Origin of the sequence: Candidatus Planktophila sp. (assembly GCF_044348745.1) — a bacterium.
Taxonomy (GTDB): Bacteria; Actinomycetota; Actinomycetes; order Nanopelagicales; family Nanopelagicaceae; genus Planktophila.
Genome location: NZ_JBIKSG010000003.1, coordinates 1 through 57,671, shown reverse-complemented (window position 1 = coordinate 57,671; position 57,671 = coordinate 1). Strand labels below are relative to the sequence as shown.

The 57,671-nt window shown below is 45.8% G+C and carries 59 protein-coding genes (1 of these 59 running past the window's edge); 19 read left to right on the top strand and 40 right to left on the bottom strand.

What is annotated here, in order from left to right; all coding sequences use genetic code 11:
* On the bottom strand, positions 1–664 hold the 5' portion of the coding sequence (gene mshB, locus AC9UH7_RS01235) for an N-acetyl-1-D-myo-inositol-2-amino-2-deoxy-alpha-D-glucopyranoside deacetylase (protein WP_509594004.1). The gene continues 203 nt to the left of window position 1, outside the view; the window shows 664 of its 867 coding nt (coding positions 1–664); its start codon is at positions 662–664; its stop codon lies off the left edge, out of view.
* 30 nt (positions 665–694) lie between these two features.
* Between mshB and AC9UH7_RS01230 the strand changes: the two genes are divergently transcribed.
* Both AC9UH7_RS01230 and AC9UH7_RS01225 read left to right on the top strand, forming a co-directional pair.
* Positions 695–1,306, top strand: coding sequence for a TetR/AcrR family transcriptional regulator (locus tag AC9UH7_RS01230; RefSeq protein ID WP_509594002.1), 612 nt, complete (start codon positions 695–697; stop codon positions 1,304–1,306).
* Between the two features lie 21 nt (positions 1,307–1,327).
* Complete coding sequence (locus AC9UH7_RS01225; RefSeq protein ID WP_509593999.1) at positions 1,328–2,665, top strand: DEAD/DEAH box helicase; 1,338 nt, start codon at positions 1,328–1,330, stop codon at positions 2,663–2,665.
* Here AC9UH7_RS01225 and AC9UH7_RS01220 read toward each other — a convergent pair.
* The 3 genes from AC9UH7_RS01220 to AC9UH7_RS01210 are packed head-to-tail and all read right to left on the bottom strand — an operon-like array spanning position 2,662 to position 5,001.
* On the bottom strand, positions 2,662–3,273 hold the full coding sequence (locus AC9UH7_RS01220; RefSeq protein ID WP_509593997.1) for a MarC family protein: 612 nt from the start codon (positions 3,271–3,273) through the stop codon (positions 2,662–2,664). The genes AC9UH7_RS01225 and AC9UH7_RS01220 overlap by 4 nt on opposite strands.
* Positions 3,270–4,115, bottom strand: a complete 846-nt coding sequence (locus tag AC9UH7_RS01215) for a PHP domain-containing protein (protein ID WP_509593994.1) — start codon at positions 4,113–4,115, stop codon at positions 3,270–3,272. Before AC9UH7_RS01215 ends, AC9UH7_RS01220 begins: the two co-directional genes overlap by 4 nt.
* On the bottom strand, positions 4,108–5,001 hold the full coding sequence (locus AC9UH7_RS01210) for a DMT family transporter (protein WP_509593992.1): 894 nt from the start codon (positions 4,999–5,001) through the stop codon (positions 4,108–4,110). The genes AC9UH7_RS01215 and AC9UH7_RS01210 overlap by 8 nt, the downstream gene beginning before the upstream one ends.
* Before the next feature lie 22 nt (positions 5,002–5,023).
* Between AC9UH7_RS01210 and AC9UH7_RS01205 the strand changes: the two genes are divergently transcribed.
* Positions 5,024–6,301 carry a magnesium transporter MgtE N-terminal domain-containing protein gene (locus tag AC9UH7_RS01205; RefSeq protein WP_509593989.1) on the top strand — a complete coding sequence of 426 codons (1,278 nt, stop codon included), beginning with the start codon at positions 5,024–5,026 and terminating at the stop codon, positions 6,299–6,301.
* A 12-nt stretch (positions 6,302–6,313) separates the two neighbouring features.
* Positions 6,314–6,811 (top strand): DUF1003 domain-containing protein, encoded by a 498-nt coding sequence (locus AC9UH7_RS01200; protein ID WP_509593986.1) that lies wholly within the window; start codon positions 6,314–6,316, stop codon positions 6,809–6,811.
* On the opposite strand, the gene AC9UH7_RS01195 is transcribed toward AC9UH7_RS01200, so the two are convergent.
* The 9 genes from AC9UH7_RS01195 to AC9UH7_RS01155 form a co-directional block, all read right to left on the bottom strand.
* Positions 6,779–7,900: an Mrp/NBP35 family ATP-binding protein gene (locus tag AC9UH7_RS01195; RefSeq protein ID WP_509593985.1), complete on the bottom strand. Its 1,122-nt coding sequence runs from the start codon at positions 7,898–7,900 to the stop codon at positions 6,779–6,781. The genes AC9UH7_RS01200 and AC9UH7_RS01195 overlap by 33 nt on opposite strands.
* Entirely contained in the window at positions 7,897–8,205 is a 309-nt protein-coding gene (locus AC9UH7_RS01190; protein WP_509593982.1) for a twin-arginine translocase TatA/TatE family subunit, read from the bottom strand. The genes AC9UH7_RS01195 and AC9UH7_RS01190 overlap by 4 nt, the downstream gene beginning before the upstream one ends.
* A gap of 18 nt (positions 8,206–8,223) precedes the next feature.
* Positions 8,224–9,348 (bottom strand): S1C family serine protease, encoded by a 1,125-nt coding sequence (locus AC9UH7_RS01185; protein WP_509593980.1) that lies wholly within the window; start codon positions 9,346–9,348, stop codon positions 8,224–8,226.
* Positions 9,349–9,358: 10 nt separating this feature from the next.
* Positions 9,359–9,985, bottom strand: a complete 627-nt coding sequence (locus AC9UH7_RS01180) for an O-methyltransferase (protein ID WP_509593978.1) — start codon at positions 9,983–9,985, stop codon at positions 9,359–9,361.
* A complete protein-coding gene (locus AC9UH7_RS01175; RefSeq protein WP_509593976.1) occupies positions 9,982–11,460 on the bottom strand; it encodes a leucyl aminopeptidase family protein in 1,479 nt (492 codons plus the stop codon). Before AC9UH7_RS01175 ends, AC9UH7_RS01180 begins: the two co-directional genes overlap by 4 nt.
* Positions 11,461–11,491: 31 nt before the next feature.
* Complete coding sequence (locus AC9UH7_RS01170) at positions 11,492–11,671, bottom strand: DUF3117 domain-containing protein (RefSeq protein WP_445860428.1); 180 nt, start codon at positions 11,669–11,671, stop codon at positions 11,492–11,494.
* Between the two features lie 95 nt (positions 11,672–11,766).
* Positions 11,767–11,961 carry an RNA polymerase sigma factor gene (locus AC9UH7_RS01165; RefSeq protein ID WP_509593973.1) on the bottom strand — a complete coding sequence of 65 codons (195 nt, stop codon included), beginning with the start codon at positions 11,959–11,961 and terminating at the stop codon, positions 11,767–11,769.
* A gap of 23 nt (positions 11,962–11,984) precedes the next feature.
* Positions 11,985–12,419 (bottom strand): SRPBCC family protein, encoded by a 435-nt coding sequence (locus tag AC9UH7_RS01160; RefSeq protein WP_509593971.1) that lies wholly within the window; start codon positions 12,417–12,419, stop codon positions 11,985–11,987.
* Entirely contained in the window at positions 12,416–12,949 is a 534-nt protein-coding gene (locus AC9UH7_RS01155) for an LOG family protein (protein ID WP_509593968.1), read from the bottom strand. The genes AC9UH7_RS01160 and AC9UH7_RS01155 overlap by 4 nt, the downstream gene beginning before the upstream one ends.
* Positions 12,950–12,979: 30 nt before the next feature.
* On the opposite strand from AC9UH7_RS01155, the gene dapD reads away from it, so the two are divergent.
* A complete protein-coding gene (gene dapD, locus AC9UH7_RS01150; protein WP_509593965.1) occupies positions 12,980–13,897 on the top strand; it encodes a 2,3,4,5-tetrahydropyridine-2,6-dicarboxylate N-succinyltransferase in 918 nt (305 codons plus the stop codon).
* Here the strand turns inward: dapD and AC9UH7_RS01145 are convergent.
* The 4 genes from AC9UH7_RS01145 to AC9UH7_RS01130 all read right to left on the bottom strand — a co-directional run bounded on the left by AC9UH7_RS01145 (position 13,847) and on the right by AC9UH7_RS01130 (position 17,726).
* Positions 13,847–14,998 (bottom strand): SpoIID/LytB domain-containing protein, encoded by a 1,152-nt coding sequence (locus AC9UH7_RS01145; protein WP_509593963.1) that lies wholly within the window; start codon positions 14,996–14,998, stop codon positions 13,847–13,849. The genes dapD and AC9UH7_RS01145 overlap by 51 nt on opposite strands.
* Before the next feature lie 112 nt (positions 14,999–15,110).
* Positions 15,111–15,914 carry an ABC transporter ATP-binding protein gene (locus AC9UH7_RS01140; protein ID WP_509593960.1) on the bottom strand — a complete coding sequence of 268 codons (804 nt, stop codon included), beginning with the start codon at positions 15,912–15,914 and terminating at the stop codon, positions 15,111–15,113.
* The gene (locus tag AC9UH7_RS01135; RefSeq protein ID WP_509593958.1) at positions 15,892–16,719 is read right to left on the bottom strand and encodes an ABC transporter permease; all 828 of its coding nucleotides are present in this window, start codon (positions 16,717–16,719) and stop codon (positions 15,892–15,894) included. The genes AC9UH7_RS01140 and AC9UH7_RS01135 overlap by 23 nt, the downstream gene beginning before the upstream one ends.
* Positions 16,716–17,726 (bottom strand): glycosyltransferase family 2 protein, encoded by a 1,011-nt coding sequence (locus AC9UH7_RS01130; protein WP_509593956.1) that lies wholly within the window; start codon positions 17,724–17,726, stop codon positions 16,716–16,718. Before AC9UH7_RS01130 ends, AC9UH7_RS01135 begins: the two co-directional genes overlap by 4 nt.
* A gap of 36 nt (positions 17,727–17,762) precedes the next feature.
* Between AC9UH7_RS01130 and AC9UH7_RS01125 the strand changes: the two genes are divergently transcribed.
* The 3 genes from AC9UH7_RS01125 to AC9UH7_RS01115 are packed head-to-tail and all read left to right on the top strand — an operon-like array spanning position 17,763 to position 20,593.
* Positions 17,763–18,878 (top strand): LCP family protein, encoded by a 1,116-nt coding sequence (locus tag AC9UH7_RS01125; protein ID WP_509593954.1) that lies wholly within the window; start codon positions 17,763–17,765, stop codon positions 18,876–18,878.
* A 10-nt stretch (positions 18,879–18,888) separates the two neighbouring features.
* Complete coding sequence (locus AC9UH7_RS01120) at positions 18,889–20,199, top strand: UDP-glucose dehydrogenase family protein (protein WP_509593952.1); 1,311 nt, start codon at positions 18,889–18,891, stop codon at positions 20,197–20,199.
* 31 nt (positions 20,200–20,230) lie between these two features.
* Positions 20,231–20,593, top strand: coding sequence for a CoA-binding protein (locus AC9UH7_RS01115; protein WP_509593949.1), 363 nt, complete (start codon positions 20,231–20,233; stop codon positions 20,591–20,593).
* Here AC9UH7_RS01115 and purE read toward each other — a convergent pair.
* The 3 genes from purE to AC9UH7_RS01100 are packed head-to-tail and all read right to left on the bottom strand — an operon-like array spanning position 20,590 to position 22,964.
* Entirely contained in the window at positions 20,590–21,096 is a 507-nt protein-coding gene (gene purE / locus AC9UH7_RS01110; RefSeq protein ID WP_509593946.1) for a 5-(carboxyamino)imidazole ribonucleotide mutase, read from the bottom strand. The genes AC9UH7_RS01115 and purE overlap by 4 nt on opposite strands.
* Positions 21,089–22,201: a 5-(carboxyamino)imidazole ribonucleotide synthase gene (locus AC9UH7_RS01105; RefSeq protein ID WP_509593943.1), complete on the bottom strand. Its 1,113-nt coding sequence runs from the start codon at positions 22,199–22,201 to the stop codon at positions 21,089–21,091. Before AC9UH7_RS01105 ends, purE begins: the two co-directional genes overlap by 8 nt.
* 4 nt (positions 22,202–22,205) lie before the next feature.
* Positions 22,206–22,964 (bottom strand): biotin--[acetyl-CoA-carboxylase] ligase, encoded by a 759-nt coding sequence (locus AC9UH7_RS01100; RefSeq protein ID WP_509593941.1) that lies wholly within the window; start codon positions 22,962–22,964, stop codon positions 22,206–22,208.
* Positions 22,965–22,982: 18 nt separating this feature from the next.
* Between AC9UH7_RS01100 and AC9UH7_RS01095 the strand changes: the two genes are divergently transcribed.
* The 8 genes from AC9UH7_RS01095 to AC9UH7_RS01060 are packed head-to-tail and all read left to right on the top strand — an operon-like array spanning position 22,983 to position 31,944.
* Positions 22,983–24,554 (top strand): acyl-CoA carboxylase subunit beta, encoded by a 1,572-nt coding sequence (locus AC9UH7_RS01095; RefSeq protein ID WP_509593938.1) that lies wholly within the window; start codon positions 22,983–22,985, stop codon positions 24,552–24,554.
* Positions 24,554–24,736, top strand: a complete 183-nt coding sequence (locus AC9UH7_RS01090; RefSeq protein WP_509593935.1) for an acyl-CoA carboxylase subunit epsilon — start codon at positions 24,554–24,556, stop codon at positions 24,734–24,736. Before AC9UH7_RS01095 ends, AC9UH7_RS01090 begins: the two co-directional genes overlap by 1 nt.
* Before the next feature lie 2 nt (positions 24,737–24,738).
* Positions 24,739–25,341, top strand: a complete 603-nt coding sequence (locus AC9UH7_RS01085) for a Maf family protein (protein ID WP_509593932.1) — start codon at positions 24,739–24,741, stop codon at positions 25,339–25,341.
* Positions 25,338–27,056, top strand: coding sequence for an acetyl/propionyl/methylcrotonyl-CoA carboxylase subunit alpha (locus tag AC9UH7_RS01080; RefSeq protein ID WP_509593929.1), 1,719 nt, complete (start codon positions 25,338–25,340; stop codon positions 27,054–27,056). The genes AC9UH7_RS01085 and AC9UH7_RS01080 overlap by 4 nt, the downstream gene beginning before the upstream one ends.
* Before the next feature lie 41 nt (positions 27,057–27,097).
* Positions 27,098–28,714, top strand: a complete 1,617-nt coding sequence (locus AC9UH7_RS01075; protein WP_509593926.1) for a phospho-sugar mutase — start codon at positions 27,098–27,100, stop codon at positions 28,712–28,714.
* The gene (gene deoC / locus AC9UH7_RS01070; protein ID WP_509593923.1) at positions 28,711–29,658 is read left to right on the top strand and encodes a deoxyribose-phosphate aldolase; all 948 of its coding nucleotides are present in this window, start codon (positions 28,711–28,713) and stop codon (positions 29,656–29,658) included. The genes AC9UH7_RS01075 and deoC overlap by 4 nt, the downstream gene beginning before the upstream one ends.
* A gap of 11 nt (positions 29,659–29,669) precedes the next feature.
* The gene (locus tag AC9UH7_RS01065) at positions 29,670–31,109 is read left to right on the top strand and encodes an aldehyde dehydrogenase family protein (RefSeq protein ID WP_509593920.1); all 1,440 of its coding nucleotides are present in this window, start codon (positions 29,670–29,672) and stop codon (positions 31,107–31,109) included.
* Positions 31,102–31,944: an aldehyde dehydrogenase family protein gene (locus AC9UH7_RS01060; protein ID WP_509593917.1), complete on the top strand. Its 843-nt coding sequence runs from the start codon at positions 31,102–31,104 to the stop codon at positions 31,942–31,944. Before AC9UH7_RS01065 ends, AC9UH7_RS01060 begins: the two co-directional genes overlap by 8 nt.
* On the opposite strand, the gene AC9UH7_RS01055 is transcribed toward AC9UH7_RS01060, so the two are convergent.
* Complete coding sequence (locus AC9UH7_RS01055) at positions 31,939–32,883, bottom strand: nucleoside hydrolase (RefSeq protein WP_509593914.1); 945 nt, start codon at positions 32,881–32,883, stop codon at positions 31,939–31,941. The two genes, AC9UH7_RS01060 and AC9UH7_RS01055, sit on opposite strands and share 6 nt — an antisense overlap.
* A gap of 18 nt (positions 32,884–32,901) precedes the next feature.
* On the opposite strand from AC9UH7_RS01055, the gene rbsK reads away from it, so the two are divergent.
* Positions 32,902–33,798: a ribokinase gene (gene rbsK / locus AC9UH7_RS01050; RefSeq protein ID WP_509593911.1), complete on the top strand. Its 897-nt coding sequence runs from the start codon at positions 32,902–32,904 to the stop codon at positions 33,796–33,798.
* On the opposite strand, the gene AC9UH7_RS01045 is transcribed toward rbsK, so the two are convergent.
* From AC9UH7_RS01045 to AC9UH7_RS01000, 10 genes are all read right to left on the bottom strand, one after another.
* Positions 33,771–34,955, bottom strand: a complete 1,185-nt coding sequence (locus AC9UH7_RS01045; RefSeq protein ID WP_509593908.1) for a cytochrome P450 — start codon at positions 34,953–34,955, stop codon at positions 33,771–33,773. The two genes, rbsK and AC9UH7_RS01045, sit on opposite strands and share 28 nt — an antisense overlap.
* On the bottom strand, positions 34,952–36,049 hold the full coding sequence (locus tag AC9UH7_RS01040; RefSeq protein ID WP_509593905.1) for an adenosine deaminase: 1,098 nt from the start codon (positions 36,047–36,049) through the stop codon (positions 34,952–34,954). Before AC9UH7_RS01040 ends, AC9UH7_RS01045 begins: the two co-directional genes overlap by 4 nt.
* A 12-nt stretch (positions 36,050–36,061) precedes the next feature.
* Complete coding sequence (locus AC9UH7_RS01035; RefSeq protein WP_509593903.1) at positions 36,062–37,357, bottom strand: thymidine phosphorylase; 1,296 nt, start codon at positions 37,355–37,357, stop codon at positions 36,062–36,064.
* Complete coding sequence (locus AC9UH7_RS01030) at positions 37,358–37,759, bottom strand: cytidine deaminase (protein ID WP_509593901.1); 402 nt, start codon at positions 37,757–37,759, stop codon at positions 37,358–37,360.
* A complete protein-coding gene (locus AC9UH7_RS01025; RefSeq protein ID WP_509593898.1) occupies positions 37,756–38,976 on the bottom strand; it encodes an ABC transporter permease in 1,221 nt (406 codons plus the stop codon). The genes AC9UH7_RS01030 and AC9UH7_RS01025 overlap by 4 nt, the downstream gene beginning before the upstream one ends.
* Before the next feature lie 5 nt (positions 38,977–38,981).
* Complete coding sequence (locus tag AC9UH7_RS01020; protein WP_509593895.1) at positions 38,982–40,100, bottom strand: ABC transporter permease; 1,119 nt, start codon at positions 40,098–40,100, stop codon at positions 38,982–38,984.
* Positions 40,097–41,602 (bottom strand): ABC transporter ATP-binding protein, encoded by a 1,506-nt coding sequence (locus AC9UH7_RS01015; protein WP_509593893.1) that lies wholly within the window; start codon positions 41,600–41,602, stop codon positions 40,097–40,099. Before AC9UH7_RS01015 ends, AC9UH7_RS01020 begins: the two co-directional genes overlap by 4 nt.
* 112 nt (positions 41,603–41,714) lie before the next feature.
* Complete coding sequence (locus AC9UH7_RS01010; RefSeq protein ID WP_509593890.1) at positions 41,715–42,767, bottom strand: BMP family lipoprotein; 1,053 nt, start codon at positions 42,765–42,767, stop codon at positions 41,715–41,717.
* A gap of 181 nt (positions 42,768–42,948) precedes the next feature.
* Positions 42,949–43,947, bottom strand: coding sequence for a tryptophan--tRNA ligase (trpS, locus tag AC9UH7_RS01005; protein ID WP_509593888.1), 999 nt, complete (start codon positions 43,945–43,947; stop codon positions 42,949–42,951).
* A gap of 19 nt (positions 43,948–43,966) precedes the next feature.
* Complete coding sequence (locus tag AC9UH7_RS01000; protein WP_509593886.1) at positions 43,967–45,262, bottom strand: hemolysin family protein; 1,296 nt, start codon at positions 45,260–45,262, stop codon at positions 43,967–43,969.
* A 171-nt stretch (positions 45,263–45,433) separates the two neighbouring features.
* Between AC9UH7_RS01000 and AC9UH7_RS00995 the strand changes: the two genes are divergently transcribed.
* Positions 45,434–46,513, top strand: coding sequence for an ABC transporter ATP-binding protein (locus tag AC9UH7_RS00995; RefSeq protein ID WP_509593883.1), 1,080 nt, complete (start codon positions 45,434–45,436; stop codon positions 46,511–46,513).
* 64 nt (positions 46,514–46,577) lie between these two features.
* On the opposite strand, the gene AC9UH7_RS00990 is transcribed toward AC9UH7_RS00995, so the two are convergent.
* From AC9UH7_RS00990 to pcrA, 9 genes are all read right to left on the bottom strand, one after another.
* On the bottom strand, positions 46,578–47,792 hold the full coding sequence (locus AC9UH7_RS00990) for an NADP-dependent isocitrate dehydrogenase (protein WP_509593880.1): 1,215 nt from the start codon (positions 47,790–47,792) through the stop codon (positions 46,578–46,580).
* A gap of 32 nt (positions 47,793–47,824) precedes the next feature.
* On the bottom strand, positions 47,825–48,775 hold the full coding sequence (mdh, locus tag AC9UH7_RS00985; protein ID WP_509593877.1) for a malate dehydrogenase: 951 nt from the start codon (positions 48,773–48,775) through the stop codon (positions 47,825–47,827).
* Positions 48,776–49,031: 256 nt separating this feature from the next.
* Entirely contained in the window at positions 49,032–49,871 is an 840-nt protein-coding gene (locus tag AC9UH7_RS00980; protein ID WP_509593874.1) for a bifunctional methylenetetrahydrofolate dehydrogenase/methenyltetrahydrofolate cyclohydrolase, read from the bottom strand.
* Positions 49,872–49,892: 21 nt separating this feature from the next.
* Complete coding sequence (purH, locus tag AC9UH7_RS00975) at positions 49,893–51,431, bottom strand: bifunctional phosphoribosylaminoimidazolecarboxamide formyltransferase/IMP cyclohydrolase (RefSeq protein ID WP_509593871.1); 1,539 nt, start codon at positions 51,429–51,431, stop codon at positions 49,893–49,895.
* Positions 51,428–51,994: a phosphoribosylglycinamide formyltransferase gene (purN, locus tag AC9UH7_RS00970; RefSeq protein WP_509593868.1), complete on the bottom strand. Its 567-nt coding sequence runs from the start codon at positions 51,992–51,994 to the stop codon at positions 51,428–51,430. The genes purH and purN overlap by 4 nt, the downstream gene beginning before the upstream one ends.
* On the bottom strand, positions 51,991–53,070 hold the full coding sequence (locus AC9UH7_RS00965) for a cell division protein PerM (RefSeq protein ID WP_509593866.1): 1,080 nt from the start codon (positions 53,068–53,070) through the stop codon (positions 51,991–51,993). The genes purN and AC9UH7_RS00965 overlap by 4 nt, the downstream gene beginning before the upstream one ends.
* Before the next feature lie 2 nt (positions 53,071–53,072).
* Positions 53,073–53,954, bottom strand: a complete 882-nt coding sequence (gene sucD, locus AC9UH7_RS00960; RefSeq protein WP_509593863.1) for a succinate--CoA ligase subunit alpha — start codon at positions 53,952–53,954, stop codon at positions 53,073–53,075.
* On the bottom strand, positions 53,954–55,117 hold the full coding sequence (gene sucC / locus AC9UH7_RS00955) for an ADP-forming succinate--CoA ligase subunit beta (RefSeq protein WP_509593861.1): 1,164 nt from the start codon (positions 55,115–55,117) through the stop codon (positions 53,954–53,956). Before sucC ends, sucD begins: the two co-directional genes overlap by 1 nt.
* A 42-nt stretch (positions 55,118–55,159) precedes the next feature.
* Positions 55,160–57,400 carry a DNA helicase PcrA gene (pcrA, locus tag AC9UH7_RS00950; protein ID WP_509593859.1) on the bottom strand — a complete coding sequence of 747 codons (2,241 nt, stop codon included), beginning with the start codon at positions 57,398–57,400 and terminating at the stop codon, positions 55,160–55,162.
* Positions 57,401–57,426: 26 nt separating this feature from the next.
* On the opposite strand from pcrA, the gene AC9UH7_RS00945 reads away from it, so the two are divergent.
* Positions 57,427–57,671: PIG-L deacetylase family protein (locus AC9UH7_RS00945; protein WP_509593856.1), on the top strand; the 245-nt coding region annotated here is incomplete at its 3' end.

The window sequence follows — 57,671 nt, the reverse complement described above, 5'->3', positions numbered from 1 at the left end:
AACCATCAATTAAGGTAGTGACGAATTCATCATCTTTTGCAAATGGAACATCATCAATGCTTTCTGCACCAAAGAAATCAGATCCAATTTCCTTCATCTTTTTCATACCTTGGGCAATAACAGATTTAGGAATTGTGTTCCAATAGATTTTTTGAATCTGCCACTTAGATAACTCTGAGGCACGCATTGCGACTCTGTGTGCTTGAATGTGATCAGGATGACCGTAACCACCAATTTCATCATAGGTAATTAAAATGTGTGGCTTAACTTCTTCGATGACCTCTACAAGAATTCCTGCAGCGGTGTCTAGGTCGGCCTGCCAAAATACATCTGGGCGATTATTTGGTTCTGTTCCCATCATTCCGCTGTCACGAAACTTTGTAGTTGGTGCGCCGAGAAATCGGAAATCTGAAATGCCAAGTGCTTTCATGGCAAGAGCAAGTTCTGTTTCTCGATGAGGCCCTAGTAAATCTTGCTCACTGCTAGCTAGATGAGAGAGTCCCGGAACTAAAACTTCGCCTTCTTCCCCACGCGTGCAGGTCACAAGTGTTACTTGAGCCCCACGATCGGCATATAGGGCCATAGTTGCGCCATTGTTGATGGTTTCATCATCAGGATGTGCATGAACCAGCAAGATGCGAATACCTTCATAGGGGCGGTTCATGATTGGCAATTCTGCCGTACGATTACTCCAATGAGTAACGTAGACACATCCAACAAGGCACGTTTGCCTCGAGATGAGCGCCGAGCCTTGTTGCTTTCAGCAGCCCTAGAAGTCTTTACCGCTGCTGGCTACCACTCTGCTGCAATGGATGAAATTGCAGATCGTGCCAATGTTTCAAAGCCTGTTTTGTACCAACATTTCCCGTCAAAACTAGAGCTCTACCTTGCTGTTCTAGATCTACACATCGATTCTTTAGTTTTTGAAATTCAAAAGGCAATCGCCTCGACTCCTGATAACAAAGATCGAGTCCATGCAACTGTCGATGCTTACTTTGCATTCATTGAAAAAGAAGGTGAAGCATTTCGCCTGCTATTTGAAAGTGATATGAGTGTTGAACCACAAGTCCGTGAACGACTAAACCGAATGACATACGACTGTGCAGCTGCAGCAAGTGCTGTGATTGCAATAGATACTGGCCTACCAAAAGAGGCATCAATGCTTTTGGGTGTTGGAATGATTGGTTATGCGCAAGTAACTGCTCGTCACTGGCTCGATCGAGATAGCAAGTTGAGTCGACAGGAGGCTGTGGAACTTGTTCACAACCTTATGTGGCGAGGCATTTCAGGTTTCCCGCGCAATTAATTCCGATTGGATCAAATTTAAATGACAACAACTTTTGCAGAGCTGCCCCTGCGCAGCCAAACAATTGAAGCACTGCATGCTCATGGTTTCTTAGCTCCATTTGCTATTCAGGAAATGGTTCTACCCATCGCGCTGGCAGATGGTGATGTTATTGGGCAAGCAAAAACTGGTACCGGTAAGACTCTTGCTTTTGGAATTCCAGTAATTGAGCGCGTGATTGCACCAAACGATCCAGAGTGGGAAGATTTTGCCAACAAAGGAATGCCACAGGTTTTAATCGTTGTCCCAACTCGAGAACTTTGTACGCAGGTCACACGCGACATTGAAGAGCTTGCTGCCAACCGCGGAATTCGTACTTTAGCCGTGTATGGTGGACGCGCTTTTGAGCCACAAATTGAGGCACTGCACGCTGGAGTTGAGATCGTTGTGGGCACACCAGGTCGACTGCTGGATTTATCTCGACAAGGTCAACTAAAACTCAAAGAAGTTTCTCGCTTAGTTCTTGATGAAGCAGATGAAATGTTAGATCTTGGATTCTTGCCCGATGTAGAGAAGATACTTTCAAGCACCCCTAATCGTGCTCAAACTATGTTGTTTTCAGCAACCATGCCGGGAGACATCATTGCTCTGGCTCGTCGCTTTATGAATCAACCTATTCATATTCGTACCCAAGACAGCGAAGATGAGGGTGCTGTTGTAACTCGCATTAAGCAACATGTTTTGCGCGCTCATGCGATGGATAAAATTGAAATGCTTGCTCGCATCTTGCAAGCCGATGGTCGCGGGCCAACGATGGTTTTCTGTCGCACTAAGCGAACAGCACAAAAAACTGCAGAAGATTTAATGGAGCGCGGTTTTAAAGCAGCACCCATTCATGGAGACCTAGGTCAAAGTGCTCGCGAAAAAGCATTAAGTGATTTCAAGGCAGGTAAATCAGATGTGCTCGTGGCAACAGATGTTGCAGCTCGCGGAATTGATATCGATGGAATTACCCACGTAATCAACTACCAATGCCCTGAAGATGAAAAAACATATGTCCATCGCATTGGTCGTACCGCCCGTGCAGGCGCGCACGGTATTGCAGTAACTTTTGTTGATTGGGATGAACTGGCTCGTTGGAAAATGATTAATCAAACTCTAGAGCTAGGTCTGGCTGAACCTGAAGAGACATACTCTTCTTCAGAACATTTATATGAAACCCTTAATATTCCTGCTGGCTCAACGGGTCGATTGGTCAAGGCAAAGCCAGCCGCAAAAGTCGAACCTAAAGAATCACGTGCACCACGAGCAAAGCAAGAAACCGCACCAGTGCGCACAGAGCGCACTCGTACCCGAACAAAGAAGTTTAAGGAAAGTTAAGCCGCAACAAATACGCGGATTGCATCAACAAGCATCTGCACGGCAATAGCTGCCAGCAATAAACCTGCAATACGCGCAACCAGCGTGACGCCGGATTCTTTGATGACATTTAAAATTGTGGTTGATGCCATTAAGGCCGCGGCAATTGCAACGTGGACCGCAATTACTGCTGCTACCAAGCCAAGAGCCATACTTGTTGTGTCTACTTGCTGCACGAAGATCATCGTTGCAACTATTGCACCAGGCCCAGCCAGGAGCGGCGTACCAAGAGGAACAAGAGCTACGTTGGAATCTCCATCGTCGCCATGCTTTTTTGCATTTCCAGTCAAGAGTTCTAAAGCAACCAGCAAGAGCAAAAGCGCTCCAGCGGCCTGCAAGGCTTCCATAGAAATATTGAGGTAATTTAAAATTGCACGACCAAAGAGCGCAAAAATTGAGATGACAAGAAGTGAGACGCCTGCTGCCTGTATGGCCAGAATGCGGCGCACTCGAGGTGATTTGTCCGCAACTAAACCTAAGAAAATAGGTGTTGCGCCCGGAGGATCCATGATCACAAACAAAGTGACAAAGGATTGGACCGCAAAAGTTATTGCGCTTATATCTTTCATGCTCTAACCACCCTTCTTGCATCTGCTTGTGCTTCTAATTTTTCCCATTGTTCCCTACTAGTGTGGTTTTCAGCTAATGAATTGAGTTTGCCCGTGCCATGATAGTCGCTGCTTCCAGTGATAACTAGATCAAGTTCATGTGCAATCACCCGCAACATCGCGCGTTCGTCCGGGTTTTGGTCACGGTGATCTACTTCTATTCCATTAAGACCTGCCAAGACTAAATCTGCAAAATCTTCTGCCTTCAAGATCTGCCCACGATGCGATGCAAATGGATGGGCAATTACTGCAACTCCCCCAGCTCTGCGTATCAAAGCAATTGCTTCAGCCGGTGTTGGTGCAGCATGTGAGACATAAAAGCGTGAATCATTGTGCAATAGATCAATGAATGCCTCATCACGTGATTTAACAATCTTTTTTGATACTAGGGCATCTGCTAAATGTGGACGGCCCATAGTGGCACCAACTGGCATAGCCTTCTCAACATCTTCGATAGAAATATCCATGCCCTCAGCGCGCATTTTTTCAATCATTTTGCGCATACGAGGAAGACGTCCATCCCGAGTTTCTTCTAACACTGTCTGCATCTCTTGATGATTAGGATCAAAGAGCATTCCTAGCATGTGAACACTGACTCCATCATGAGTGAGGCAAGAAATCTCAGCGCCTAGCGCTAACTTCAATGAACCTCGAAGAGTCTGGGTTGCCTCTTGCCAACCAGAAGTAGTGTCGTGATCTGTTATTCCAAGTACTTCTATCCCCTGAACGATTGCCTTATTGACTAGTTCCCGTGGCGTATCAGTGCCATCGCTACAAGTTGTATGAGTGTGTAGATCAATCATTTGAAACCCCTCGTGTGCGAGTTACGACCAATATGCAGCCAATCAAGATTAAAACTATTCCAGGAATAATCCCTGCAGGAGGTTTTTGACCTAACCACCAAAATGCGAGAACCGCGCTAACTGGAACTTCAAAGAAAACAATAAGAGAAACTATCGCTGGTGAAACTCGCTTTAGCGCAGAATTAAACATTGAATGCCCCAATAATTGAGCACCTAGAATTAAACCAAGAAGAATCCACCACTCTTTTGCGCTGAAAGAAAATATCTCGTTACCCGCAATTAATGCCATGGGCAGAGCAGTCATTGAGCATATGAAGTAGCAAATGGTTGTGTAAGTTGTAGTTTCTAAAGTTCTTTGAGCCTTCGATCCAGCCATTATGTATGCAGCTGCAAGTGCTGCAGAGATAATGGCTGCAAGGTCACCAAGAAAAGCTTTATATGAAATTTGAAGGTCTACACCTGCAACAAGTCCAACACCAATAAAACTAACGATCATTCCGAGCCATGCCTTAGATGGAATGAGCCCACCTGAAAGTTTCACAAACAATGCTGCAAATATTGGTTGCAGTGCCACCAAAGCAGTTCCAGCAGCAACAGTTGTCCACCTCATTGCCAAGAAAAATCCGACAAAGTGAAGTGCTAACAAAACTCCAGCAATTAAAGCCCATTTGACGCCAACTCGGTCACGTGAATGTCGCAATGCGAAGGGCAATGTCGCTAATGACCCGCCAAGATTTCTCCAAAAGATCAAGGTCAGAATGGGCATTGTGCTCAATGCAATCAGTGGGCCAGAAGTTCCAATTCCGATAATTCCTAGTCCTAATCGAATCAAATCCGGACGAGCGGGCATCGCCGTATGTTGGTTAATGCGGTCGCCTGCGTTCATTAGACAAAGGTACCCTTATCCCATGAGCGGCAATCTCTTAAACCGAGTATTTCTTGCCCGTCTTGCAGGTACCGCGGTCTTTGACCCAAATGGTGATCCAGTAGGAAAGGTGCGAGATGCTGTCGCGACCCTTCGTTCTACAAATCAGCCACCGAGAATTCTTGGGCTAGTTGTAGAAGTTCCACTTCGTCGAAGAGTCTTTGTTCCCATTACCCGCGTAACCTCTATTGAAAGTGGAGCGGTTGTAATTACTGGATTAGTAAACATGCGCCGATTTGAAACACGTCCAGGTGAAGTTCTAGTCCTTGGAGAAATGCTAGATCGCTCAATAACTTTGCTTGAATCTGGCGAAGCTGTTGTTGTTGAAGACATGGGGATGGAAGAAACTCGAACTGGCGATTGGTTCATTAATCGTGTTCACATCATGCGTCGAGGTCGCGGCTTGCGCCGAAAGGGAGCAACATCCACTGTTGCTTGGGAAGAAGTCACTGGTTTTGCATCTACTGAACAAAATCAAGGTGTTGCAAATTTAATGTCAACACTTGCCAATTTACGTGCTGCTGACCTTGCTGCAGTATTGCAAGATCTCGCACCTAAGCGCCGCATTGAAGTTGCAATCGCACTTGACGATGAACGTCTTGCCGATGTGCTTGAGGAAATGGATGAGAACGATCGAGTTGCATTGTTAGCTGAACTTGAAGGTGAAAGAGCTGCTGATGTATTGGGTGAAATGGATCCTGATGATGCCGCCGATTTACTCCGCGAAATAGGTGAAGAGCGAGCTAATGCACTTTTGGAATTAATGGAGCCAGAAGATGCAGAGGATGTTTTGCGTCTGATGAACTACGAGGATTATTCTGCAGGTGGAATGATGACAACTGAACCAATTGTTCTGACTGCAGATTCAACAGTTGCTGATGCATTAGCTGCAGTTCGACAAAAAGAGATTTCTCCTGCACTTGCATCACAGATTTATATATGTCGCCAGCCTGTTGAAACCCCTACCGGTCGCTTTCTTGGGGTTGTCCATTATCAGCGCTTGCTACGCGAACCACCGGCGACGCTTTTGGGATCAATTGTTGATAATGATTCAAAAGGCGTTAACCCAGATTCAACTTTGCATGAGGTTTCCTCATATTTAGCTAGCTACAACATGCTTTCATTGCCTGTTGTAGATGCTCATGAGCGTTTGCTTGGAGCTGTCACAGTTGATGACGTGCTCGATCACTTATTGCCGGAAAATTGGCGACACGATCATAGAGAAAAATCACCAGTTACTTTTAAGTCAGAAACTTTGTAAGGAGGTCGAAAAATGGCACGCACTAATGGACTAGACACTCCTCGCGAAACCCGACGTTCGCTACGTCCTAATTTCGATCCAGAAGCATTTGGTCGTCTTTCTGAACGTTTCGCACGTTTCTTAGGCACTGCGCGGTTCCTCGTATACATGACATTTTTTGTGATGTTTTGGGTATTGTGGAACTTCATTGCTCCAGTAGATCTTCGTTTTGATGACTATCCATTTATATTCTTAACTCTGATTCTTTCACTTCAAGCTTCATACGCTGCACCGCTAATTCTTCTTGCACAAAATCGCCAAGCGGACCGTGATCGAATTCAGCTCAATCAAGATCGCGAACAAGACGAACGTTCGATTGCAGATACTGAGTATTTGACCCGAGAGCTTGCGGCATTGCGCAATTCATTGGGTGAAGTTGCTACTCGTGATTTTGTGCGAAGTGAACTTGCCGATTTAGTTGAAGATTTAGCAAAAGAGCTACGTAGAGATACCCAAACGGACTCCGAGTAAAGATTTATTTCGCTTTACAATTTTTTCAGCAACATCAAAAAGTGCAACGGCTGCAAATGAGGTTGGGTCAGCTTCAACTATTGGTGCGCCATCATCTCCGCCAGTACGCAAGGCTGGGCTAAATGGAATCTTTCCAAGTAATGGAACATCACTACCTACTAATTGGGATAGTCGACGAGAAGTCTCTTCTCCCCCGCCCTCTCCAAATAGTGACATCGGCTCACCACATGATGGGCACGGAAATTGCGACATGTTTTCGATAACGCCAATTACATGCTGATGGATTTGATGGGCGATGCGACCTGCGCGTTCGGCAACTTCAGCTGCTGCAATTTGAGGGGTTGTGACAACCACAATTTCAGAGTTGGGAATCAACTGGCCCAAAGAAATGGCCAGATCGCCGGTTCCAGGCGGAAGATCGATTAACAAAAGATCAAGATCGCCCCAATACGCATCTGAAAGTAGTTGCTCCAGAACGCGGTGTAGCAATGGGCCTCGATATGCAACGGGATCTGAGCGTTCTGGCTTAAACATTTCCATTGAAACGGTCTTCACGCCGTAGGACTCTAAGGGAATAAACATCTGATCAATTGCCGTTGGACGTTGTCCCATCAATCCCATTAACCGTGGAATCGAGTGTCCATAAACATCTGCATCTAGAATTCCAACGTTCAAACCCTTTTTTGCTGCAGCAACTGCAAGGTTGGCTGTAACCGATGATTTTCCAACTCCACCTTTTCCAGAGGCAATTCCAATAACACGAGTCAATGAATCAGGTTGAGCAAACGGGATGAATTTTTCGCGTCCACCGCGGACAATCTTCTTAACATTATTTCGTTGTTCTTCTGTCATGACTCCAAAAGTCAGGTCTACTGATGTCACACCACTTACTGAAGTTATTGCAGTTGTAACATCGTTTCGCAATCGATCTTGCATGGGACATGCAGAGATCGTGAGCAAAACAGTGACTCTTACAGCACCATCGCTTTCTTCAAGGTCTTCGACCATTCCCAAATCAGTGATTGGGTGGCGAAGCTCAGGATCTTGGACCTTGGCTAATGCTTCAACTATCTGGTCAATTAAACTCACAGTAGATCTGGATCAATCTTCGCCACTGGGCGATTTATCTTTGGTTTTGGTTTTTCATCATCCAATAAATCGGCAACTTGCTTCTTTAGGAAAGTCTTTGGATTTAGATCCTTGGGCTGTAAATCTTCAAAGCCTGGTCCCAAATTTTCCCTAAGTTCTGTAGTCGCTGTAGATGCTAATCCGCGAAGCTTTTTGACCCAACGCGCGGCTTCTCCAGCTAGCTTCGGCAATCGTTCAGGTCCAACCAGCATCATGCCCAAAATGGCAAGCCCAAGAAATTCGCCTGCACCAATTCCAAAGAACATATCGTTAGCCTACGCCAATTACTTCTTTGCTGCGATCAGAATCAAAGTGACTGACTTTTTTGCTCCATCGCGCATATAGACAAGGGTTACGCGATCCCCAACATTCTTGGATCGAACTGAAACCACCAACTCTTCAGGAGTATTAATCTTTTTTCCATCAATCTCAATAATAATATCGCCGCCCTTAAGGCCAGCCTTTTGCGCTGGACTTCCAGGCAAAATCCCACTTCCAGATTTTGAAATCTGTGCACCAACTCCGGTGTAGTTCGAATCCAATGAGATTCCTACGATTGGATATGTGGCAACTCCGAACTTGATTAACTGATCTGCAATTTTGCGACCTTGGTTGATAGGAATTGCAAAACCTAAACCAATTGACCCTGCCTGCCATGAAGAACCGAGAGATGCAATTGCAGAGTTAATGCCGATTACCGCACCAGTTGCATCAACTAGTGGACCACCTGAGTTTCCTGGATTGATTGCAGCATCTGTTTGTAATGCATTAATGAAGGAGCTTTCTGTTGATGAGTCTCCTGTGGTAACTGCTCGATCTTTTGCGCTAATAATTCCTGTTGTAACAGTCCCAGATAGGCCAAGTGGCGAACCAATTGCAATAACAGCATCACCCACTGCAATCTTGTCGCTGTCACCAAATTGCAATGCCTTTAGCCCGGTCGCATCAATCTTTAGCACCGCTAAATCAAAAGATGCATCACGCCCAATTACTTTTCCGATATATGTGGAGCCATCATTAAGTGAGACTTCAATTTTTCCACCACTTTGAGCTGCCTCACTAATCACGTGGTTGTTGGTAAGAATGTATCCAGAACTGTCAATCACAAAGCCTGATCCGGAACCACCGCCGTTAACAGTGCGTGTATTAATTGAAACCACTGAAGGCAAAACTCTTTGTGCAATTCCAGCGACAGAATCTGGTGCGCGCTCAATCGTGCTAGTCGATGACACTAAATTAACGTCACGGAAAGGTGAACCGCCGCCCGCATTAACCCCTAAAAAACCACCAAGAGATCCGGCAAGAAGTGCGATTAATACAAGGCTTCCTTTTGAACTCTTAGAAGATGTCGGTGCTTGCCACCAGGCATTAGTGGCGGGCTGAGCACTCTTTTGTCGCGGAAATATCATGACCGTATCTTCACACCTTGGTGGCTATAAGTAAGCCATCACCTATTGGAATCAAAGAACTCACCCAATGCTCAGAGTCATTTTTGATTATTTTACCAGCGTCACGCAATGCGACAGTCTTTGGGTCTCTTTGCGCCGCGTCGCTGACTTTGCCCCCACCATAGTAATTATCAATAACTAGCGCTCCACCACTACGCAAAATGCGGTGGGCCTCCCCGATGACAAAGCTTAAATCTTCAGGATTATGACGCACTACAACTAAGTCATATGCGCGATCAGTAAGTTTTGATATTACATCCACCACGTTGTTAGTAATTAGACGATAGCGACTTTGTGGAATGTCAGCATCACCAAATGCCATTTTTGCAATCTGAGTGTGTTCCATCTCGTCATCAATTGAGGTGAGAGTTCCACTTTCGAGCATTCCGTCGAGCAACCACAATGATCCAACACCTGAACCGGTACCAACTTCAACTACAGATTGTGCCTTTAATGTAAAAGCTAAATAACGCAGAAATGCACCAGAGCCAGATGTTGTGTCAGAAGCTCCAAGTTCAATACCTCTGGCGCGTGCCTGAGATTTAAAGAAATCTTCGGGAATAAATCCTTCGGCAAAGGTGTGCGGATCTACTCTCATGAAAGGGATGTAATCCATTCTGTAAGCAGGCGAACACCAAATCCTGTTCCGCCCTTTGAATTTTCTCCAGCATCAACTTCGCTGCGTGCAGTGCCGGCGATATCTAAGTGAACCCAACGTCGAGTTCCAACAAAGTTTTCTAGAAACAGCGCCGCCGTCACAGATCCAGCAGAATATTTGGCTTTGCTGGCATTGTGATTGAAATCTGCAATGTCACTGCCTAGTGAATCTTTGTAATCATCAACAAGTGGCATGTGCCAAACACGATCACCTGAAGCTTCGCCAGCCCTTGTTAACTGGGCAGCAAGAGCATTGTCACGTGTATACATCGCAGCATATTGGCGACCAAGTCCAAGAGTTGCTGCGCCAGTTAAGGTTGCAATATCAACCAAGTAATCAGGATCAAGATTGAGATCTGCATATGCAAGACCATCTGCCAATACCAAGCGGCCCTCAGCATCAGTGTTGATCACTTCCACAGTTGTTCCGCCGTAATGTTTAATGACATCACTTGGGCGCTGTGCGGTGCCAGAGATGGCGTTTTCAGCCATCATCATTAACGCTGTTACTCGAACATTTGGCTGTAATTCTTCCAGCGCAGTCAATGTCGAAAGAATTGCGGCAGATCCAGCCATATCGCTTTTCATCGCCATCATCGTGTCATATGGACGCTTTAATGAAATTCCGCCTGTATCAAAGGTTATACCCTTGCCAACTAACACAATATGGGGCAAAGCATTGATTGACTTCTTCTTTGATTTTGGTTGGTATGAGACCTCAATCATGCGGGGGCCAGGCTTTGGTGATGATCCACCAACGGCTCGCAATCCACCAAACTCTTTAAGGTCAGCGCCTGCAAAGATTTTAACTTTAAGGCTAGTTCCCTTTGAAAATGATTCGGCCTGCTTTCCCATCCATGCTGGTGTTTTAATATTTGCTGGTGTGTGAACTAGATCGCGAGCGCGACACATTGCACGTGCAATTACTGCTGCATCTTCGACTGACTTCTTATCTTTGCTACCAATGAGCAATTGCGATACTTCTTTTTTCTTATCAGTCTTTAGATTCCAAACCCAGGCACCAAGTGACATAGAAATTGCATGTGCTTTAACTTCCTTGACTGCACAAGCTGAGAAAACCGTAACGCTCTTACCGCGCACTTTGCGCCCAACTGAAGCACCAGCAGCTCGAAGTGCAGCACCACTTTGATCCCCAACTCCAACCAGGTAGATTCGTTCGGTAGGAGAATCGGTGGCACTGACTGGGATCTCAAAAATTTCTCCGGCTTTTGCAGTTGGTCCAAAAAAGGTTAGCTCGTCTACAAGGTTGAGTCCAAAGAAACTTTCGATTTCTTTTACCAGTGGTCCAACGAATTCAAATGAGTCTTCGGAATTCTTGATGAATCCGAGAGCAATTGAGTTAGCCGAGGATGCCGCTTTGATTTCTAGCGGGGCGGCGATTGGCAGAGCTGACATGATTGGTAAGGCTAGTGCCTTGGAAAAGGAATTACTTCTTAACTAGTGCGACTGCGGCGTGTAACGCGGCACTGAGGTTATTTGCTTCTTCTGCGTTCATTTCGACGACTAAGCGGCCGCCACCTTCTAGAGGGATTCGCATCACCAAAGAGCGAGCTTCTTTCGTAACCTCCATTGGACCATCACCAGTGCGGGGTTTCATGGCTGCCATGTGGGGACTCCTCTAATCGGTTGAATTACTCTTTTTGAAGCAAGGGGATAAGTATCTCGCACAATGCGCCGTTGTGCGAAATCGAAGATAGGCCTTTATATCCCCAAAATTGCGCTCAATCTGGCTTTGCCTTGCTTGATAATCGCTTCCACAGAGCGCTCTGGCACCCCTAGCATCGACGCAATCTCGGCTGCTGACATTGATTTGAGATAGTGCATAGTCAAGATGATGCGTTCTTCATCAGGCAAGGTGGCAAGAGCATCTGCCAAAGACTGCGATTGCTTGCCCATTGGCTTAGTTTACTTCGTTTAACTTACTTTCTATGGCGCAAATGGCGGCCGAGCTTGGTCAGTGAGATCCGCACTCCAGCGTATAAACCAGGTGCGATAAGCAGGAATATCACTCTTGGGGTCAATATCTCTTCGGACCAATCAAATCGAGTTGTCTTTGAATCTATTGCGGACAATTCAAATCGACCAGTGCCCTTGATAATTTTTCCAGTGTGCAGAACATCGCAGATATGTGGTGGTTGCCATGAAGTAACAACCATGTGATCCATTACTCCAACTTTACCAATCCCTGTAAATGCAGAAATTGATGTTCCAACTCCTTCACGAACTTGCGATGTAACTTCAACTTTGGTGAGCAACATCCAATCACCTTGTGACTCCCAATCTGCCAGAGCATCCCAGACCTTTTCGATCGGTGCTTTAATGATCAGGCTCATTGCAATGTGATTACTTCTCATGCACCACAAGCTTTCAATGCTTCTTCAACATTTGTAGTCCATTGAATGATTTCGCGCATTCCAGGCTTAATAAATTTTTCTTCTTCAAGATGAACTATCAATTCATGTAAGGGTGCATATATTTCAAATGGATCCAAAATTACAACGGGCTTAGTGTGAAACTTTAAATAGTGGCCCACCCAAATCTCAAAGAACTCCTCAAGTGTTCCGGCTCCCCCAGGTAATGTAATGAATGCATCTGAAATATCTGTGATCATGTGTTTGCGCTGACCCATGGTTTCTACTACATGGAGTTCATCGTTATCGTGATCTGCAAATTCAATGTCTACGAGGGCTTGCGGAATGACACCAACTGTCTTCCCGCCTTTGTCACGGGCGCCACGGGAAACAGCACCCATCATAGAAATATGTCCGCCACCAGTAACTAATTCGTTTGAGGATGCCGCAATCCCTTGGCCAAGTTGGTAGGCAAGCTCTACGTACTTGTCATCAATTGTTGGGGATGACGAGCAGAAGACGGCAATACGCATACCGCTAACAATAGAGGCTAGGCTTAGGACATGACGACCATTGCATCTGGCCACGGAATCGCAACACTATCCAAGGGAACTACTTTGGATGTTTGGTTCCCATCTCCATCCCTATCCGGTCTAACTGGTTCTGCTCCTGCAGAACTGATCTCATTAGCTGGCGCAGATGAAGCGCGCGCAATTACTCGCGAAGTCATTAGTATCGAAATCGATTTAACAAAAGCACCCGAAACTGCTGCAGATGCTTATCTACGTTTACATTTGTTGTCACACCGACTTGTAAAGCCCCACGGAGTTGCACTTGATGGAATTTTTGGGCTTCTCAGTAATGTTGTTTGGACCTCAGTTGGTCCCTGCGCCGTTGACAGTTTTGAAATCACTCGAGCACGTTTGAAGGCAGTGCATGGACATGTCAGTGTTTATGGTGTTGATAAGTTCCCACGAATGGTTGATTACGTTGTTCCAAGTGGAGTCCGAATTGCAGATGCAGATCGGGTTCGCCTAGGTGCCCACCTTGCATCTGGCACTACTGTCATGCATGAAGGTTTTGTAAATTTCAATGCTGGAACATTGGGAACTTCAATGGTTGAAGGTCGTATATCTGCTGGTGTTGTTGTTGGGGATGGCACCGATGTTGGTGGTGGTGCTTCAATCATGGGCACACTCAGTGGTGGTGGAAAAGAAGTCATCTCAATTGGTGAAAAGTGTTTACTGGGCGCAAACTCAGGCTTAGGAATTTCTCTTGGTGATAACTGTGTGATCGAAGCTGGAACTTATATAACTTCAGCGGCAAAGGTAAGGCTTCCTGATGGTGAAGTAGTTAAAGCTGGCACGTTGTCTGGCGCAAGTAATCTTTTGTTCCGACGTAATTCACTTGATGGATCTCTCGAAGTTGTTTTAAGGACTGGGACTTGGGGTGGGCTCAACAGCATTCTGCACGCCAACTAAATCAAAGTAGGCAGATGGAATTTTGGTTCGGCTTCTAAAGGTTTCGCCTCGTAAACTCTTTTGTACGCCGGAGCTTGAGGTCGCCTTTATTGTTGCAACCGTTCCACTGGTATTTTTCATAACAATCTCTAACTTAACAACATCGGGCAAAACAAAGGCTGCCGCAACTGCTGCTTGTGAAACTGTCCTTTCCCACTTAAAAAAGCGGGGGTTCAGGATTGGATCCAGGCTGGATGGATCTGGGATTGTTTGTGTGTAACTTATTTGTGTACCCCAAGCATTTCCAGAAGTTTCTGTCTGTCCCCCACTTGAACTAGAAAAATAAGCAGCGATGGGCTTTCCTGCTTGGGTAAGTGTCATTCCAGCAGTGTTGGTAACTGCGGCTTTCCACAAATGTCCCCAGCCTTTTTCTGTCTCTTTGGCATATCCAAGGAATGATTGATCTGATATCTCGCCATAAAGATCGCAATCACAGGATGCTCTATATATTCCTGCTTTACTCATGGCAAATGATCTAGATGCAATCGCTTGCGCCTGAAGGGCAGCCTCTGGCCAGGATGATGGAACTTCACTAACTCCCCACAGGTATTCATCAGCTAGGCGAACAGAGTTTGTAATTTCTAAACGATATCCAAGGGTGGATGCCTTTACCGCTCTTACTTGCATCTGACCGTAGCGATACTTTTTTGTGGTCGCTGTGTGTGAAAGCGAAATCACTCCATCAACGCCTTGTAGGTAACGAGTCCCACTCCAGCGAATTGTGAAGACTCTGTTGCGCGGAATACTTGTAGTTTTCTTTCCATTAAGAACACTAGGCACAACCGTTGAACCCAAAATACTAAAATTCAGAGAACTCTTAACCGGAACAACCGCTAAAGGAATTGCATCTTGCGCATCTCCAATATCGCCATTGTAGATTTGAATTATTGCATCTTGTGTTGCAGTTGCTATTTTTGCAGATGTAAGTAAGTGCCCAACGTTTACTCGCAATATTTTTGTGTCATCTAAAGGCGCGATTACGACATCTTTGTAGTAGTAATTAAGAATTGCGGTTGCAGTTTCACCCGCCATAGCTTTTGCTCTTGCTCCAATTTGACTCATACCAACACCATGGCCATAGCCGGCACCCTGTACTTGAAAGGCAGTAGGAATTTCTACTGCTGTAGATTGTGTTGGAAAAATAATGGCAAGAGAAAGCGCCAGAATTATAGGTTTAAACATCCTCATCAATTGCTGCGCTCTTTCCAAGGTGTAAGAACTCTTGATAGGCATCAATAACTGCATTTGGCTCGCCACGTTGAACTAGTTTTCCTTTGTGTAGCCATGCAACATCATTACAGGTGTCTCGCAAAGTTTGCATCGCATGGCTCACTAAAATCAGGGCACGATCTTCGCCACGAAGTTCCTTTACGCGGTTGAGGCTTTTTTCTTTAAACTTGGCATCTCCGGTACTAAGTGCTTCATCAATAATCAAGATATCTGGGCGCACCACGGCTGCAACTGAAAATGCTAGCCGCGCATACATACCTGATGAGTATGTGCGCATAGGGGCATCTATCGCATCGCCAAGTTCTGAAAATTCAGCTATCTCTTCAAAGTTACCCGCTATTTCCTCGCGTGACATTCCGGCAGCTAGTCCACCAAGAAAAACATTGTCACGGCCAGACATTGATGGATTAAAGCCAACGCCAAGTGCCAGCAATGTGCTGACAGATCCATAGACCTCGATGCGACCCTGTGAGGGAGGCAAGATGCCGGCAACACATCTCATTAGAGAAGATTTTCCAGCACCGTTTGTGCCAATCACACCAAGCACATGTCCATATTGAATATCTAAATTAATCTCGTCCAGTGCTCTTACAACTCGCGTTTGCTTCTTCCCACGCCCCAAAGACTTTGCTCGAGATTTAAGGGTCGGCTTCTTATCAATAGATGTTGTATATGTAAGTCCTACTCCACGGATCGAAACCGCGAGTTCATTTGTTATGTGTGTATTAGAGACGGACAGCGAACTCACGCTCCCTCGATAAAAAGAAATACGTACCAACAAAAAAGATTCCAGTGGCCCAAGCTAATCCTTGTAGCATGCTCGAAAATTGAGGAGTTTCTCCTTGAACCATTGCACGTGACCATGAATCCAAAATTGGGAAAAGTGGATTAACTACTTCAAGTGCTCGCAGACTTGGTTTCAAATCAGCTGCTGTATAAAGAATAGGTGACAAGTACAAAAGCGTTCTAGTTAGGTACGGTAAGAAACTTGCTATGTCTCTGAAATACACATTGATACAGGAAATTGTGATTGCCAAACCGAGTGCAAGAAAAATAGTTATCAAAAGCACAGGAATGGCCCAAAGCATTTGAAGTGAAAATGGTGATCCAACAATTGCTTTAATTGCAAGAAAGACAATGAGTGTGGGTAGAAATTTGAATATTGCAATCACTAGCGCTGATATTGGAAGCATTATTCGTGGGAACGCGGTGTTAAGAATTAAGCGCTGGCCTGCGGTAACAGATTTCACGCCACCAGTAAGACTGTTTGCTACAAGGTAAAACAGAAACAAGCTGGCAGTTAGATGTGCATACCGTTCACTATCTGTGGTGCCACCAATAATGATGATCAAAATGAAATAAACGGCCGACAGCAATAATGGATTTATAACTAGCCACAATTGCCCAAATACAGAGTCAAAATGTTGCTCTCGAAGTTCAGATTTGGAGTACTCCTTGATGAAGGTCCGACGAGACCATAGAGACTTCCAGTAACGGCCCAGTTTAGGCAGGCCAGCTTTGAATGGCTCATATACCTGCAGTGGCGTGCTCACGGGTTCAAGGTTACAGCAGGGGCTAGTGACTTAGGCGAAGTAAGAAATCCAAGCCCCCATGAAATATGCATTGTTAGCAATATTGTGGGTAAACACAGAATCTCGCCCATACTTTTTCCGATTACTCCAGAAGCAATCAGGATAAACACAGCATATGTGAGGGATGGAATGAATAGAACCGGAGAAATTAACAATCCGAGTATGAGTGAAAGCGTTGTTGCAATAACCGTGAAGGGCGGTGCAAAATAACGGTAATTGATAGTGCCTTTATGGCGGCGTGAGACTACACGTCGCCAACGACCATATTCGAAGTATTGCTTTGCTAATGCTTTTATAGTTGATCGAGGCCGATAGGTAACAACTAAACGAGGATCAAAGTAAACAATGCCGCCAGCTTGGCGCAATCTGAAGTTGAGTTCCCAATCTTGGGCACGAGTAAATCGTTCATCAAATCCACCAACAGCAAGTAATGCTTCTTTTCGAAATGCACCGAGATACACAGTGTCGACTTCCCCAGCGCCTCCGCCAGTATGGAATCTAGAAGCACCAACCCCTAGTGGACTGCGCATCGCACGTGCAACAGATCGCTCAAATAGAGATCGGCCTTCAGCGGCCATTACACCGCCGACATTTACTGCACCTGTGTTTTCCAAAATCTCTGACACCAAATTACAATAATTATTTGGGATATTTGCATGGCCATCGACTCGAACGATAATTGAGTATTGCGATGATGCAATTGCCAAATTTAAACCAGCTGCAGTTCGACCTGTTGGATTGTCAACAATTACTACACGAGAATCATTCTTGTGTAATTGCTGAGCAATTTCCAAGGTTCTGTCCTGCGAAGGCCCAATCGCTAAAATTACTTCCATCTTGCCATCGTACTTTTGGGTGAGGATCGCATTTACGGCATCAGTTAAGTACTTCTCCTCATTCAAGACAGGCAGAATTACCGAAATCTCCCGCTTCGGTGAGCCATATAACGCATTAGCTGATGTCGGCATAACGCGTACACGCTATCGCTCAAGTACGCTCAGACAGTGAAATCAACGCGGGCAATTCGGATTATTACCTCACTCTCCCTGGGAGTAGTCCTTATCTCGGCCATTTCTTGGCTTGGCCTCGGGCAAGTAAGTGGAGCCATTGATCGAGTTGATGTATTCGGAGCCTTGGATTCTCGTCCCGATAAACCAAACAAAGCCCTTAACTACCTTCTCGTCGGATCAGATACTCGTGAAGGCTTAACAAAAGAGCAACGTAAATTGCTTCGTGTTGGATCTACTGCAACCGCGGCAGGTAAACGCTCTGACACGATGCTAATTGTTCACATCTCTAAAGCTCGCGACAAGGTAACTTTAATCTCGATTCCTCGCGATTCTTTAGTCACAATTCCTGAACATGTGTCATCTATCGATAAAACTAAAATTATCCCAGCAGCAAAAGGAAAGATTAATTCTGCATTCGCTTTTGGTGGTGCTCCGCTTCTCATTGAAACTATTGAAAATGAAACTGGTGTTCGAATTGATCACTATATTGAAATTGGTTTTGCAGGATTTGCGGGCATGGTGGATGCGTTGGGTGGGATTGAGGTCTGTACCAAGAAAGACATAGATGACCCAGGTAGCCACTTAGTTTTATCTGCCGGAGTTCACACTCTCAACGGCGTTGAGTCGCTTAAGTATGTTCGAACACGTGACTTCGATGGCATGGGTGACCTTGGTCGCATGCAACGTCAGCAACAATTCCTAGGATCTTTGTTAAGAAAAGTAACAAGCACTGGGGTTCTACTCAACCCAATAAAACTCGTTAACTTCTTTAATGCCGCAATTGCCACAGTTACAACTGACTCCGAACTTAATGAGTCTGATCTACTTACTCTTGCAAAACAAATGAAAAATCTTTCACCGAGCAAAGTTCGCACCTTGACCATTCCGTTGAGTGATGTCAATGCCCGCGTACCCGGACTGGGCTCAGTAGTTGTGTGGGACCCTGTATTAGCCCCCGATCTTTTCAATCGTTTGCGTGAAGATTTGCCGCTTGTTGATGAAGTGACCCCCTCACCATCTGCCTCAAGTACTGCTGAAGCAACTCCTACTGTGATCGATAAATTCAAGACTCGTACCGCTGATGAAAATCCTTGCGGGGCTCTGAAGTAAACTCCCGCACATGACTTTAACTCTCTCGGTTGTTGGCTGCGGATATCTAGGAGCCACCCACGCTGCATGTATGTCTTCACTTGGCTTCACTGTTGTTGGTGTGGATACAGATCCAGAAAAAGTAGCGCTTCTCCAGAGCGGCAAGTTACCTTTCTATGAGCCAGGACTAGATACTCTTCTAGAACAAGAGATGAAAACTGGCCGACTCTCTTTCACGACAGATTTTTCGGCCGTTAAAGATGCTGATGTTCACTTTGTCTGTGTTGGTACTCCCCAAGTCAAGGATGGATTGGCTGCAGATTTAACCTATGTAAAGTCGGCAGTCTCTGCAATCGCTCCTTACCTAAAAGATGGATCTCTTGTCGTAGGTAAGTCCACTGTTCCAGTCGGAACTGCACAAGCTTTACGCAACGAACTTGCCAAGATTGCTCCTCAAGCAGACCTTGCTTGGAATCCTGAATTCCTTCGTGAGGGCTTTGCAGTTGAAGATACGTTGACCCCAAACCGTTTAGTAGTTGGTGTTGCAAATGATCGAGCTGAAGAGATACTTAAAGAAGTTTATGAACCAGTGATTGCATTAGGAACTCCATGGATTCGTGCAGACTTACCAACATCTGAACTTGTAAAAGTCGCTGCAAACTCATTCTTAGCAACAAAGATTTCTTTCATTAACGCCATGGCCGAGGTGTGTGAAGCCGCTGGTGGAGATGTCACTGTGCTTGCAAAAGCAATTGGTTATGACCCACGCATTGGAAGTCGCTTTCTGCAAGCAGGTATTGGTTTTGGTGGAGGCTGCCTTCCAAAGGATATTCGGGCATTTATGGCTCGTGCTGAAGAGCTGGGTGCCAAACAAGCCCTCGAGTTTTTGCGAGAAATTGATGCCATTAACTTACGTGCCCGCCAGCGTGTGATTGATATTGTGCGAAACGTTCTTTCTGAAGATCTTACGCAATACAAAATTGCCGTCTTAGGTGCAACATTTAAACCTGACAGTGATGATGTGCGCGACTCCCCAGCCTTAGACATCTCTGTGCAATTGCATGCAGCAGGAGCTGAAGTTGTCATTCATGATCCGCAAGGTATTGAGCCTGCTCGCAAGCGCTTTCCAAACCTTAAATACTCTGAGGTCATTGAGGATGCCATTAAGGATGCAGATTTGATTCTGCACCTGACGGAATGGAAGGAATACCGCCAGATCGATCCAGCGGGAATATCTTCTCTGGTTAAGGGCAAGGTCATCATTGATGGTCGCAACATGCTTGATCGCACTATGTGGCGCAGCGCTGGTTGGAAATTCCACGCATTAGGGCGAACTGATTAATACCAAGGAAACAATTGATGCAGTCCTTGAGTTGAAAACTTGGGCTGTTGTTGGTCTTGGGAACAATCCTGAAAGAGCAGCATTTGGTGTTGCAAAATTGCTACAAGATAAAGGTCACCGAATTATTCCGGTTTATCCTCGAGCAGAAGTTGTGCACGGCGAAGTTGGCTACAAAACTTTGTCTGAAATTCCTGGACCTGTAGATGTTGTCGATTGCTTTGTTAACTCAACTCTTGTTGGAAAAGTCGTAGATGAAGCTATCGCCATTGGTGCTAAGGCAGTTTGGTTACAGTTGGATGTTATTGACACTGATGCAATTGCGCGCGCGCATGCAGCAGGTTTGTTAACGATCATGGACCGCTGCCCTGCAATTGAATATCGGGCTCGAGGTTAAAACCCAGTTTTTTGGTTGCGGCGAGACTTTAAACTCTCGCCTTTTTCCTTCGCAATTGCATTTATCTCTTTCAAAGCATCTGCAACCTTTGCTGAGATAGCGGAATCGGAAATGCCAAGTATGCGAGCTGCCAAGAGCGCAGCATTTTTTGCATTATCAACACCAACTGTTGCAACAGGAACCCCGGCAGGCATTTGTACTATTGAAAGAAGGGAATCCATTCCGTCCAGATTCTTTAATGCAATTGGAACTCCAATTACTGGAAGAGTAGTTAATGATGCGACCATTCCAGGTAAATGTGCTGCGCCACCTGCTCCAGCAATAATTACTTTGTAGCCCTTGGCTTGGGCACTTTGCGAGAACTCAACCATTTCAAGTGGCATGCGATGGGCTGAAACAACATCTACTGAATGTGAAATTCCTAGATCATCTAAGACGTTGGCGGCTTCTTGCATCGTTGGCCAGTCTGAATCTGACCCCATGATGATTGCTACATCACTCATCAATTTCTCCGCTCATATAGTCCACTGCATGTTGAACTTCTTCGGTTAATTCTAGGAGATTTTGACCCAGAAGAGTTACATGGCCAATCTTGCGACCTGGGCGTGCATCCTTTTTGTAATTGTGAAATTTTAGGGCTGGAGTCCGAGCCATTAGGTGTAAGTAGGGTCTATACATATCTGTTTTTGTGCCACCTAACACATTTCCCATAACAGCAATTGGTGCTGTCATTGATGGGTCACCCAGTGGCAGATCTAAGATAGCCCGTAAATGTTGTTCAAACTGGCTGGTGTGCGATCCTTCGATTGTCCAGTGACCTGAATTATGGGGACGCATAGCTAACTCGTTAATGAAGAGGTCTTCTCCCTTCACAAACATTTCAACTGCCATGACTCCAACTACTCCAACTTCTGCAGCAATATCAAGTGCTAACTTTTGTGCTTTTTCACTTAATGCAGCAGTTAGTTGTGGCGCAGGTGAAATAGTCATCACGCAAATACCATCTTTTTGCACAGTCTGTGTTGGAGCCCAAGTAGTGGCTTGACCATGTGGTGATCGTGCAACCATGACTGCAATTTCATAATCAAATTCAATCAATTCTTCAACTAGAACTTTCCCAACCTCTTTGACTACCTCTGAAAGTTCTTGTCGGGAGTTAATCTTCCAAACACCACGGCCGTCATAGCCTCCTAATATTGCTTTCGCAATGACTGGATATTCAGATACTTGGCTTGAATCTGTGACTACTTGGAAATTTGGTGCAGGATAAGCGCTCAATTTTTCACGCATCGCTGCTTTATCTTGTGAATAGACAAATGATGCAGATGAAGGTCGAACTACTATCCCATCGGCCTCAAGTGACTTAATAATACTTAGTGGGATTAATTCATGCTCAAAGGTGACTACATCACAATTCTTTGCAAATGACTTTACTGTTTCTAAATCTTTGTAGTCGCCAACAACGTGATTAGTAACTTGTGCGCCAGAATCATTACTGTCAGCAGCTAATAGAAGAAGATCGACTCCGAGTGCTGCAGCTGGCGCAATGCTCATTCGAGCAAGTTGACCTGCGCCGATAACACCGACTGTCGGAAAGGTTTTTCTCACTGCCCTATCGTAGATGAATTACATCGGCAGACTGAACATGAGTTCCGTCATCTAAGACCAAAGCACCGGTGTCTGAAATTGATACGGCAGTAGCTAGGTGTGTAGCGCCGCCTGGATATTCAACTCTCACCTCTTTGCCCAAGGTTGCGCTTAAGTGCCTGTAGAGCGGTTGAACCTCATCAATTCCTTGATCCCATAGAACAAAATGCTCTTCGAACTCTTCAAGAACCTCACACAAAATTTCGTCTCTAGTTAAGTCAACTCCATCTTCGATCAATAAGGAAGTTGCTGTTTCTACTGGCAATTGATGTTCATCCATCCCCACATTGATTCCTATACCGATGACAACTCCATTGCCAACTACTTCGGCAATTAGCCCGGAAACCTTTTTGTTGTTAATCAAAACATCGTTAGGCCATTTCACTGTTGCATGAAAAGCATGCAGTGTCTTTGCAACACCGTATCCAGCTATGAGCGGAATCCATCCCCAGTCATCACGATTGCGTTGCGGTTGGATGTAAAAAGAAAATAATAACGCTGTTCCTTTCGGTGCTTCAAAAGTTCGATCTAATCGTCCTCGTCCAGCGCTTTGAAATTCTGCAACGATTACATCCCCGACTTGCGCATTTCCATCTCGAACCCGTTGTACTAAATCGCCTTGCGTAGAGCGCGTGAGGTCAACCACGCTTACTCGCCAGTAAGGCGTAATTAATCTATTGATCTCGGCCTGATCAAGCGCTGCACCTAACAATTCTCTGCCCACGACTAGTACCGTACGCCTATGAGCCGTGATCTGCATACAACTGCCGGAAAAATAGAAGATCTTCGTGATCGTGTTGAGGAAGCTATCCATGGTGGCTCTGAGCGCGCCGTTGAAAAGCAGCACTCTAAAGGCAAGAAATCAGCCCGTGAAAGAATCGAATTGCTGGTTGACGCTGATTCATTCACAGAAATAGATGAGTTTGCACGTCATCGCTCAACACAGTTTGGAATGGAAAAAAATCGCCCATACGGTGATGGCGTTGTTATCGGCACTGCAACCGTTGACGGTCGCCCAATTGCTTTGTATTCACAGGATTTCACTGTGATGGGCGGATCTTTGGGAGAAGTTCACGCGGAGAAAATTGTTAAGATTGCCGAATTCGCTCTTAAATCTGGAATTCCACTCATCGGAATAAATGATTCGGGTGGGGCACGTATTCAAGAAGGCGTTGCATCATTAAATGGTTACGGCAAGATTTTCCGTCTGAACACTCGCTCATCAGGTGTTATTCCACAGATCTCACTCATTCTTGGTCCATGTGCCGGAGGTTCTGCTTACTCACCAGCGCTTACAGACTTCACGGTGATGGTCAACGAAACTTCGCACATGTTTATTACCGGTCCTGATGTGATCAAGACTGTGACTGGTGAAGAAGTTGGAATGGAAGAGCTTGGCGGAGCACGCACACATAACACGCGCACCGGTAACTCTCACTACTTAGCCGAAAATGAAGATGATGCAATTGATTACGTAAAAGCTCTTCTTTCATACCTTCCATCAAACAATATGGATGCAACACCACATTTGCCACCTACTGAAACTTTGGAAAAGAAAGCTTCAGACATTGCACTCGATACCTTGATTCCAGACAGTCCTAACCAGCCATATGACATGAAGGTTTTGATTCAGGCATTAGTTGATGAGGGCGAATTCTTAGAGGTTCATGCACTCTATGCACCAAACATTGTCGTTGGATTTGCCCGAATTGAAGGTGAATCAATTGGAATCATTGCTAATCAACCAAATCAATTAGCCGGAACCCTTGATATCAATTCAAGCGAGAAAGCAGCACGCTTCTTACGTTTTTGCGATGCCTTTAACATTCCAATTCTTACCCTTGTAGATGTTCCAGGTTTCTTGCCAGGAACCGAGCAAGAGTGGGATGGAATTATTCGCCGTGGAGCTAAATTGCTGTATGCATATGCTGAGGCATCTGTTCCCCTAGTTACTCTTATTACCCGAAAAGCCTACGGTGGTGCATTCATTGTCATGGGATCTAAATACCTTGGAAGTGACATTAACTTTGCTTGGCCAAGTGCTGAAATCGCTGTCATGGGTGCACAAGGTGCAGTAAATATTTTGTATCGTAAGGATTTAGCAGAAGCCAGGGATCCTGAAGCAAAGCGGGCTGAGTTGGTAAAGGATTACAACGAATCACTAGCTAACCCATATCTAGCTGCAGAGCGAGGGACAATTGACACGGTGATCGAGCCAAGTCAATCTCGTGCCTACATCACTAAAGCATTTAGAACACTGAAAACAAAGCGTGATGTACTTCCAGCACGTAAGCACGGGAACATTCCCCTCTAATGGAATTTGAAGTTACCAACGGAAATCCAACTCCAGAAGAGTTGGCGGCAATTCAGGCTGCGATGGCACAACATAAACGTGAAGAGCTCAAACCTGTAATTCGTCGCAGTGTTTATGGGTTACCACAATTGCGTCAGCCTTTGCCTCATCAAATTACATTTGGCGCAAGAAGGTTTGGTTAACAATGCCCACAATTGTTCTTGCATCTCAATCAACTAGTCGACGACGTTTACTAGAGTCGGCTGGCTTGTCACCAAAGATAATTGTCAGCAATGTTGATGAAGAAACAGATTTTTTCAATGCCATGAACCCTGCAGACATGGTGATTGCCTTGGCAATCACAAAAGCACACACTGTCCGTGAACAAATTGACTTTCCAGCAATAATTATTGGCTGTGACTCAACCTTTGAATTTGATGGTGTTTCACTAGGTAAGCCAGGAACGCCTGAGATTGCAACAGAGCGCGCTATGCGAGTTCGAGGCAACTCTGGACTGTTACATACCGGACATTGCATTATCGACACAGTCAAAGATGTTGAGATTTCAGATCGGGTAACCACGCGAGTCACATTTGATCACATGAGCGATGAAGAAATCACAGATTACGTTGCTACTGAAGAACCGCTCCATGTTGCAGGTGGATTTACTCTTGATGGCTTTAGTTCTCCATTTATCCCTTCAATTGAAGGTGATTACACAAATGTTGTTGGGATATCAATGCCATTTGTGCGTAAGGCATTTGCTCAGCTCGGATACTCATGGCCTCAAGCAAAGTTGATGAAATGAAGCGCGTCCTTATTGCAAATCGTGGAGAAATTGCACTGCGTGTTATTCGTGCCTGTAAAGATCATGGGCTTGAAAGTGTTGCGGTGTATTCAGATGAAGATCGCACATCTTTACATGCACAGATGGCTGATACTGCTTATTCACTTCAGGGCATAACAGCCACAGAAACCTATTTAGATATTGAAAAGTTAATTGCAATTGCTAAAGAGTCTGGGGCAGATGCGGTACACCCTGGTTATGGATTTCTTTCAGAGAATGCAAACTTTGCCCAAGCAGTCATTGATGCGGGCCTTACCTGGATCGGGCCACCACCTGAAGCGATCCGTGCTCTAGGCGATAAAGTTTCTGCACGAAAAATTGCCGCAAAAGCTGGCGCACCTCTTGTTGCAGGCACAAAAGATCCTGTTGCCGGTCATGAAGAAGTCACCACTTTTGCCAAAGAACATGGCTTACCAGTTGCTATAAAAGCTGCCCACGGTGGAGGTGGACGTGGACTTAAGGTCGCGCACACTATGGAGGAAATTCCAGAGTTGTTTGCATCTGCTGTCCGTGAGGCAATTTCAGGTTTTGGTCGCGGTGAATGCTTCGTGGAGCGCTATCTAGACAAGCCACGACATGTTGAAACCCAAGTTTTAGTTGATAAATACGGCCATGCTGTTGTTGTTAGTACTCGTGACTGCTCGTTGCAACGTCGTCACCAAAAACTTGTTGAGGAAGCACCAGCGCCATTTTTAACCCAAGCACAAAATGATGAGCTCTACCGTTCAAGTAAGGCAATCATGAAAGAGGCAGGTTATGTTGGTGCTGGGACATGCGAATTCTTGGTTGGTGCTGATGGAACGATTTCTTTTCTTGAAGTAAATACTCGTTTACAAGTTGAGCATCCCGTGAGCGAAGAAGTAACTGGACTTGATCTTGTCCGTGAGCAGTTCCGAATTGCTGATGGTGAAGCGCTTGGATTTGATGATCCGATTGTTCGCGGCCATTCAATTGAATTTCGAATCAATGGCGAAGATCCAGGACGTTCCTTCTTGCCAGCCCCTGGTCGCCTAACTGAGTGGGAAATTCCAACTGGTCCTGGAGTTCGAGTTGATGCAGGTTTTCAAGCCGGTGACACTATCGGTGGTAATTTTGATTCACTCCTTGCAAAGTTGATTGTTACGGGAGCAACGCGTGAACAGGCAATTGAGCGTGCTCGCCGCGCACTTTCAGAGTTCAAAGTTGGCGGATTAGCAACAGCGATTCCATTTCACCGTGCAATCCTAGAAGACCCGGCATACACAGAGAATTTCAAGGTCTACACCAGCTATATTGAAAATGAATTTAACAACCAAATCCCAGCATTTACTTTTAGTGAGCCGCCTCTAGAAACTCATATGGCACCTGAATATCTTGTTACTGAAGTTAATGGGAAACGATTTGAAATTCTTGTTCACGCGCCAAAACCTGTCGTAAAGCGTCACCGCGCAAAACAAACTATGGCGGGTGGCTCGAGCGGTTCTGGTCTTACAAGCCCAATGCAAGGAACGGTCGTAAAGATTGCAGTAGAAGAAGGTGCATCAGTTGAAGTGGGTGACCTCATCTTTGTACTTGAAGCGATGAAAATGGAGCAGCCTTTAACTGCCCATAAGGCCGGAATAATCTCAAATCTAACAGCAGTTATAGGAACCACTGTTTCTAGTGGCACCAATCTCTGTGACATTATCGATAAATAATCTGACTTCTCAAAGAGTTGCCTCGAAGTTACTCTAGGCACATGGATCAATCATTAGTCAGAGAAGTTCAAGCCTGGATTGCAGATGATCCGGATCCAATTACATCTTCGCAGTTGCAAGAATGGCTAGATACTAATAACGAAGCAGAATTAAAGAAATCATTTAGCGGCTTCTTGCAATTTGGAACGGCTGGCTTACGTGGCCCTATTCGACCTGGACCATCTGGCATGAATCGTGCAGTTGTTGGCCGCACGGCCGCCGGAATTGTCACTTACATGCGCGAACGCAACCTGACTTCTGTAGTTATTGGTCGCGATGCCCGATATGGATCAGAAGATTACACATTTGAAACAGCTGAGATTATGAGTGGGGCGGGCATGAATGTTTATGTTCTGCCCCGGCCACTTCCTACACCTGTTTTGGCTTTTGCAACTAATGAGTTGGGTTGTGATGTAGGAATCATGGTTACTGCAAGCCACAACCCACCTCAAGATAATGGATACAAGGTTTACCTTGGAGGAACCGTTGATGGCATTGAATACCGTGGTTCCCAGATAGTTTCCCCTACAGATGTTTCAATTGCACAAAAGATTGATGCCATTGTTTCGCTAAAAGATCAACCACGAGGCAAGGCGTGGACAGACTTAGGCGAGGAGATAGTTGAAAAATACATCACTCGCACCGCATCTCTTGCAACAAAACCGGGCACCCTGAAGATTGTTTACACAGCAATGCATGGGGTCGGCACCGAAACACTTCAGCGAGTTTTTCATAAAGCCGGTTTTCTTTCTCCAATTTTAGTTGATGCACAAGCTGCACCAGATCCAGATTTTCCAACTGTTGCCTTTCCAAATCCTGAAGAGCCGGGCGCAATAGATTTAGCTCTTGAGACAGCAAAAACTTTTGAGGCAGATTTAGTCATTGCAAATGATCCCGATGCAGATCGATGTGCAGCGGCAATAAAAGATCCCACATCGGGTTGGCGCATGCTCAAAGGTGATGAATTAGGGGCATTATTGGGCGAATCTATTGCCCGAAAAGGCGGCTCAGGAATATTTGCCAATTCAATTGTCTCCTCTTCAATACTTAGAAAAATTGCCAAACATTACAATTTCGAATTTGAAGAAACACTCACAGGATTTAAATGGTTAGCAAAAATTAAAGGGTTGACCTTTGGTTATGAAGAAGCTCTGGGATATGCAGTTGATGCAGAGACTGTCAATGACAAGGACGGAATTTCTGCAGCAATTACTTTGGCGCAAATAGCAACAGATCTAGCTGCCGATGGTAAAACTATTCTTGATCTCCTTAATGAGATTTGGGCTCGTCATGGATTCCATGCAACGGAGCAAATTTCTATTCGTCTTACTGATTTATCCAAGGTGGGCATAATTCTCGGGGGGCTACGTACTAATCCCCCACAAGAAATTGCAGGACGTCTAGTTACTTCAATTGATGATCTAGCTGCCCCCACTGATGGATTACCACCGACAGATGGTTTGAGAATTTGGCTAGATGGTGGAATCCGAATCATTATTCGCCCCAGCGGTACTGAAGCAAAGATGAAGTGTTACATTGAGGTTATTGAAAAGGATTCTGATTCTGCTCAAGTAGTATTGGATCAACTGCGACCACCGCTTAAGGAATTGCTATCGTGAGTTTTTATGGTTTAGTAGATGGCAGTGATGCCTCGCTAAAGAGTTATCTAGGCAATCTCTCTGGTGTAGACCAGGTTGGAGCCGAAGGTCGGGCAAGCATGCTTGCAACTAGAAGTATAAAAACAACATCAAAGCGCTGGGCAATTGATACGGCAATCACGATGGTGGATTTAACAACACTTGAGGGCGCGGATACTCCTGGCAAGGTAAAGGCATTATGCACAAAAGCTGTCAGACCAGATCCAACAGATGCATCCGTTCCTAGCGTTGGAGCGGTTTGTGTCTATAACGACATGGTTAAAGTCGCTCGCACGCACTTAGATTTGATTGGTGGGCAGCATGTTCCCGTAGCAGCGGTTTCAACTGCTTTTCCATCAGGTCGTGCATCAATGCCGGTCAAGATTCGAGATACCCAAGATGCTATTGATGCAGGCGCAGCTGAAATCGATATGGTGATCGATCGAGGTGCTTTCCTTGCTGGGCGATATATTGATGTGTTCAATGAGATTGTTCAGATCCGCGAAGTATGTGGTGATAAGGCGCACCTAAAGGTGATTTTTGAAACTGGTGAGCTAGTCACATATGACAATGTCCGCAAAGCATCATTTTTGGCAATGGCAGCAGGTGCTGATTTCATTAAGACTTCAACAGGAAAGGTTGCACCAGCTGCAACTCCCCCAGTCGTGTTAGTCATGTTAGAGGCAGTCCGCGACTTCTATGAGATGACACAAGTGCGCATTGGAGTTAAACCTGCCGGAGGAATTCGCAATACGAAAGATGCAATTAAGCAATTAGTTTTGGTCAATGAAACTGTTGGACCAGATTGGCTCAATCCGAAACTGTTTCGAATTGGTGCTAGTGCTTTGCTCAATGACCTATTGATGCAACGCATGAAGATGGATGATGGTTATTACACTAGCCCTCAGTATGTGACGATGGATTAATGGAGACGACTATGACCTTCGAATACGCCCCAGCGCCAGAATCACGCGCAATTGTCACGATCAAGCCAAAGTATGGTCACTTCATCGGTGGAAAGTTTGTGCCAGGCGGTAAGCACTTCCCCACCATAAATCCAGCAACTGAAGAAGTCCTCAGCCAGATAGCCCTTGCCGGAAAAGCAGATGTTGACGCAGCGGTAAAAGCTGCGCGCAAGGCATATACAAACACATGGTCAAAGATGTCTGGCAAAGAGCGCGGAAAGTACTTGTATCGAATCGCACGTATCATGCAAGAGCGAGCACGTGAATTTGCAGTACTGGAGACTCTCGATAACGGTAAACCAATTCGTGAATCACGAGACACTGATATTCCTTTAGCCGCCGCTCACTTTTTCTATCACGCAGGTTGGGCAGACAAACTTGAATACGCAGGTCTTGGCACATCTCCTAAGCCTCTTGGAGTTGCCGGTCAGATTATTCCGTGGAACTTCCCTTTGCTCATGCTTGCCTGGAAAGTTGCTCCCGCACTTGCCGCAGGAAACACAGTTGTACTTAAGCCAGCAGAGTCAACGCCTCTTACCGCCTTGCTTTTTGCAGAAGTTTGCCAGCAGGCCGAACTTCCAGCGGGTGTAGTAAATATCGTTACCGGTGATGGCTCAACAGGTGCCCTCATCGTGAATCACCCAGGAATAGATAAAATTGCATTTACTGGTTCAACTGAAGTTGGAAAGATTATTGCTCGAGCAGTAGCGCCAACTAACAAGAGTGTTACTTTAGAACTCGGTGGCAAGGCTGCAAATATAGTCTTCGATGATGCACCAATAGATGAAACAGTAGAAGGAATTGTCAATGGCATATTCTTTAATCAAGGGCATGTCTGTTGTGCTGGCTCTCGACTACTCCTTCAAGAAAATGTTGCTGAAGAAGTCTTACATAAGCTAAAGAAGCGCATGGAAAAGATCCGCGTGGGTGATCCGATGGATAAGAACACTGATGTTGGCGCAATAAACAGCAAGGAACAACTACTCAAGATTATTGAACTTGCGGCCGTTGGCGATGCAGAAGGTGCAGAACGTTGGAGCTCAGAATGCAAACTACCAAACAAGGGATTCTGGTTTGCGCCAACCATCTTTACAGGCGTAACTCAAGCACACCGCATTGCCCGTGAAGAAATCTTTGGACCAGTCCTCTCGGTTCTTACATTTAGAACCCCACAAGAGGCGATAGAAAAGGCAAATAACACTCCCTTTGGCCTTTCAGCAGGTATCTGGAGCGAAAAGGGTTCTCGCACATTGTGGGCATCACAACAACTTCGTGCCGGAGTTATCTGGGCTAATACATTTAATAAGTTTGATCCAACATCGCCCTTTGGCGGATATAAGGAATCGGGGTGGGGCCGCGAAGGCGGGCGCCACGGCTTGGCTGCATATTTGAAGGGAGTTGGACATGAGTAATCGCATAGATGTGAAGAAAACTTACAAGCTATTCATCAATGGTGCCTTTCCACGTACAGAATCCGGTCGCACTTATGAAGTTAAAAACGCAAAAGGTGTATTTATTGCAAACCCATGTTTAGCATCCAGAAAAGATCTGCGTGATGCAGTTGTTGCCGCGCGCGCGGCGCATGCAGGATGGAGTAAAGCAACTGCCTATAACCGAGGTCAGATTTTGTATCGCATTGCAGAGATGCTTGAAGGTCGTCGAGGGCAATTTGTCGAAGAGATCGTCAATGTAACTGGCGCTACCAAAGTAAAGGCAGACAAAGAGGTAACGGAGTCGATTGATCGTCTTGTTTGGTATGCAGGTTGGACAGACAAAATCGCATCCCTTGCTGGTTCAACAAACCCCGTTGCAGGACCTTTCTATAATTTTACAATCCCAGAAAGCATGGGAGTAGTGGCAGCAATTGCGCCTGAAGCACCATCACTGCTTGGATTAATCGATGCAATCGCACCGATCATCACATCTGGAAACACAGTTGTTGTTCTGGCAAGCACTAAAGCACCTTTATCAGCTATGACATTTGCTGAAGTTCTTGCAACAAGTGATCTACCAGCAGGTGTGATTAACATCCTGACAGGTAAAAAGGATGAGATTGCTCCATGGATGGCGTCGCATATGGACATTGATGCTCTAGATATCTCGGGACTACCAAGTAAGAAACATGCAGAGATAAAGGTTGCAGGAGCTGAAAACCTAAAGCGTATTCACTCCTTTAAGTCAGCAGACCCTGGTCGGATCATCGCCTTTATGGAAGCCAAAACCGTTTGGCATCCAATAGGCCTATGAATTAACGGTTTTTAGCCACAATTTCACAACAGCGTCGACATCTAGATCCAAGGCAACTCGCACCTTTGCTGAATCCTCTAGATCTAGAGGTTCTAGCTGCTTCAGCCAGGCATCACGTCGGTCAACAATGGTTTGTCCTCGAGCAGGGCCAGCTGATGTATCTACAACAACATCAAACATCTCTGTTGTGAACAACTCTGGGTGAATTACAAAAGCAACGGCCCCATAATCTCCCAATGAAATTGGATCTGTGCGCACCTGTTCCATAAACCCTAAGGCCAAGGAACCGGCAAAACGTGAAGATGCTTTGTCTGAAGTGCTCATATCAGTTGCATCTTTGCGACCAATAGTTGGACGCATGAACACATCTAACCCATACATTGATATTGGTACTCCACTTTGAAAAACAATTGCTGCGGCCTCTGGATCATGCCAAATATTAAACTCAGCCGCAGCTGTTGCATTTCCAGCTGCAGCTGAACCGCCCATCAAGACAATGCGATGAATCTTTTTAGCTGTTTCTGGAAATGCACGTAAAAATAATGCGATATTTGTTAGAGGTGCGATTGGGACAATCGTTACCGGGTCAACAGATGCCTCGATGAGATCCCGAAGTAACTCAACTGCAGAACGTGGGTCAACTGTGCGATGAGATGGGGCAAGCCCTAGATCGCACATTCCGTCCTTACCGTGCACATATTCTGCATACTGGCTTTTTCCTAACAACGGACGAACTGCTCCCCGTGCCACAGGAATGTCGCCAGCTCCTGCTGCGTCCAAAACTTTAAATGTATTTGCGACAACTTGATCAACATTAGTGTTGCCATCTACGCAGGTAATACCCAGAAGGTTGATATTTGGATGCATGGCCGCAAAAAGCACAGCAAAGGCGTCATCTACACCTGTATCGACATCCATAATGATTGAAGTTTTGGTCATAACGGCTAGCCTAGCGGTATGAAACCAGCAGTTATTGCAGTCGTGGGCAGCGCAATGATGGATTTAACAGCCTATGCCCAAATCTTGCCGGAGCCAGGGCAAACCCTAGCCGGCCAGCATTTCACCACTGGTTTTGGCGGCAAAGGAGCTAATCAAGCCGTTATGGCCGCGCACTGTGGCGCAGAGGTTCACTTCATTGGAAAACTGGGAGAAGATGTTTTCGGAGGATCGATCCTTGATAACTTTGTGAAGGTTGGCATAAATACAGATTATGTAGAGCGCAGTAAAACTCCAACTGGAATTGCCCATATTTGGGTTGATGGGGATGGTGAGAATCGCATCATAATTATTCCTGGTGCCAATCATGAGATCGAAATCGAAAAGGCAGTTGATGCTATCAATTCGATAAAGGATCTTTCAATTGTTGTTGCGCAATGTGAAATCAAACAAGAAGTTACCTTAAATGCTTTCAGGGCAGCAAAGGCTCGAGGATGCACAACCATTTTAAACCCAGCTCCATATCAGGAGATTTCTCCTGAATTATTGGAACTCTGTGACTGGATCATTCCCAATGAAACTGAATTTCGAGAACTATTCGGTCAATTGCCCACAAGTGATGAGATTCTAAAAATTTTTAGACCTGGCAAAAACTCAATCGTTACTTTGGGTAGCCAAGGTGCGGTCTATATCTCTGCCGATAGTCAATTAACAAAAGTATCTGCGCCAAAAGTTACTGCAATTGATACAACAGGTGCTGGAGATGCATTTGTGGGGGCGTTTGCATACTCACTTGCAAGTGGAAGCGATCCAGTCAGTGCGATGACTTTAGGAATCAAAGTTGCATCCATTAGCGTCACACGAAAAGGTGCGCAATCTTCCTATCCAGATCAAGCGGAGATAGCAACGCTCTCATAACCACGCAAAACAAATGTAGGTCTACGAATCGGATTTCCTGCTAACTGCATATTTGGATACCTTTCCCATAACGCAGGCAGTGAAACACTCATCTCTAGTCGCGCCAATGGTGCCCCTAAGCAAAAGTGAATACCTGCGCCAAAACCGATGTGGGGGTTTGGATCTCGGGTTAAATCCATAGTTTCTGCCCTGGAAAAGACTGTTTCATCCCTATTAGCCGACCCAATGAGAGCGGCAATCTTTTGTCCCTCATTTATCGCCACTCCCCCAATTTCGGTATCTGCAGTTGCAGTTCGTTCAAACAGATGAAGAGGGGCATCAAATCGCATGAACTCTTCCAATGCCGTATTGGTTATCCCACGTGGATTAGTACGGAGTAAGGCAATTTGATCTGGGCGTTGTAACGCGGCAACCATTCCATTACCAAATGCATTCACACTTGCCTCATGCCCAGCGTTTAGTAGCAAGACACATGTGGCGACCAATTCGTGCATATTTAGCTTTTCGCCATTTTCTTCAACGCTTGCAAGATCTGAGATCAAATCTGCACCAGGCGTCTTCTTGCGACTCTCGGCTAAATTACGAACATACTCTGCAAACTCTCTGGCGGCTACCTTTGCTTCATTTTGATATTCCACACTAGGACTTACTTCATACATTTTAACAATCGCTTGTGACCAGGGACGAAGAAGGTGTTCTTCTGTTTCTGGAAATCCCAGGAGATCTGCAATTATTTTCACTGGCAATGGTTCTGCGTAATCGGCAATCAAATCAAAAGTCTGTTCTGATTTTACTTTTTCATCAATAGCATCGAGTAATTGATGGGTAATCCGTTCCACAGCTGGACGCATTCCTTCGATCTTTTGGCGGTTAAAAGCTTTTGCAACAAGTGAACGTAGTCGAGTGTGTTTAGGCGGTTCGCTATCTAAAATCGAATCTGCGTGTAGCCAATTGAATATCTCCCATTCAAAATCTGGACTCTTTTCCTGAAAGATTCTTCCTAGTGATTTATTGCGAAAGACATCATTAGCATCACTATGGCAGGCTGCTAGGAACATCTGCATACCTTCATGCCACACAGGTTGGCCTTCGGCACGCAACTCTTTTAGTACTGGATACGGATCAGAAACGAAGCTTGGGTCACTGAAATCAATCATGAACCAGATGAGACCTTTGCATACCCTGGCTTGATGACCTGCTCGATGATTTTTAGTCGCTCTTGATATGGGATAAATGCGCTTTTCATAGCGTTAATTGTCACTCGTTGCAGTTCTGCAAAATCCCAATTGAACGCCTTTACAGCCTCTTCCATCTCAAAGGACATAGAGGTTTGGCTCATTAGGCGATTATCGGTATTGAGCGTCACGCGAAAGCGCAGTTTGGCCAATACTCCAATTGGATGTTCGGCATAACTTGCAGCTGCACCTGTCTGCAGATTCGAGGTTGGACATAGTTCCAACGGAATACGTCGATCACGCACGTAGGCTGCAAGTCGACCTAACTGTGGCTCAGCACCTGAAAAGTCGATGTCATCAATGATTCGAACACCGTGACCTAAGCGTTCGGCTCCGCAGAGTTGGATGGCTTCCCAGATTGACGGGATTCCATACGCTTCACCAGCATGGATAGTAAAATGGGCATCTTCTTTACGAAGATAATCAAAAGTATCTTTTTGATCAGACGGCGGGAAACCATCTTCAGGACCAGCGATATCAAATCCAACAACTCCTTTGTCTCGGTACTTAACAACTAGTTCGGCAACTTCTTGTGAGTTTTTATTCTGACGCATTCCACATAGCAAAGCACGAACAACAATTGGATGACCTTCGGCTGCTGCCTCTTTCATGCCAATTTCATATCCCTCTATTGTGGCTTCAACGACATCTGTCATCGACAAGCCTTTTTCGGTAAATAACTCTGGCGCTCCGCGAACTTCGGCATAAACAACACCATCGCGTGCAAGGTCTAATGCGCACTCTCGGGCAACACGAATGATGTCCTCACGACGTTGCATAACAGCAATAGTGTGAGAGAAGGTTTCAAGGTATCGAACCAATGAACCTGAATCACATGATTCGCGAAACCATGTAGCAAGTTCTGTTGCATCGTGGGTAGGTAGTGCGCTGTAGCCAATCTCTTTGGCAATATCAATAATTGTTTGAGGTCGAAGCCCACCATCAAGGTGATCGTGCAGCAGCACTTTAGGCACTAATGCGATCTGTTCCTTAGTAGGAATGCTGGTCAGTGACATTGTTCTTACCCCTTAATCAACAATACGTTCAATTACTAGTGGCAGGCGATCAATGCCACCTGCTGGCACCGCTCCTATGGTTACAGAGTTCTCCAAGGACTCCAAAGCCCGAGCAAAGGCGGCTGGAGTGTCTGTATGGAGCGTGTAGAGAGGCGAACCTGCTGTCACAACATCTCCCGGCTTTGCGTGGATTTCAATGCCTGCACCGGCTTGAACTGCCTCGCCCTGACGAGATCGCCCAGCGCCTAATCGCCATGCTGCCATCCCAACTTTCATTGCATGCATGGACAAAACTGTGCCACTGCTTTGTGCTGTCACAACAGTATTTTCCTTTGCAACAGGCAACTTTGCATCCGGATCTCCGCCTTGGGCTGAAATCATTTGACGCCACACATCCATCGCTTTTCCATTTTTCAATGCCGCTGCAGGGTCAGCACCCTTAATACCTGCAAGCTCCAACATTTCCTGTGCCAACAAAACTGTTAGCTCCACAATATCTGATGGTCCACCGCCGGCTAGAACCTCAACAGATTCACGAACTTCTAATGCATTTCCTGCGGTTAAGCCCAAAGGAATATCCATAGCTGTGACAAGAGCTAATGTTTTAACTCCAGCACGCTTTCCGAGTCCAACCATAACATGGGCAAGTTCTTTAGCCTTTTCTGGATCACTCATAAATGCACCAGCACCAGTTTTAACATCTAACACCAGTGCACTTGTGCCTTCTGCAATTTTCTTGCTCATAATCGACGATGCGATGAGAGGAATTGCTTCCACTGTCGCCGTCACATCTCGCAGTGCATATAATTTTTTATCAGCCGGTGCTAAGCCAGCACCTGCTGCACAAATTACTGCCCCGCAATCTTGCAATACTTTGAGCATTTCTTCATTTGATAAAGATGCGCGCCATCCAGGAATAGATTCCAATTTATCTAGGGTTCCACCAGTATGACCAAGTCCGCGACCCGATAACTGCGGAACGGCTGCGCCACATGCAGCAACAAGTGGAGCTAGTGGCAAAGTAATCTTGTCGCCAACGCCACCTGTGGAGTGCTTATCCACCGTTGGCCGCGACAGGGCCGACCAATTCATTCGCTCGCCGCTATTAATCATGGCATCTGTCCATCGTGAAATCTCACGATTTTCCATACCATTGAGCAGAATGGCCATTAACAGTGCCGACATTTGTTCATCTGCAACAGCACCGCGCGTATAGGCGTCAATAACCCAGTCAATTTGTGGATCAGTTAGCGCGTGATGATCTCGCTTTGCCGCAATGATTTCAGCGGCTGAATAGGCTTCAATCACTTAGCGCTCGTTGCGATCGAGGTCGTCTGGACCAAAGGCCCAAGGCAACATCGCAGACATCTTTTGTGGTCCCTCATCTGTCATGAGAAGGGCTTCAGGGCCACCGTGTTCAAACAACAACTGACGGCAACGACCGCATGGGGCCAAGTAATTTCCTTGCCCGTCAACGCAGACAACTGCAATTAATCGCCCGCCACCACTTGAAATCAAATTTGAAACTAACCCGCATTCTGCACAGAGTCCAACACCATAACTAGCATTTTCAACATTGCATCCAGTGACGATACGTCCATCGCTAACAAGAGCTGCAACACCTACTGGGAACTTTGAATAAGGCGCATATGCATTCTTCATGGCTCCAATTGCATCTTGATGAATCTGATCCCAATTGATTTGGGTCATCGCAAACCGCCTCGACGATATGGGATTCCATCGGCAGCTGGCATTCGTAATCGTTGAGAAGCAAGTGCCATAACTAAAATAGTTGCAATGTATGGAGTCATTGTCACAAGTTGTCCAGGTAGCTCATCTACTGCGAAGTAGAACCACAGTGTGAAAGCAGCAAAACCAAGACTTAGCCCGCCGCTAACCATCTTTCCAGACTTGAACTTTCTGAATGCAACAAACAACAAGATGACGAAAATGAATAACAGCAAAGCATGGATCGCAGCTGAATCACGAAGTTGTAGGGCATCAGCAAAACCAAAGAGACTCGCACCAGCTAACAATCCACCTGGTCGATAATTACCAAACAAAAGCGCTGCCAGGCCGATATATCCGCGACCTGCGACTTGATTCTCTTGATAATTACTAGCTGCGACGATTGCTAAGAAGCCACCACCTAATCCAGCAAATCCACCTGAAATAAGCACGCCTGCATATTTCATGGCATAGACATTGACGCCTAGGGATTCTGCTGCAACTGGTGCTTCACCAGCACTTCGTAAACGTAATCCAAAGGCGGTGCGCCATAAGATGAAGTAGGCCAATGGAACAAATGAAATAGCAACCACGGTTACATATGAAACATCTCCAGTTAGGCCACGAAGAATCGAAGCAAGGTCGGAGATGAAGAACCAATTGTGGCTTGCAAGTGAGCCCAATAAATCAGGACTCTTCCATCCAAAGTATTGACCGCCAGACAGCACTGGCAGACCATTAACGGGGATTGATTCGATGCCCGGTGACTGTGATGGACCTTGCCATGATCCGCCTTGATACAAAAGAGTTGAAAGATAGCGAACAAGTCCGGCTGCAATGATGTTAATTGCAACTCCTGAAACCACATGGTCAACACCAAAAGTCACTGTAGCGATTGCATGTACCAACGCACCGATTGATCCAAAAACAATTGCAGCAAACAAACCTGCCCACGGTCCGTGCTGTGAACCGATATATCCGCCAGCCCAAGCACCCATAATCATCATGCCTTCTAGACCTATGTTCACAACACCAGAACGCTCAGAGAACAAACCACCGAGTGCTGCTAAAACAATTGGCACCGAGAGAAGCAGCGCAGCTGAGGCCGTACCAGTACTTGTTAAATCTGAAGCACCTGTAATAACGCGGATAGATGCCAGCACAAAGACCAGCATGGTGGCATAACGCAATACCTTCATAGCCTTCACGCTTGCACCACCTTTGCTAGCTCATTACTTTGCAGAGTTAACTTAAATCGCCGCACAACTTCATATGCAATAACAGAACTCAGAAGAATTGAGCCCTGCATGATCACATATGTCTCAGGTGCAATATCAATGAGTTCTAATGAACGTGAGCTAACTTCAAGGAAGCCAAATAGAAGCGCGCTAATTGCCATACCTCCTGCAGAGTTACGACCAAGAAGTGCAACTGCAATCGCAGAGAATCCAATACCTGCACGGAAGCCCAAGTTATATGAGTGTGTTTGGCCAAGAACTTCTGGCAATCCTGAAAGACCTGCAATAGCTCCAGAAATAACAAGTGCGATGAAGGTCATCTTCTTAGAGTTCACACCACTGACGCGTGCAGCAATCGGATTTAACCCAGATGCTCGTAACTCAAATCCAAAGCGAGTGCGGTTAACAACGAACCAGAAAATTAAGCCCAGAGCAACTGCGACAAAGAACATGCCGTACACGCCTCCACCAGGTTGATCTTCAACACCAAGCTTGCGCAAAAGTGGCATCAAATCTGGAACCTGGGCAGAAGCTGGTAACTCTTTTGTTTGAAGATTGTTTGAACCTTCTTCAACTAGTGCAAAGTGTTTTGACAATAAGTAAGCCGACAAGCCACCTGCAAGGCTGTTGAGCATAATTGTGGAAATAACCTCATTTACTCCACGTTTTACCTTCAAAAATGCAGCGATCGCAGCCCAAAGTCCTCCAAATGTCATTGCAACAATAAAGACCGCCGCAACATGGAGGACTGGCGGAAGAACAAACATGGCACCGATGTAGCAGCTAAAGAGAGCGCCTAAGCGCAATTGTCCTTCAACTCCAATATTAAACAGACCTGCTCTAAAGGTTACGGCGATTGCAATTGCGGCGATGTAATAAGGAGTTGCGGTATTAACAATCTCCATCAAGGATCCAGCCTCGGTGCCGTAATCCCACATAGTTCTAAAGGCTTCTAGTGGAGATTTCTTACTAACAATAACTGCAATGCTTGAAATCGCGATTGAAAATACTGCCGCCGCAAGTGGCGCAGCAACAGCTAGACCGATTTTGCTCGGTGTAAATTTTCGTGTCAGAGAATTGCTCATGCTGCACCTGTCATTGCAGAACCTAATTGCTCTGGAGTTGTTTTTGCAGGGTCTAACTCCGCCGTCAATTTGCCGCGCAACATAACCAAGAGTCGATCTGACATTCCAATCAACTCCTCTAGATCTGCTGAAATAAGAACAATTGCCATTCCCTTTTCGCGAGCTTTCCGAAGCACATCCCAAATAGCACCTTGCGCGCCAACATCAACTCCGCGAGTTGGATGTGATGCGACCAAGAGTGCTGGAGCTTTGCTCATTTCGCGGCCTACAATAAATTTCTGCTGATTTCCACCTGACAATGCCGCTGCCAAAGTATCTGGACCAGGTGCCCGCACATCAAACTCTTGCATGATTGTGCGAGTGCTCTCAATTGTTGCTTTCTTATCAATAACAAATCCACGCATAACTGGCTTGCTGCGTTGATGTCCAAGGATTCTGTTCTCCCACAATGGTGAGGACATCATTAGAGCTTGTCGCTGACGGTCTTCCGGAATTAAACCAATACCAAGATCATGCCTATCAGCAACACTTAACTCATCGATTGATGAGCCATGAAATTCAATCGATCCCGTGTAATCACGCAGTCCCATAATGGCCTCTACTAATTCAGCCTGACCATTTCCTTCAACGCCTGCAATGCCAATAACTTCACCGGCGTGGAGATTAAAGGTGATATTTGAGATTAAGTCTCGGCTGCCAGTGGCAGTAGGAATAGTGACATCCTTGAGAGCCAAAGTGATTTCTTCTCGTCGAGTATGTCCTAGTGTGGAAGGCTTCGGTAATTCACTTCCAACCATCAGCTCAGCGAGTTGACGAGCTGTCACATCTTTTGATTTCACTTCAGCAACTGTGGAACCTTGTCGGATCACAGTGACTTCATCTGCCACTCTCAATACTTCATCAAGCTTGTGTGAGATAAAAATCAAGGCCATGCCTTGGGCACGTAAGCCTTCGAGTGCCTTGAAGAGATCATCTACTTCTTGCGGAACTAGAACCGCAGTAGGTTCATCGAAAATTAGTATGTTTGCACCACGGAATAAAACCTTCAAAATTTCTACGCGCTGGCGCTGTCCAACACCTAGCTCTTCGACCAAGACATCTGGATCTATATCCAATCCATACTGCTGAGCCATTTCTACAACTTTTTCCCGTGCGCCAGCAAAATCTATAGTGACTCCGTGATGTGGCTCTGAACCCAAAATTATATTTTCTAGAACAGTGAAATTATCAGCCAACATGAAGTGCTGATGGACCATGCCAATGCCAGCATCAATTGCATCATTAGGAGTTTTAAAGTGAACCTGTTGACCATTTACTAGAATTTCACCAGCATCCGGGCGTTGCATCCCATAAAGGATCTTCATAACAGTTGATTTACCTGCGCCATTTTCACCAACGAGAGCGTGGACCGTGCCGGTCTGAACTTTCAGTGAGACATCTTTGTTGGCTATTACGCCAGGAAAGCGCTTACTGATGTGTCGCAGTTCTACTGCTACTGACACTGGCAATCTCCTTTGACTGTTGCGGTGAGAAAAGCATTTGGCCCAACAAGGAGATTTAACTCCATTGTTGGGCCAAACACTACTTTCTAATTGCGTTTATTCCAAAAAGCGATTATGGCTTTGTTGGAACCTTGATCTTTCCTGACTTGATTGCAGCAGCAGCCTTATCGATCTGTGCCTTGTACTTGGTGATGTATCCACCTGAGTATGAGACGCCAACGCCATCAAGTGAGAGGTTATATACGCGACCGTAGATACCGTTCTCGTCAAGGATGTCGTTTACAGATGAGCCTGCAACAGCTGTTGCAATTACGTCGTAAACAGCACGGTCAACGCGCTTGATCATTGATGTGAGCATGTTCTTCTTCTCTGCAGCTGAGGCTGTTAGGTACTGATCAGAGTCAACTCCGATAGTCCAAACCTTCTTGCCAGCCTTTGCAGCATCGGTTGCAGCTGCGAAGTTACCCGCACCTGATCCACCTGCTGCTGAGTAGATAACATCGATACCCTTATCGATCATTCCCTTAGCAATAACCTTTGCCTTAGCTGGGTCATTGAAACCACCGAAATCAGGTGGCTCTGTGACGTACTTGACGTCAACAGTTACTGACTTCTTTGTTGCCTTAACACCAGCAACGAATCCTGCTTCAAACTTCTGTAGTAGTGGAATACGAACTCCACCGATGTAACCAACCTTGCCTGACTTTGATGCAAGTGCTGCTGCAACGCCAGCTAGGTATGAACCCTGCTCTTCAGCGAATACAAGACCTGCAACGTTTAGTAGGTCAACTGATGCATCATCGATGATTCCGAATTGAACATTTGGATAATCTGATGCAACCTTCTTGATTGGTCCTGCGTATAGGAAGCCAACAGCAATGATTGGGTTGTATCCAGCTTTTGCTAGCAAGCGAAGCTTGTCTTCACGCTCTGAATCAGAACCTGTTGTAACTGTTACTTCACGAGCTGTAACACCAAACTTCTTCTTAGCTAGATCTAGACCAGCTGCTGCTGAATCGTTGAATGACTTATCGCCACGTCCACCGATGTCATAAGCAAGGCCAACTTTTACCTTAGTTGCTGCTGTTGCTGATGGTGCAACAAATGCTGTTACAGCCATAACAGTTGCAGCAACAACTGCTACAAGACGAAATACTTTCTTCAATTTTCCTCCAAGGATTCAAGGGGATCTTCAATATCTGCTTTTAAGGGCAATTACGGAAGGTTTCTGTAATTGGGAGCCTATAACTCACCCATGATTAAACTCAACAAGCGAGCCTTTATTTTGGTATCGGGGGTGTAACGTTTTGGAAAACTCTCAAGTTGGGGTTGAGGAAAAGAAGCCTTTATCGCACTAAACCGAGGTTTTTGTAGGTTTCCTGAAGGGTTTCCGAGGCAACGCTGCGAGCTTTCTCTGCACCCTCATGGAGAAGGTCAATGAGGTGCTTTTCATCTTCTAAGAGTTCAAGTGCCTTAGCCCTGATCGGCCGGAAGTGCTCAACCACCACTTCAGCCACAGCAGTCTTAAAGTCTCCGTATCCCTTACCTTCAAATTGAGTTTCAAGATCTGAAATTGAAGTTCCGGAAAGTGATGAATGAATAGTTAGCAAATTACTAATGCCTGGTTTTTCTTTTTCATCAAATGTAACTTCTCGGCCCGCATCTGTTGCGGCGCTTTTGATCTTTTTTGTATTGGCTTCAGGAGTATCCATTAGTTCTAAAACCCCTGATGTCGAACCCGAGGATTTGCTCATTTTTGAAGTTGGCTCTTGCAGGTCGTAAATCTTTGCTCCTGCTTTCAAGATGTAGCCCTCTGGCAATCTAAAGGTTTCACCAAATCGAGAATTAAAACGAGTAGCCAGATCACGGGTTAATTCAATGTGTTGACGTTGATCTTCTCCAACCGGAACAAAATGGGCTTGATATAAAAGTATGTCTGCGGCTTGCAACATCGGATATGTAAAGAGACCAACACGGGCTGTGTCTGCTCCGCCCTTTGCTGATTTATCTTTGAATTGAGTCATACGGCTTGCCTCACCAAAACCTGCAAGACATTCCATAATCCAGCCCAATTGATTGTGTTCTGCAACATGAGACTGCACAAATAAGGTTGATTTTTCAGGTGAAATTCCTAGGGCAATCAACTGGGCAGCAGATGCCAAAGTCCGCCTTCTAAACAACGCTGGTTCAATTTCACCAGTGAGTGCATGTAAATCAACAATGCAATAAAAAGCATCATTGCCTTCTTGTAATTCAACCCATTGCTTTAGAGCGCCCAGATAATTTCCGAGGTGGAAGGAGTCACTTGTTGGCTGAATGCCTGAAAGAACTCGCTTCTGTGTCATGCCGATAATTCTTTCACAACTATGCTGATCGCGAGATCAATAACTGCCCTGCGCGTTTGCCTTCCATTGATAACACCGTGATTCGGATGCCATTAACGTTCACTACATCGTGCTCGCGTGGGATTCGACCTAAGAAATGCATGACAAATCCACTGGCAGTCTCATATGGACCTTCTGGAATTTCGAGGTTGGTCTGCTCGATTAAATCCTCAATAGAAATAAGCCCATCTACTTCGAAATCACCTGTGCGCTCTTCATGTGAAATTTCATCCTCATGGTCGTCATATTCGTCACGGATATCCCCCACAAGAACTTCGACTAAGTCTTCTAGGGTGACGATTCCATCGGTCCCACCATATTCATCAAGAACAATTGCCAGGTGCTGCCCTTGCATACGCATCTCCGTTAGGGCTGGCAAAATCCCTTTCGTACCAGGCAAATACATAATATTTCGAGCTAACTCAACAATCTTGGTTCCCTTGGATGCAAGGGAGGTATCCAACAAATCGCGAACGTGAATAAATCCAACAACCTCATCAGATGAGCCTCGAACAACTGGGTAGCGAGAATGCGCCTTATCAACTGCTAGTTCAATTGCTTTACCAACAGTCAATGAGGCATCCATGAAATCAACTTCAGTACGGGGCACCATAACTTCGTGCACCTGACGTTCTGAGGCATTAAAAACTTCTTCGACAATGTCGCGTTCCTCTGCGGTCAATGCAGCATGGCCGACAACTAAGTCGAGTAGCTCTTCTTCAGACATCTGACTGCGCTGCTCTTTAGGATCAATACCAAATGCGCGCACCACAAAGTCTGTTGACTTTGAAAGCAACCAAATAACTGGGCGGAAGATATTTGCAACAATATTGATGGTTCCAGCAGTAGTCATCGCGATTTCTTCAGCTCTAAAAAGCGCGACTCGCTTAGGAACTAGCTCTCCAAAGACTAAAGAGAAATAGGCGATCACAAGAGTCACACCAATAAGGGAGATAGTTGCACTCCAGCCCTTTGAAATTCCTTGGGACTCAAGCCATGGAATTACATAATCGCCTAGCTGATCTGCACCTAATGCTGCAGAGAGAAATCCGCTGACAGTCACGCCAATTTGAACAGCGGCTAATAAGCGGTTGGGGTGTTCTGCAAGGGCTGCAACGCGAGCGCCTCGTTTTCCACGGGATGCGATTTGACGCACCTGGCTATCTCGAAGAGATATGAGAGCAATTTCTGCAGCAACGAAAAAGGCGGCCAAGATAATCAGGCCAGCGATGGTTGCTAGGTCAACGAGCAGTGAAGCCAACGAGGGAGGTTCCATTATGTGAGAAGTATACGATCTCCAGGAGATCTCATAAAGCCGGCCGTGGCGCTGAGCCAGATCTTCCCTTGAGCGGCGTTTGTGCGTAATCTAGCGCCGTTGGCCAACCGGCCATCACCTTCATCCTCGGACCGTCGGGCACGTACCTGCCCGGAGAAGGAGAGAAATCTCATGGCATCAGTAGTTTTTGATGGCGCATCACGTATCTATCCAGGAACAACAGCACCTGCAGTCGACAAGCTAAATCTCACCGTTAATGATGGAGAGTTTTTGGTTCTTGTTGGTCCATCAGGTTGCGGTAAGTCAACATCACTTCGTATGTTGGCTGGACTTGAAGAAATTGATGGCGGTCGCATTTTAATTGGCGATCGCGATGTAACAAATGTTGCACCAAAAGATCGCGATATCGCGATGGTGTTCCAGTCTTATGCACTGTATCCACACATGACAGTTGCAGAGAACATGGGCTTTGCCTTAAAGATTGCAGGAACTCCAAAAGAAGAGCGCGAACGTCGCGTCCTTGAAGCAGCAAAGTTGCTTGACCTTGAGCCATACCTAGAGCGCAAGCCAAAAGCTCTTTCTGGTGGACAACGTCAGCGCGTTGCAATGGGTCGCGCAATTGTTCGTGAGCCTCAAGTTTTCCTTATGGACGAACCACTTTCAAACCTTGATGCGAAGTTGCGCGTAGCAACTCGTACACAAATCGCTGCCTTGCAGCGTCGCTTAGGAATCACAACTGTTTATGTAACACACGACCAAGTTGAAGCTATGACTATGGGCGATCGAGTTGCGGTATTGAAGGATGGATTGCTTCAGCAAGTAGATACACCACGTAATCTTTATGACAACCCAGCAAACGCATTCGTCGCAGGATTCATTGGATCCCCTGCTATGAACCTACTTATCGCACCTGTTGTGGGCGGTAAGGCGATGCTTGGAGATCTAGCCATTGATGTTCCAGCTTCTGCAGGATCATCTGTGACAGTCGGTGTTCGCCCAGAAGGCTTCACACCGTCATCAAAGGGCTTCCATGTACTAGTTGAAGTTGTTGAAGAGCTTGGTTCAGATGCATTCGTTTATGGAAAGCCAGCTGATTCATCAGTTAAGTTTGCTAATGCAGCAGATGAAGGTGCGCAAGTAATTGTTCGCTGGGATCCAAAGAACCCTCCAAAGCCAGGTCAGACAATCACTGTCGAAGCAGCTAAGGGCGCAGTTCACTTGTTCAACTCAGCAACTGGAGAACGCGTTTAATTAGATCAGTAAAAAACCCGCGAGAGCCAATGGCCACCGCGGGTTTTTTGTTGCCTAAATGCGCTTATGCCATGGCCTTCTTGAGGTTCTCATCAATTGAATTCAAGAACTCTTGAGTTGTTTGATACGGAGCATCCTTTGAAATCAAAAGAGATAAATCCTTGGTCATCTTTCCTTGCTCGACAGTCTCAATGCACACTCGTTCTAAAGTTGCACAGAACTTTGCAAGCTCTGGGTTGTTATCCAGCTTTGCACGGTGTGCAAGACCTTGAGTCCAGGCAAAGATTGAAGCAATTGGGTTTGTTGATGTTGCCTTACCTGCTTGGTGATCACGGTAGTGACGTGTCACTGTTCCGTGAGCAGCCTCTGACTCGCAGATCTTTCCATCTGGTGTCATCAACACGGAAGTCATCAAACCAAGTGAGCCGTAACCCTGTGCAACGGTGTCAGATTGAACATCGCCGTCATAGTTCTTACATGCCCAGACGTATCCACCTTCCATACGTAAAGACATTGCAACCATGTCATCAATCAGGCGATGCTCATACCAAATTCCAGCAGCATCAAATTGTGTCTTGAACTCTGCTTGGTAGATCTCTTCAAAAATATCCTTGAAGCGACCGTCATAAGCCTTAAGGATTGTGTTTTTCGTTGAAAGATAGACAGGAAACTTACGGAGAAGTCCGTAGTTAAGGGATGCACGGGCAAAGTCGCGAATTGAATCGTCAACGTTATACATTGCCATTGCAACACCTGAAGATTCAAAGTTGAAAACTTCTGTGTTAATTGGTGCAGATCCATCTTCTGGCACAAATGAGATTGTTAGCTTTCCTGGACCTGGAACTTTAAAGTCTGTTGCACGGTATTGATCACCAAAAGCGTGACGTCCGATAACTATTGGCTTAGTCCAGTGTGGAACCAAACGAGGAACATTGCTGATAATGATTGGCTCGCGGAAAATCACTCCGCCAAGAATGTTGCGGATTGTTCCATTAGGAGACTTCCACATCTTCTTCAAACCAAACTCTTCAACACGTGCCTCATCCGGAGTGATAGTTGCGCACTTGATACCAACGCCATGCTTTTGAATAGCCCGTGCTGAATCGATAGTCACCTGATCATCAGTTGCATCACGGTGTTCCATGCCCAAGTCGTAATACTCGAGATTCACATCCAGGTAAGGCAAAATCAATGAATCCTTGATGAACTGCCACATAATGCGGGTCATTTCATCGCCGTCTAATTCAACGACTGTGCCTGTAACTTTGATCTTGCTCATTGAGTCTCCTTTATTTGTATATTAAAGATTGCCTAGAGTGTTTGGACATCTGCTTGCTTTGCACGAACTGCTTCTGCTGCCTCTTTAAGGGCTGCAACTTCTGAATCAGTTAATGCGCTTTCGACAACCTTCTTGATACCGGTGCGACCAATTTCAGCTTCAACGCCAAGATAAACACCAGAAATTCCGTACTCACCGTCAACCCAAGCACACACAGGCATTACTGCCCCTGAATCTTCAATAATAGCCTTGGCCATTCGAGCTGCTGCTGCAGATGGTGCATAGTAGGCAGAGCCTGTTTTAAGAAGTGCAACGACTTCTGCACCACCATTGCGTGTGCGATCCACAAGTTCTGCAATCTCTTCTTGTGAGAGAAGATCTGTTAGTGGCTTGCCATCAACTGTGCAACGGCTTGGAACTGGGACCATTGTGTCTCCATGTGATCCAAGAGTCAGAGTCTTAACAGCGGCAACTTTTACTCCAAGTTTTTCTGCAACAAAGTTTGTAAAACGTGCTGTGTCCAACATTCCAGCCTGACCCATTACGCGGTTCTTTGGAAATCCTGTTGCGATCTGGGCTAGTGAGGTCATTTCATCTAATGGATTAGAAACCACAATAATTACTGCATTAGGTGAGTGCTTTGCAATGTTTTCTGCAACACCACGGACGATTCCTGCATTTACATCAATCAAATCCATACGGCTCATACCGGGCTTACGAGGGAGTCCTGCTGTAATAACGACAACATCTGAGTTAGCTGTAGCTTCGTAGCCAGCACCTTCAGCAGTGGTTGTTGCGCCAATAATTTTTGTTTCAAAACCTTCAATCGAGCGCGATTGATTCATATCTAAAGCCAAACCTTCAGGCTTACCTTCGACGATATCTGTTAATACAACAGTGTCGAAAAGATCATATTCAGCTAAACGAAGAGCTGTTGTTGAACCATAGAAACCGGCACCGACTACTGTGACTTTGCCACCCATCGTGACTCCATTCATGCGTATTTGCGAATAGGTGAACTCTATCGCCCGTTCGGAAGGGCAATCGCCAGCGCAAAAAGGGCTAAAGCGATAACAACGGGTAAATAAAACTCTATGCGGCGGAAATTTCCAGCTTTGAGTGCGATGCCCAAGGTTCCTGCCGCAATAAAAAGTGATCCACCTCGCACTATCCCGGAGGCCCCAAGAACCACCCCTACCAGGACAGCGAGGTAACTAACTATAGAAAGCAAGCGATTATTTAACTGCATGCATCAACCACATTTGTTAGCAGCATGGCCCGCGTCATTGGGCCGACCCCACCAGGCATTGGTGAAACGTATGACGCTTTTGCATAAACACCAGGACAAACATCGCCATCTAATCCTTCTGGAGTTCTAGATATTCCAACATCAATTACTACTGCGCCTTCTTTGATCATTTCAGCTTTTAGGAAATGTGACTGCCCAATTGCAGCAACAACAATGTCAGCGTTCCTTGTGTGTTGCAATAAATCTTTTGTGCCAGTGTGGGTAAGTGTCACAGTTGCATTTTCTTGTTTGCGACTTAGTAGCAACCCGAGCGGACGTCCTACTGTTAATCCGCGACCAATAACAGTTATCTCTGCACCATTGGTTGTGATGTTGTAATGATCAAGTAGCGCGACAATTGCACGCGGTGTGCATGGCAATGGTGCGTCGTATCCTGAAACCAAACGACCAAGATTTAAAGGATGCAAACCATCTGCATCTTTGTCTGGATCAATAGCTTCCAATACTTTTTGGGTATTAACACCCTTCGGTAATGGTAATTGAACTATGTAACCAGTACATTCCTTGGAAGAATTCAAATCCGCAATAGCGGCAAGAACATCTCTCTCGGTTGCACTCTCTGGTAAGTCAACACGGATTGAGTTGATCCCAACTTCTTTGCAATCGCGATGTTTTCCGCCGACATAAGAATGAGAACCAGGGTCATCACCAACAAGTACTGTTCCGAGGCCAGGCGTTACTCCCTTGTGCTTTAGCGCAAGTACGCGAGTTGTCAGATCGGCCTTAATGACAGCTGCAAGTGCCTTGCCATCTAGAATCTGTGCGCTCATGGGTAAAGCCTATCTATTCGACTATGCGTGAGAGAAATGCCTAGTGCCCGTGAAAAACATGGCTATTCCAGCAGCCTGCGCAGCTGCAATAACCTCATCATCGCGCACACTTCCGCCAGGTTGTATAACGGCGGTAACGCCTGCATCAATCAAAATCTGCAGCCCATCTGCAAATGGAAAGAATGCATCACTTGCAGCAACAGAGCCTTTAACGCGATCACCTGCGCGTGAAACTGCAAGACGTGCGGAATCCACACGATTGACCTGTCCCATACCAATTCCAACCGAGGCGGTGCCTTTTGCAAGCAAGATCGCATTGCTCTTTACTGAGCGCACACTGCGCCATGCAAACTCAAGATCCTTCATCGTCTGTATGTCTACTGCCTTGCCACTTACTTGCTTCCAATGTGTAGGCAAATCACCTTCGGCATCGATTAAATCAGTTGATTGCAGAAGCACTCCCCCGGAAACTGGGCGAAGTTCAAAGGCATTTATCGATGTTACATCGCATTTCAATATACGAATCGATGGTTTCTTCATAAGCAGTTCAAGAGCATCGGCTTCGTAATCTGGCGCAATGATTACTTCTGTGAAGATTTTTGATAATGGCTCTGCCATTGCAAGATCAACTGTGCGATTTGCTGCAACGACTCCACCAAACGCCGATACTGGATCACACTCATGTGCACGCTGATATGCAACTGCAACCCCCAGTTCACAAACAGCGACGCCACATGGGTTTGCATGCTTCATGATGGCAACAGCAGGATCACGATGATCCAACACTGCACGCCACGCTGCTTCTGCATCTGTGTAATTGTTGAATGACATTTCCTTGCCATGTAGTTGCTGTGCACCAACAATCCCGGCAGTTCCACCTGAATAGATTGCGGCAGCTTGATGTGGATTCTCTCCATAGCGCAGGGAGTTTTCTTTACGCCATATGTGCCCAAACCAATCAGGTAATTCCTGAGAATCTGATTTGCCTAACCAGCTTGCTATAGCTAAATCGTATTCAGCCGTTGTTCTAAAAACCTCTAGTGCCAATTGACGACGCTCTACTTCTGTAAAACCACCAGATTTAATTGCATTTAGAAGTTGGTCATATTGGGAAGTTTGGCAAATAACAGCCACAGAGCCATGGTTTTTCGCAGCCCCACGAAGCATTGATGGACCACCGATGTCGATTTGTTCTATACATTCTTCAAAGTTGGCACCTGATGCAAGCGTGGATGCAAATGGATACAAGTTAATAACCACGAGATCAAATGGTGCGATATCTAGATCAGCGATTGCAGCTAAGTGTTCTGGATTGTTTTGATCCGCCAGAATTCCACCATGAATTCGTGGATGCAAAGTCTTTACTCGCCCACCCATAATTTCAGGAAAATCTGTGTAGGTGCTGACTTCAGTCACAGCAATCCCAGCATCAGCTAGATTCTTTGCAGTCGATCCTGTAGATAAAATCTCAATTCCTGCAAAATTAAGAGCCTCACCCAATTCAAGTAGGCGATCCTTGTCATAGACACTGACTAATGCACGGCGAATTTGTTTTTTCATCGAGGAATAGTCTCCAGTGTCGGTGTAATCAAAGCTATGGTCGCAACAATGAGACCGCGCTCTACTTTCTTAATTCTCTCATGAAGAGTGGCTTCATCATCGCCGGGCAACACCGGCACCTCCATCTGGGTAATGATCGGTCCGGTATCTACGCCAGCATCAACCCAATGAACAGTTGTACCTGTGACCGTTACACCTGCTGCCAAAGCATCACGAACTGCATGTGCGCCTGGAAATTCTGGAAGCAATGCTGGATGACTATTAATAGTTGGAAAGGAATTTACGAAATCTGCCGATAAGATTTTCATGAAACCTGCGCTAACGACTAAATCTGGTTGGTATTTCTTCACCTGATCAAATAGATCTCTATCCCATGCCTGGCGATCACCCTTCAACTCAATGATTGAGGTGTTAATTGCGGCCTTCTTAGCTCTATCTATGACCTGCGCATCTGCTTTATCCGAAACTACTGCGACAACTTGAATATCCAGATCTGGAGCATCCAAAATCGCCTGAGCAAGTGAACCTGCACCTGAGGCAAGGATTACAACGCGCTTTCTCATGTCCGCTTGAAAAATCTCGGTACATACAGCGCTAAAGCAGCACCTACCACTAGCTCGACTGCTATTGCCAATGTGAATTTCCAGGTAGAAACTCCCACTGCTGACATAGTCTCTGTGATCAACGCACCGCTTGCGGAATATCCAATAAATGCTGCAATCAGAATTGCCACAATCAAACTTTGATGTAAAACCTTAAAGTTAAGGGCTACTGTCCAACTTGCAAGGAGCGCACCTGCAAAGACAATAAGGGCGATGCCAATTAATGCGATTGTTGACTTACCTTGAGGTAGCGCGCCTAACAGTGGCATTGCAGGAAGTGTATTTAAACGATATGAAAGTGGCGAAACTAATGTGCCCGATCCAACGGCAAATCCAACTCCTGAAAAATATGCAAGTGTGGCAACTGCTGCGTTGGGCAAATACAAAACATTTAGCAATAGCAAAAGAAGACCCCCGAAGATGCCGGGTTGCAAAGCAATAGTCAGGTTCTTAACCATTGATAAATTCAGAAGCAGGCAAATGCCAAGAATGATTGATGATGCACCTAAGAGCAAGGCGATGATGCGAGAGCCAAATAGAAATCCTTGGCCTAAAGCAACTTTGCGTCCAACGGTAGAGCCAACTAAAAGCGTAAATGGCAAGACATAAATAAGTGCGAAATACCAAACTGGCTTTACTGTCTCAGTTTTTGAAAAAAATGAAGCCAATAGAGCAAACAGGGTGTAGCAGATAGCAAAGATGACTCGAGCAGGACCAGCCAAAGAAGAATCATTGTCTAGTCGTTCAATAGTGCGCGCTATGCCATTGCGAATTGCAAGTACTGGAAAGACCAGAGCGCCAAGTGGAAGATATGAAAGATAACCATTTAAGCCAGAGGGTGGCAGTGCTAAAGAAAAAGGGATCTGGTGAGCACCAATCCAGATCCACAACGCTGCACGTAAAGGATCTCCCGTATTGCCTGTTGCGCTACCTGCAGTAGCCCAAGCGAGAAGGGCAATAAATGATGTGGGAAGTAAAAGCCATGCAACGCTACGCAGGACCTGGGGCAATGCTGCTCCAAGTACCCGCGTGAACATTGTTATCGACCCAGAATTGCGCGTAACAAACGCGCGGTTTCACTAGGTGTTTGGCCAACCTTAACTCCAGCTGCTTCCAAGGCATCTTTCTTCGCTTGCGCAGTTCCTGAAGACCCAGAAACGATTGCGCCTGCGTGACCCATTGTTTTACCTTCTGGCGCAGTGAAACCTGCAACGTAACCAACAACTGGCTTTGTTACATACTCAGAGATAAATGCTGCAGCACGCTCTTCTGCATCTCCACCGATTTCACCAATCATCACAATCGCTGTTGTGTCTGGATCATCTTGAAATGCTCGCAAGCAATCGATGTGTGTTGTTCCAATAACTGGATCTCCACCAATTCCAACTGCAGTGCTAAATCCAATGTCTCGGAGTTCATACATCATTTGATAGGTAAGGGTTCCAGACTTTGACACTAATCCAATAGGACCTGACCCAGTGATGTCTGCAGGAATAATTCCCACATTTGATTTTCCTGGGCTAATCAATCCTGGGCAGTTAGGACCGATTATCTGCGTCGTTCCCTTTGTCTGCGAGTATGCATAGAAGCTTGCAGAATCATGAACAGGAATACCTTCTGTGATCACAACAACTAGTGGCATCGTTGCATCAATGGCATCAATGACAGCAGCTTTGGCAAACTTAGGTGGAACGAAAACAACAGAAACATTGGCACCTGTTGCACTCATTGCTTCAGCAACTGTGTTGAATACAGGCAACTGATGACCGTCGATATCGACAACCTGTCCACCTTTACCTGGAGTAACTCCGCCGACAATCTTTGTGCCTGAAGCCAACATACGGCGAGTGTGCTTGGTTCCTTCGGAACCTGTCATTCCCTGAACAATTACCTTGCTTGCATCATTGATAAAGATAGACATTACTTCGCCGCCAATTCTGCAGCGCGATTTGCTGCTCCATCCATAGTGTCTGCCTGCTCCACCAACGGGTGGGCGGCCTTAGCCAAAATTGCACGGCCTTCGACAACGTTGTTTCCATCGAGGCGAACAACAATTGGCTTTGTCGCCTTAGGCCCAAGTAATTCAAGGGCTTGCACAATTCCGTTTGCAACAGCGTCACATGCGGTAATTCCACCAAATACATTAACGAAAACGCTCTTCACATCGGCATCTCCAAGAATGATCGAAAGTCCATCAGCCATGATTTGTGCCGATGCACCGCCACCGATGTCTAAGAAGTTAGCTGGGCGAACCCCGCCGTGTTTTTCGCCAGCATAAGCAACAACATCAAGGGTGCTCATTACAAGTCCAGCGCCATTGCCAATGATTCCAACTTGTCCATCAAGTTTGACGTAGTTGAGACCCTTTTCTTTAGCAGCTGCCTCTAAAGGATTTTCTGCATCTTGGTCAACTAGTCCTTGATGATCTGGTTGACGGAAATCAGCGTTGTCATCAAGAGTTACCTTGCCATCTAAAGCAATTATTTTTCCATCATTTGTTTTCACCAATGGATTGACTTCAACAAGAGTTGCATCTTCGCCCTGGAATACATCCCATAACTTCAGTAAAACATTTGCAACTTGGTCTGCAACATCTGCAGGAAATGCTGCTGCTGCAACTATCTCTTTTGCCTTAGCTAAAGAGATTCCATCAACTGCGGATACTGGAATCTTTGCAAGTTTCTCTGGGGCGGTATGTGCGACCTCTTCAATATCCATTCCACCTGAAACAGATGCCATGACAAGAAATGTGCGATTTGAACGGTCTAGCAAGATTGATAGGTAGTACTCGGCTTCAATAGGTGCTGCTGCAGCGATCATTACAGTTCGAACGGTGTGACCCTTAATATCCATGCCGAGGATTGCGCCAGCTTTTTCGCGAGCATCTTGTGGGTTCTCAGCAAGCTTTACGCCTCCTGCTTTGCCACGGCCACCAACTTTTACCTGTGCCTTTACGACCACCTTGCCACCAATATCAGTTGCAGCTTTTTCTGCTTCATCTGCTGTTGTGGCAATTGCTGCAGCTAAAACAGGTACTCCATGTTTTTCAAAAATATCTCGGGCTTGGTATTCAAAGAGATCCACTGGGGCTCACAATCTATTGGCCGGCATATATACGGGGTAATCCTATAGTTTCTCAACAGGTGCATAACGCAGCAGCAAACGCTTCTCTCCGTACTGACCGAAGTTAATTGTCGCTTCGGCTTTGTCCCCGGCCCCCGCAACGGCTACTACCGTGCCTAATCCGAATGTGTCATGTGACACACGCTCACCAACAGCTAGCTCCATGGCAGCGCTCTTTTTGCCAGTGGCTCTTGGTGGCGGTGTGGTTGCAACACGAGTACGTGTGACAAATGATGGCGACAAAGATGCTCTACCTTCGTTGCGCCATTCAATTACCTCTTCGGGAATTTCATCTAGAAAACGTGAAGGAGGATTGTAATTTGGTGCTCCCCATGTTGAGCGATATTCAGCTCGTGAAATATATAGACGTTGACGCGCACGAGTTAAACCAACATATGCAAGACGACGTTCTTCTTCAATCTCATCTTTTTCTCCGAGAGTACGCGAGTGAGGAAATATTCCATCTTCCATGCCAGTGAGAAATACTGTTGGGAACTCAAGACCTTTCGCGGTGTGCAGAGTCATCATTGTGACAACACCTCCATGATCCTCTCCTTCTGGAATTTCATCTGCATCAGCAACAAGAGAAACTTTCTCCAAAAATCCTGCTAATGAAATCTCCTCATCTTCGCCAAGTTCCTCAAATGGGCGTTCTTCATACTCCATAGAAACTGCTACTAACTCTTTTAAGTTTTCGACGCGAACTTCATCTTGAGGATCGGTGCTATCGGCTAACTCTTTAAGTAATCCTGACTGTTCAAGTGCCGCTTCAACAATTACTGAGGGTTTAGTTTTAGCCTCAACCAACACCGCTAAAGCGCTAACCATTGAAGTGAATTCAGTGATCGCCAGGGCTGCGCGAGCTGGCACAGATCCATTCTCATTCACCCGCAATAATCCTTGCCAAAAAGAAATGTTGTTGTTGCGAGCAAACTCATCGACGTAATCAAGTGAAGTGTCACCAATGCCTCGCTTTGGCACATTGATGATCCTGCGAAGAGAAATCTCATCCTCAACATTTGCTAAAACCCTCAGATATGCCAGTAAGTCCTTTACTTCTCGGCGTTCATAAAATCGCAGGCCTCCAACTACTTTATAAGGAAGGGCATTGCGCATGAATACTTCTTCAAAAACACGAGATTGTGCATTAGTTCGGTAAAAAATTGCGGTATCTCCAGGCGTTGAAACCCCTTCACGCTGAAGAGATCGAATTTCATCTGCGATGAAGTTGGCTTCATCATGCTCGCTTTCGGCAACATATCCAGTCAGTGGTGCCCCAGATCCTGCATCAGACCACAAGTTCTTCTCTTTGCGGCTTTCGTTTTTAGTTATGACTGCGTTAGCAGCGTTAAGAATGTTTTGCGTAGAACGATAGTTCTGCTCAAGTAAGACAGTCTGGGCATTTGGGTAATCCAGTTCAAACTGCAGAATATTTCGAATAGTAGCTCCGCGGAATCCATAAATTGATTGATCAGCATCACCGACTACACATAGTTCAGCTGGAGGCTGACCCTCCAGTTCAGTGCCAACAAGTTCTTTGACCAAAATGTATTGAGCATGGTTTGTATCTTGATATTCATCAACCAAAACGTGGCGAAAGCGAGATCTAAATCGTGCCTTTGCTTCAGGGTAGCGCTGGAGAACTTCTACTGTCTTTAGAATCAAATCATCAAAATCCATGGCATTCGCGCGGATTAGGCGCTGCTGATAAACCGCATAAACATCAGCAACCACCTGTTCAAACTGGTTGCTTGCTGCATTTAAGTAATCCTGTGGGCCTAGAAGTTCATTTTTTGCATTTGAGATCATGGATTGAAATTGGCGAGCTGGATATCGCTTGGGATCTAAGTTTAATTCCTTGGCAACAATTGTAATGAGTCGCTGTGAATCAGCCGAGTCATAAATACTAAATGAATTGCTATACCCAAGGCGCGTTGCTTCTTGGCGCAAGATGCGCACACATGCTGAGTGGAAAGTCGAGACCCACATAGATTTAGCGATTGGGCCAACCAAATCTGCAACACGCTCTTTCATTTCCCCAGCAGCTTTGTTTGTGAAAGTGATTGCCAAAATTTGATATGGAGCAACGTTACGTCTAGACATTAAATATGCGATGCGGCGAGTAAGTACCCGAGTCTTTCCAGATCCAGCACCGGCAACGACCAATAATGGGCCGCCTGAATGTGTAACCGCCTCCGATTGCTGAGGATTGAGTCCCTCAAGTAATGGATCGATTTCAGTCATGAGGAGGAGTCTAATAGTCTTGCTACATGGAACCGATCGCAGATAACGAGATCAAGCGCGTCTTGGTCGTAAACGCCCACCCTGATGATTCTGATTTCGGGGCCTCCGGAACTATTGCCCAATGGGTGAAAAAGGGAATCGAAGTTGCTTACGTGTTTTGTACTAACGGCGATCAAGGTGGAGAAGAGTCAGGCTTTACGAAAGAAGAGATGCCAGCAATTCGACAACGTGAACAACGGGCAGCTGGTGCTGCAATCGGTGTCACAGATAT

Bases quoted from the DNA above. Each gene is read 5' to 3' on its own strand.
- AC9UH7_RS01230 (WP_509594002.1), top strand. From the start codon at position 695: ATGAGTAACGTAGACACATCCAACAAGGCACGTTTGCCTCGAGATGAG.
- AC9UH7_RS01225 (WP_509593999.1), top strand. From the start codon at position 1,328: ATGACAACAACTTTTGCAGAGCTGCCCCTGCGCAGCCAAACAATTGAA.
- AC9UH7_RS01220 (WP_509593997.1), bottom strand. From the start codon at position 3,273: ATGAAAGATATAAGCGCAATAACTTTTGCGGTCCAATCCTTTGTCACT.
- AC9UH7_RS01215 (WP_509593994.1), bottom strand. From the start codon at position 4,115: ATGATTGATCTACACACTCATACAACTTGTAGCGATGGCACTGATACG.
- AC9UH7_RS01210 (WP_509593992.1), bottom strand. From the start codon at position 5,001: ATGAACGCAGGCGACCGCATTAACCAACATACGGCGATGCCCGCTCGT.
- AC9UH7_RS01205 (WP_509593989.1), top strand. From the start codon at position 5,024: ATGAGCGGCAATCTCTTAAACCGAGTATTTCTTGCCCGTCTTGCAGGT.
- AC9UH7_RS01200 (WP_509593986.1), top strand. From the start codon at position 6,314: ATGGCACGCACTAATGGACTAGACACTCCTCGCGAAACCCGACGTTCG.
- AC9UH7_RS01190 (WP_509593982.1), bottom strand. From the start codon at position 8,205: ATGTTCTTTGGAATTGGTGCAGGCGAATTTCTTGGGCTTGCCATTTTG.
- AC9UH7_RS01185 (WP_509593980.1), bottom strand. From the start codon at position 9,348: ATGATATTTCCGCGACAAAAGAGTGCTCAGCCCGCCACTAATGCCTGG.
- AC9UH7_RS01180 (WP_509593978.1), bottom strand. From the start codon at position 9,985: ATGAGAGTAGATCCGCACACCTTTGCCGAAGGATTTATTCCCGAAGAT.
- AC9UH7_RS01175 (WP_509593976.1), bottom strand. From the start codon at position 11,460: ATGTCAGCTCTGCCAATCGCCGCCCCGCTAGAAATCAAAGCGGCATCC.
- AC9UH7_RS01170 (WP_445860428.1), bottom strand. From the start codon at position 11,671: ATGGCAGCCATGAAACCCCGCACTGGTGATGGTCCAATGGAGGTTACG.
- AC9UH7_RS01165 (WP_509593973.1), bottom strand. From the start codon at position 11,961: ATGGGCAAGCAATCGCAGTCTTTGGCAGATGCTCTTGCCACCTTGCCT.
- AC9UH7_RS01160 (WP_509593971.1), bottom strand. From the start codon at position 12,419: ATGAGAAGTAATCACATTGCAATGAGCCTGATCATTAAAGCACCGATC.
- AC9UH7_RS01155 (WP_509593968.1), bottom strand. From the start codon at position 12,949: ATGCGTATTGCCGTCTTCTGCTCGTCATCCCCAACAATTGATGACAAG.
- dapD (WP_509593965.1), top strand. From the start codon at position 12,980: ATGACGACCATTGCATCTGGCCACGGAATCGCAACACTATCCAAGGGA.
- AC9UH7_RS01145 (WP_509593963.1), bottom strand. From the start codon at position 14,998: ATGAGTCAAATTGGAGCAAGAGCAAAAGCTATGGCGGGTGAAACTGCA.
- AC9UH7_RS01130 (WP_509593956.1), bottom strand. From the start codon at position 17,726: ATGCCGACATCAGCTAATGCGTTATATGGCTCACCGAAGCGGGAGATT.
- AC9UH7_RS01120 (WP_509593952.1), top strand. From the start codon at position 18,889: ATGACTTTAACTCTCTCGGTTGTTGGCTGCGGATATCTAGGAGCCACC.
- purE (WP_509593946.1), bottom strand. From the start codon at position 21,096: ATGAGTGATGTAGCAATCATCATGGGGTCAGATTCAGACTGGCCAACG.
- AC9UH7_RS01095 (WP_509593938.1), top strand. From the start codon at position 22,983: ATGAGCCGTGATCTGCATACAACTGCCGGAAAAATAGAAGATCTTCGT.
- AC9UH7_RS01090 (WP_509593935.1), top strand. From the start codon at position 24,554: ATGGAATTTGAAGTTACCAACGGAAATCCAACTCCAGAAGAGTTGGCG.
- AC9UH7_RS01085 (WP_509593932.1), top strand. From the start codon at position 24,739: ATGCCCACAATTGTTCTTGCATCTCAATCAACTAGTCGACGACGTTTA.
- AC9UH7_RS01080 (WP_509593929.1), top strand. From the start codon at position 25,338: ATGAAGCGCGTCCTTATTGCAAATCGTGGAGAAATTGCACTGCGTGTT.
- AC9UH7_RS01075 (WP_509593926.1), top strand. From the start codon at position 27,098: ATGGATCAATCATTAGTCAGAGAAGTTCAAGCCTGGATTGCAGATGAT.
- AC9UH7_RS01065 (WP_509593920.1), top strand. From the start codon at position 29,670: ATGACCTTCGAATACGCCCCAGCGCCAGAATCACGCGCAATTGTCACG.
- AC9UH7_RS01060 (WP_509593917.1), top strand. From the start codon at position 31,102: ATGAGTAATCGCATAGATGTGAAGAAAACTTACAAGCTATTCATCAAT.
- AC9UH7_RS01055 (WP_509593914.1), bottom strand. From the start codon at position 32,883: ATGACCAAAACTTCAATCATTATGGATGTCGATACAGGTGTAGATGAC.
- rbsK (WP_509593911.1), top strand. From the start codon at position 32,902: ATGAAACCAGCAGTTATTGCAGTCGTGGGCAGCGCAATGATGGATTTA.
- AC9UH7_RS01045 (WP_509593908.1), bottom strand. From the start codon at position 34,955: ATGATTGATTTCAGTGACCCAAGCTTCGTTTCTGATCCGTATCCAGTA.
- AC9UH7_RS01040 (WP_509593905.1), bottom strand. From the start codon at position 36,049: ATGTCACTGACCAGCATTCCTACTAAGGAACAGATCGCATTAGTGCCT.
- AC9UH7_RS01030 (WP_509593901.1), bottom strand. From the start codon at position 37,759: ATGACCCAAATCAATTGGGATCAGATTCATCAAGATGCAATTGGAGCC.
- AC9UH7_RS01025 (WP_509593898.1), bottom strand. From the start codon at position 38,976: ATGAAGGTATTGCGTTATGCCACCATGCTGGTCTTTGTGCTGGCATCT.
- AC9UH7_RS01020 (WP_509593895.1), bottom strand. From the start codon at position 40,100: ATGAGCAATTCTCTGACACGAAAATTTACACCGAGCAAAATCGGTCTA.
- trpS (WP_509593888.1), bottom strand. From the start codon at position 43,947: ATGACACAGAAGCGAGTTCTTTCAGGCATTCAGCCAACAAGTGACTCC.
- AC9UH7_RS01000 (WP_509593886.1), bottom strand. From the start codon at position 45,262: ATGGAACCTCCCTCGTTGGCTTCACTGCTCGTTGACCTAGCAACCATC.
- AC9UH7_RS00995 (WP_509593883.1), top strand. From the start codon at position 45,434: ATGGCATCAGTAGTTTTTGATGGCGCATCACGTATCTATCCAGGAACA.
- AC9UH7_RS00990 (WP_509593880.1), bottom strand. From the start codon at position 47,792: ATGAGCAAGATCAAAGTTACAGGCACAGTCGTTGAATTAGACGGCGAT.
- mdh (WP_509593877.1), bottom strand. From the start codon at position 48,775: ATGGGTGGCAAAGTCACAGTAGTCGGTGCCGGTTTCTATGGTTCAACA.
- AC9UH7_RS00980 (WP_509593874.1), bottom strand. From the start codon at position 49,871: ATGAGCGCACAGATTCTAGATGGCAAGGCACTTGCAGCTGTCATTAAG.
- purH (WP_509593871.1), bottom strand. From the start codon at position 51,431: ATGAAAAAACAAATTCGCCGTGCATTAGTCAGTGTCTATGACAAGGAT.
- purN (WP_509593868.1), bottom strand. From the start codon at position 51,994: ATGAGAAAGCGCGTTGTAATCCTTGCCTCAGGTGCAGGTTCACTTGCT.
- AC9UH7_RS00965 (WP_509593866.1), bottom strand. From the start codon at position 53,070: ATGTTCACGCGGGTACTTGGAGCAGCATTGCCCCAGGTCCTGCGTAGC.
- sucD (WP_509593863.1), bottom strand. From the start codon at position 53,954: ATGTCTATCTTTATCAATGATGCAAGCAAGGTAATTGTTCAGGGAATG.
- pcrA (WP_509593859.1), bottom strand. From the start codon at position 57,400: ATGACTGAAATCGATCCATTACTTGAGGGACTCAATCCTCAGCAATCG.